Raw genomic sequence first — 55,940 nt, 5'->3', positions numbered from 1 at the left:
GTTCGGCCCGCGCCGTCCGGGGCGCCGGGCCGTGCCGCACCGGGGCCGACGTCGGCCCGAGCGCCAGTACGGCGGCCACGGGGTGTCCCTCGTCCCCGTACCCCGGCGCCTGCGAAGGCACCGGCACGGGCTCGGGGGCCGTCCGCGACAGCAGGACCACGCCCCAGGACGCCAGCGCGGCGCCGGCCAGCGCGAGCAGTATCCCCGTCGGCCCGCCCCGCAGCCGTTCGCCGAGCAGCGCGAGCCCGACCACCGCCGCCGCCACCGGGTTGGCCAGGGTCACCACGGCCAGCGGCGCCCCGAGGCCGCCCCGGTAGGCGGTCTGGGACAGCAGCAGGCCGGCCGTGGCGAACGCCGCGACCAGCAGCGCCACCCCCGCCACCTGCACGCTCAGCACCGGGCCCGAGCGGTCCGTCGCGGCCACCGTCACGGTCTGGGTCAGCGCCGAGGCGACCCCGGAGGCGAACCCCGACGCGGTCGCGTGGCGCAGTCCGGGCCGAGCGCCGGGCCGGGCCAGCAGCCCCATCAGCGCCGCAGTGGCCCCCGCCACCGCCACCGCCTCCGGCACGCTCAGCACGTCGTCGGGGGCGGGCCCGGACGCGGCGGTCAGCACGGCGGCCAGCCCCACCAGGGTGAACGCGGTGCCGCGCCACTCCGCCGGACGTACCCGCCGCCCCGCCAGCCGGGCGCCCAGCGGCACGGCCGCGACCAGGGTGAGCGCGCCCAGCGGCTGCACGACGGTCAGCGGGCCGTACTTGAGCGCCACGACGTGCAGCAGGGCGGCGGAGGCGTTCAGCACCACCGACCACCACCACGCGCCGCTGCCCAGCAGGCGCAGCAGCCCCGAACCGGGGGAGCCGGCGGCCAGCCGTTCCTGGGCGACGGCCGCGGCGGCGTAGGCGACCGCCGAGAACAGCGACAGGACGACGGCGAGCACGGTGGCGCTCATCGGTCCGCCCCCACCAGCGGCGCGGCGACCGCTCTCCCCGACCCGGCGCCGCCGCCGACCGCGGCCCGGCCGCCGCCCTCCGAAGGCCCCTGCCCGGCCCCCAGGCCCTCCGGGGTCCGGTCCCCGACCGGCGCCGGGGTGGCGGTACGACGCCCCGGAGACGTCTCCCGGCGCCGGGGCGGCCGGATCACCACGAGGCCTGCGCCGAGCAGGGCGGCCGCCACCAGTGCGTCGAGCCAGTAGTGGTTGGCCGTGCCGACGATGACCAGCAGGGTCAGCGCCGGGTGGAGCAGCCAGAGCGGGCGCAGGCGGGAACGGGTCGCCGTCATGAGGCCGATCGCGAGCATCAGCGCCCAGCCGAAGTGCAGCGAGGGCATCGCCGCGAACTGGTTCGACAGGTGGTCGGTGGCCGGCGGCCCGTACACCGACGGGCCGTACACCGCGCCGGTGTCGATCAGTCCGGCCTCGGTGAGCATCCGGGGCGGGGCCAGCGGGAACGCCAGGTGCAGCGCCAGGGCCGCGGCGGTGACCGCGGCCAGCACCCGCCGGGCCCAGCGGTAGTGCGCGGGCCGGCGCAGGTAGAGCCAGACCAGGAAGGCCACGGTGGCCGGGAAGTGGACCGTCGCGTAGTAGGTGTTCGCGGCGCGCACCAGGGCGTCGCCGTGCAGCAGGAGCGACTGCACCGAGTTCTCGCCCGGCAGCCGGAGCCACCGTTCGGCGTCCCACAGATCCCGCGCGTTGCGAAACGCCTCCCCGGTGTGCCCGGTCGCCGCCCGGCGGCCCAGCTTGTAGACGAGGAAGAGCCCTGCGACCAGCAGGAGCTCCCGGACCACGGGCGGTCGCGGGGTCCGGTCGGACTCCGCTTCGGCAGGCTCGGTGCGGGCAGTCATCCCCCGGCCCCTTCGCTGACGGTGGTGCGTGCGGTGTGGTGGTGGGGTCCCACCGACGCGGTGAGCCACCATCGATACGGGATCGTACCGATACGCCAGTGTACCGATACGGTCATGTACCGGTACACTGGCGTATCGATCGAGCCGGTTGATCTGCGCCACACTGGAGGCGGGACGGACCGGCCGCGGAAGAAGAGCCGGCCAAGAGGCAGCGAGGAGACAGACCGATGACGTCGCAGGCCGCGGACGGACCCGACACGGTCGCCGCGTCGCGCCGCTCCAAACTCACGCCCGAACGGGAGAGGGAGTTCTTCGACGCCGTCCTCGACCAGATCCGGGAGTGCGGGTACGACGCCGTGACCATGGAGGGCATCGCGGCCAGCACCCGCTGCAGCAAGTCCACGCTCTACCGGCAGTGGAAGACGAAGCCCCAGTTCGTCGCCGCGGCCCTGCGCTCCTCCCACCGGGCGCGCTTCGCCGGGATCGACACCGGCACGCTCGCCGGCGACCTGCGGGCCGCCGCCCGGGCCGGCGGGCGGTGGGCCGGCGAGGACACCCGCCTGCTGCAGGCCCTCGGGCACGCGGTCACCCAGGACCCCGCCCTGCAGCGGGCGCTGCGCGAGGCGCTGGTGGAGCCGGAACTCGCCGAACTCCGGGGCATCCTGCGGCGCGGGGTGGAGCGCGGTGAGGTCCCGGCGGACCACCCGGCGCTGGAGTTCGTCCCCGCGCAGCTGTATGGGGTGCTGCGGGTGCGGCCCGTGATCGACGGGCGGCAGGCCGACTCGGAGTACCTGCTGCGGTTCGTCGAGGCGGCGGTACTGCCCGCCCTCGGCCTCGCCTGACCGACCCGGGCCGCCGTCCACGGGATGACTGGACGGTGGCCTGCTCGCGCCGCACCGTGGGGACGGGGGCGGCGCACCCCCGGCCGGGTGGGGGTCCCTTGAGCGGAGGGGCGCCCACCCGGCCGAACCCGTACGGCGGCCGGGGCGCGGATCAGACGTCGCGGCCGGTGCCGCCGCCCTTCGCCACCGCGATGCCCTTGGTGATCGTGTCGATGACGGACACCTGCTGATCGGCGTCCAGACCGAAGCGCAGCACCACCAGCCGGCTCGGCTCCGCGGGCGCCGGGAAGACCAGCGACTCGACGTAGCCGTCGACCCCCTTGCCGGTGATGGCCTTCCAGCGCACCAGGTAGCCCTTCTGGCCGGCCACGGTCACCGCCTGGGAGGCGAGTACCTGGTGCGAGGTGATCGAGCCGTAGGTGGAGCCGCCGTAGGACTCCTCCGCGTTCGCGGCGATGTCCGCCTTGGCCACCTCCTCGGGCGTGCCCCCCTTGGTGCGGTGCAGCTCGCGCGGCGCGGAGTACACGCCGCCCTTGACGCAGGTCTTGTCCGCGGCGCCCGGGCAGGGGTACGTCGTGTCGGACATCACCTGGGCGCCGGCGCCGCTCTGCTGGCCCGTCCAGCCCTTCGGGATCGGGATGCTGATCCCGTTGAGGGCGTCGGTCACCGAACCGCTCCTGATCTTCGGTGCCTCGGATTCCCGGGGGGACGGTGAGTCCTCGTCCGAGTCGCCCGGCCCGCCGGAGCCGCGTCCACCGTCGCGGTCGCCGCCGCCGTCACCGCCCCCGGGGCCGCCGAACGGGCCGCCCCGGCCGCCGTCGCCCTGAGCGGTGCCCGGCCGGCCGTCCCCGCCGTCGTCCTTGGTCAGCGTGTACACGCCTATTCCGATGCTCGCCAGCACCGCGACCGCCGCGGCGACGGCTATCCCGGTCCGCACGCCCCGCCGCGCGGCGGGGGCCCCGGGCGGCGCGGGAAGTGCCGGGTGGGCCGGGAAGGCCGGCACGGTCGGGTGGGCCGCGAACCCCGTCTGCGCGCCGGCGGCCGGCGCCCCGCCCGGCGGCCCCCACGCCGCGGCCGAGCCCGCCGGGCGGGTCCGGTCCGTCCATGCCTTGCCGTCCCACCAGCGCTCGGAGGCGGGGCCGTCACTTGTCTGTCCGGGGTCGGGATACCACCCCGGAGGAGTCACCTGCGTCATGCCCCCACCGTATGAGGCGACCGTGAAAGCCGGATGAGAGGGCGGCCGCGGGGCCGCGCGAGGGCGGCCCGCCCGGAGCCGCGCGACCCCGGCCCGCGCCACCGCGTACGCCACCCCACGTTCGTCAAGTCCGCGGTACGCACATGAGGTTGACGTCCCGGCCGGTCCGCCGCAGGCCTCCGGGCGGCGACGGGCGAGAGGGCGTCACCCGCGGCGGGAACAGGTGCCCGGAGCGGACGCCGTTCCGGCCGTCGGGGAGCTACCCTCGGGTTCGTACGTCGTTCGGGCGACTTGGGGAGGTAGCGGGATGACGGAGGTTCGGCCGGTGGCGGCCGCCTCGGCCTCTCTGTGGGAGCGCGAGGAGGAAGTCGGCGTCATCACACGGGCGGTGCAGACGCTGCGGGCCGACCGGTCGTCCTCGGGGCGGGTGTTGGTTTTCCGCGGCGACGCCGGTCTCGGCAAGACAGCCCTGCTGGCCGAGACCCGCCGCACGGCCGAGGCCCACGGCTGCACCGTCTGGTCGGCGCGCGGCGGCGAGACGCTGCGGTCGGTCCCCTTCAACGTCGTACGGCAGTTGCTGCAGCCCGCGCTGCTGTCGCTGCTGCCCGAGGAGGCCCGGGAGTACCTCGGCGACTGGTACGGCATCGCGGGCCCCGCCCTGGGCATAGCGGACCCCGACGGTCCGCCCGCCGACCCGCGCAACGTCTCCGACGGCCTCGTCGCCGCCGTACGCCGGCTGGCACGGCGCGAGTGGCCGCTGGTGCTGCTGATCGACGACGCGCACTGGGCCGATCTGGAGACCCTGCGTTGGCTGGCAGCGTTCGTCGAACGTCTCGACGACCTGCCCGTGCTGGTCGCCGTGGCCTGCCGGGACGGTGAGGCCGGCGGCGAGGGCGCCCGGTGCCTCGACGCGGTCGCCGCCGTCGCCGGCCGCTCCGTGACCAGCCTGAGCGCCCTCACCCCCGAGGCCGTCGCCGGACTCACCCGCGCCGCCCTCGGCGAGCACGCGGACGCGCCGTTCTGCCGCGAGGTGTGGGCGGTCACCGGCGGCAACCCGTACGACACCGTCGAACTGCTCGCCAAGGTCTCCGACAGCGAGCTGGAACCCACCGAGGCGCACGCGGCGCGACTGCGCCCCCTCAACAAGGCAGCCCGCGGCGGCGGCCTGGTCGCCCGCCTGGAGGATCTCGGGGTGGACGCCACCCGGTTCGCCTGGGCGGCCGCGATCCTCGGCGCCGGCATCACCCTCGACCAGGTGGCGAGGCTGTCCGGGCTGGCCGCCGACGATGCCCGGCACTGCGCCGAACTCCTGCGCGGCGCCCGCATCCTCACCACGCCCGACCCCACGGTCGGCGTCCCGGGCGGCGACGGCGAGCTGGAGTTCGTGCACCCGCTGATCGCCACCGCCGTCTACAACTCCGTCCCCGAGGCCCTGCGGCGGGCCATGCACGGCATCGCCGCACAGATCGTCACCCAGGCGGGCAAGGGAGTCGCCGCCGCCTCCCGGCACCTGCTGCAGGTCCACCCGGACGACGACGAGGAACTCGTCGCGCAGCTGCGCGAGGCCGCCCGCGAACACCTCGCCGTCGGCGCGCCCGACGCGGCCCGCCGCTGCCTGGAGCGCGCCCTCGCCGAGCCGCCCCGGCCGCACGTCCACGCGCGCGTGCTCTACGAACTGGGCTGCGCCAGCCTGCTCACCGCGCCCGCGACCACCATCGGCCACCTGCGGACCGCGCTCGCCATGCCCGGCCTCGACGGCGCCGACCGGGTCGACGCCGTCTACCGCCTCTCCCAGGCACTGCTCCACAACAACCAGCCCGAGGAGGCGGTCCGCACCGTCGAGGCGGAGGTGGCGCGGCTCGGCCCCGGACCGGCCCGGATGCGGCTGCAGGCCGTGCAGTTCATGTGGGAGGGCGTGCACGCCGGGGAGACCCCCGCACCGGGCCGCTCCGAGCGGCTCGCCGCCCTCGCCGCCACCTGCACCGGCCGCGACACCTCCGAGCGGGCCCTGCTCATCCTGCGCGGCTTCGACGCCATGACCCGCGGCGACAACGCCGAGGAGGCCGTGGAGGCCTGCGACCGCGCCCTAGTCAACGGCCGCCTCGCACCCGGTCTCGGCTGGACCGACACCGAGTGGGGTCTGGAACTGCCGATGATGCTGGCCAGCGCCTACGCCTACACCGATCGCCTGGACCGTGCGGAAGCCCTGTTCACCGAGGCCCTCAACGCCTACGAGTCCGCCCGCTGGAGCGGCGGTCACCTCGCCCTGGCCCACGCCTACGTCGGTCTCGGCCACCGCCGTCGCGGCCGCCTCCGGGACGCGGAGCGATCCCTGCGCGAGTCGCTGCGCCTCGCCGAGCACGTCGGCCGGGGACTTCCCCTGTACTGGTCGGCCACCTGCAACCTGGTCGACACCCTGCTCGCCCGCGGCCATGTCGACGAGGCGTGGCGGACAGCCGAGCAGTACGGCTTCGCGCCGCCCTACCCCTCGACGATCGTGCTGCCCGACCCCCGCTCGGTCCGCGGCCGCCTGCTGCTCGCCGCGGGTCGCACCCAGGACGGCGTCAACGAACTGGAGGAGGCCGGGAAGGCGGCCGCCGCGCGCGGTCACCTCAACCCGGTCATGGTGCCCTGGGCGGTCGACCTCGCCCGCGCGCTCGCGGTCGAGGACCCCTCGCGGGCCGCGCGGCTTGCCGCCGACGTCCGCCGGCAGGCCGAGCGGTTCGGGACCGACACCGCCATCGGCGAGGCGCTGCGCTGCGCCGCCGCCCTGGAGACGGGCAGGCGCGCGGTCCAGCTGGCCGGCCAGGCCGTCACCTTTCTGGAGTCCTCGCCCTGCCAGTTCGAGCACGCGGCGGCCCGCGTGGAGTACGGCATCGCCGCTCGCTCCGGCGCCGAACTGGAGCGCGGTCTGACCCTGGCCCGTTCCTGCGGTGCGGACGGCCTCGCCGCGCAGGCGGAGCGCGCACTGCGTGAGCTGTCGGCGCTGCGGGCGCAATGAGCCGCCGGCTGCCGGGCACCGACGCGCCGACGCCGGTCAGGACGCCTTGGCGTACACCACCCAGACCTGCCCCTCGGCGAAGTTCACCCGGTGGCCGTCCGGCGTGGTGAACGCCGTGCCCGAGGCCGCCTCGGTGCGCTCCCACCGCACGTCGTAGGCGCGCCCGTCGCGCAGCACCCGTGCCTTCCCGGACCCGACCGTCTCGGTGTAGGGCGTGTAGTTGCCGAGGAAGTCGTGGAAGTCGCTGCGGTGCACCTTCACGTACTGCACGACCACCGTCGCGGGTGCCAGCCGGCCGCCGTCGGTGGTGAACGCCGCCCGGCCGTCCATGGAGACCAGCCACCGCTCCCGCTGCGCCGACCAGGTGAAGGTGAAGCGGGCGGCCGGGTAACGTACCGTGCGGGAGGTCTCCGCGGTCCCGCCCGAGGGCGGGGCGCCGTAGTGGAAGCCGGTCGTGAGGGCCTTCCCGCCGGGCGCCTCGGGCAGCAGCCGGCCGGGGCGCAGGTAGAGGTTGTGCGGCGCGGGGCGGCCGGGTTCCCGGTAGAAGGTGCCGGACGCCTTCTCGGGTGTCACGGCCGTCAGGGGCGCCTCGTCGATCAGCGGGAGCAGCTTGCCCTGCGCGCCGGAGAAGGCCAGTACGGGCCGGCGGAACTGGCGCAGCAGCTCCAGATCGGCCTCGCGGGCGCTGCGCACCGGGCCGACGGCGGACGGCAACCGGGTCGCGTACACCGCCATCAGCCGGCTCAGCCCGCCCTCGACCTGCTCGACGTAGACGACGTCCGCCGCGCCGAGACCGGTGTGCGGGCGGGCGGAGCGGGAATTGTCGATCTTCACCGCGAGCACCGAGCCGCGCAGCTCGCTCGGTGGGCCGTCGGGTGACGCGCTCGGCGTACCGCTCTCCCGGTCTCCGCCGCGCCCGTCGTCGCGGGTGCCGTGCGTGCCGGTACAGCCCACCGCCAGGGCGGCCGTCATCGCACCGGCCAGCAGCGCCCGCGTCATGGCACCGCGCCGGGTCCGTGCTCCTCGTACCGTGCTCACAGTCGTCGTCCTGTCCCGTTTCCTGGATTGTGCGCTCATCAGGTCATCGATGGCCAAACCCGATCATTCATGGCGCTTCGCCGGGGATCGTCCGATCGGCCGAGGGTGCGAAGAGGGTGCGGTTCGGCCCGTTGGCGCCCGGGTACCCGGGCCGCACCCCGGGGCACCGACCCCGGGATCCCCGACTCGGCGGAGGGAGCAGGGCGCGATGAAGGCAGTGACCTGGCAGGGCAAGCGGGACGTCCGAGTGGAGACGGTGCCGGACCCGGCGATCCAGGAACCGACGGACGCCGTCATCCGTATCACGTCCACCGGGCTGTGCGGCTCCGACCTGCACCTGTACGAGGTGCTCACACCGTTCATGACCCCGGGGGACATCCTCGGCCACGAGCCGATGGGCATCGTCGAGGAGGTCGGCCCCGCCGTCCCCGACCTGCAGGCGGGTGACCGGGTCGTCGTCCCCTTCCAGATCGCCTGCGGCAACTGCTGGATGTGTCTGAACTCCCTGCCCACCCAGTGCGAGACGACGCAGGTCACCGGCGAGGGAATGGGCGCCGCCCTGTTCGGCTACACGCGGCTGTACGGCGCGGTCCCGGGCGCCCAGGCCGAGTACCTGCGCGTCCCGCAGGCCCAGTACGGTCCCATCAAGGTGCCGGAGGGGCCGCCCGACGACCGGTTCGTCTACCTCTCCGACGTGCTGCCCACCGCCTGGCAGGCCGTCGCGTACGCCGATGTACCGCAGGGCGGCAGCATCGCCGTCCTCGGCCTCGGGCCCATCGGCGACATGGCCTGCCGGATCGCCCAGGCGCGCGGTGCCGGCCGGGTGTTCGGGGTGGACCTGGTCGGTGACCGGTTGCGGCGGGCCCGCGCCCGGGGGGTGGAGACGTACGACCTGCGCGCCTTCGACAGCGAGAAGGACCTGGTCGAGGCGATCCGTGACGAGACCGACGGGCGCGGCCCCGACGCGGTGATCGACGCCGTCGGTACCGAGGCACACGGCAGCGCCGCCGCCCGGCTCGCCCAGCAGGCGTCGTCGGTCCTGCCCCGCAAGCTGAGCGGGCCGCTCGCCGAGCGGTTCAGTGTCGACCGCCTCGCCGCCCTGCACACCGCGATCGAACTCGTGCGCCGCGGCGGCACCCTCTCCCTGGTCGGCGTCTACGGTGGTACGGCCGACCCGCTGCCGATGCTGACCATGTTCGACAAGCAGCTGCAGATCCGCATGGGCCAGGCCAACGTCCGCCGCTGGAGCGACGAGATCCTGCCCTACCTCACCGACGAGGACCCGCTCGGTGTCGACGACTTCGCCACCCACCGGGTGCCGCTGGACGAGGCGCCGCACGCCTACGAGATGTTCCAGCGCAAGCAGGACGGCGCGGTCAAGGTCCTGATGACGCCGTGACGCCGTGACGCCGTGACGCCTGACGCGGTGACGCCGTGGCGCGGGCGGTCGGTCAGCCGCCCGCGCCGGGGCCGAGGATCTCCGCCAGGTCGTAGCGCACCGGCTCCTCCAACTGGGCGTACGTACAGCTCTGTGGCGCACGGTCCGGGCGCCAGCGGCGGAACCGGGCCGTGTGCCGGAAACGCGCCCCGTTCTCCATGTGGTCGTAGGCGACCTCCGCCACCCGCTCGGGCCGCAGTGGCACCCACGACAGGTCCTTCTTGCCCGACCACCGGCTCGGCGCGCCCGGCAGCCGGGCGCCCTGGTGGGCGGCCTCGTCCGCCCAGGCCGCCCACGGATGGTCCGCGATGTCGGCCATCCGCAGCGGCTCCAGCTCCTCCACCAGCTCGGCACGCCGCTTCATGGGGAACGCCGCCGACACCCCCACGTGCTGCAGGGCGCCCCGGCCGTCGTACAGGCCGAGCAACAGGGAGCCGACCACCGGACCGCTCTTGTGCAAGCGGTACCCCGCGACCACGACGTCCGCGGTGCGCTCGTGCTTGATCTTGAACATCACGCGTTCGTCCGGCCGGTAGCGAAGCGCCAGCGGCTTGGCGACCACCCCGTCCAGCCCCGCGCCCTCGAACTGCTCGAACCACTGCCGCGCCACCTCCGCATCGGTCGTCGCCGGTGCCACGTACACGGGGGGAGTCACCCCGGACAGCGCTCCCACCAGCAGTGCACGCCGGTCGGCGAGCGGCACGTCGAGCAGCGACTCGTCGTCGAGAGCCAGGAGGTCGAAGGCGACGAACGAGGCCGGGGTCCGCTCGGCCAGCGTCCGCACCCGGGACGCCGCCGGGTGGATCCGCTCGGTCAGCGCGTCGAAGTCCAGCCGCCCCTCCCGCTCGATCACGATCTCCCCGTCCAGCACGCACCGCGCGGGCACCCGTTCGAGCACCGCCGCCACCAGTTCGGGGAAGTACCTGGTCAACGGCTTGCCGGTACGGCTGCCCAGCTCCACCTCGGCTCCGTCGCGGAACACGATGGCCCGGAACCCGTCCCACTTGGCCTCGTACTGCATACCCGGCGGGATCGTCGCCACCGACTTGGCGAGCATGGGCTTCACGGGCGGCATCACCGGCAGGTCCATGAGGCGATTCTGCTCCGGTACGCCTGATGCCGCCTGGTGTGCGCGGTCCGCGGGGGCCGCCTACCGTGGCACCCATGGGCGATGCGGTGGAACTGGAGGCCGGCGGCCGGACCGTGCGGCTGACCAATCCCGACAAGGTCTTCTTCCCGGAGCGCGGCTTCACCAAGCTGGACCTCGCCCGCTACTACCTGGCCGTCGCGCCGGGCATCCTGCGCGCCCTGCGCGACCGCCCCACCACGCTGGAGCGCTACCCCGACGGCGTGACCGGCGAGTGGTTCTTCCAGAAGCGGGCGCCGAAGAACATGCCCGACTGGATCCCCACCGCCCACATCACCTTCCCGAGCGGTCGCAGCGCCGACGAGATGTGCCCCACCGAGGAGGCCGCGGTGGTGTGGGCCGCCCAGTACGGCGCCCTCACCTTTCACCCCTGGCCGGTGCGCCGCACCGACGTCGACCGGCCCGACGAACTGCGCATCGACCTCGACCCGCAGCCCGGCACCGACTACGCCGACGCCGTCCGCGCCGCCCACGAACTGCGCGCCGTCCTGGACGAGTTCGGCGGCCTGCGCGGCTGGCCCAAGACCTCTGGCGGCCGGGGCCTGCACGTCTTCGTGCCCATCGAGCCCCGCTGGACCTTCACCGAGGTCCGGCGCGCCGCCATCGCCGTGGGCCGGGAGATGGAACGCCGGATGCCCGATCTCGTCACCATCAAGTGGTGGAAGGAGGAGCGCGGCGAGCGCGTCTTCCTCGACTACAACCAGACCGCCCGCGACCGCACCATCGCCTCCGCCTACTCGGTACGGCCCCGCCCGCACGCCCCCGTCTCCGCGCCCCTGCGCTGGGAGGAGGTGGGTGACGCCCACCCCCGCGACTTCGACCTCGCCACCATGCCGGCCCGGTTCGCCGAACTCGGTGACGTCCACGCCGGCATGGACGACCGCGCCCACTCCCTCGACGCCCTGCTCGACCTCGCCCGCCGCGACGAACGCGAGCACGGGCTGGCCGACCTGCCGTATCCGCCGGAGTACCCGAAGATGCCGGGCGAGCCGAAGCGCGTCCAGCCGAGCCGCGCCCGCGAGCAGGGGACGGGGAAGCCGTAGGGTCCCGCACGCGCAGGCCCGGCGGGCGCCGGTCGTCCGGCCGCGGCGGGGTGAGACCCTGACGGCTTCCGCGGCGCCGACACACAAGGCCGCTACGCGGCGCGGCGCCGCGCCGCTCCCGGCGTCAGGACTGCGGCTCGGGTCTGATCACCGCGAAGCGCGCCCCGTACGGATCGGCCAGCTTGGCGACACGGCCCACGCCGGGCAGGTCCGTCGCCGGCATCCGTACGGTGCCGCCCAGCTCCCGGGTCCGGGCGACCACCGTGTCCGCGTCCGTGACCGCGATGTACGGCAGCCAGTACGCGCCCGACGCCGCCTCGACGCGGTCGTCGGCCAGCGGCACGATCCCGCCGAACATGGCCTCCTCGCCGGCACCGGAGGGATTCACGCACGTGTAGGTGCCGCCGGGGAAGGAGACCGCCGAGGTCTCCAGCCCCAGCACCGCGTAGTAGAAGGCGGCGGCCGCGGCGATGTCCGGCGTGTACAGCTCCACCCAGCACAGCGCACCGGGCTCGCTCGCCACGTCGACGCCCTTGGTCCGTCCCGGCTGCCACAGCCCGAACGGCACCCCCGCCTGGTCGGCGAGGACCGCCACCGTGCCCTGGCCCATCACCTCCGTCGGCGGCAGCAGCACCGCTCCGTGCGCCCGCTCGGCGCCCCGGGCGGTGGTCTCCGCGTCCGGGGTCCGGAAATAGACGGTCCAGGACGGCGGGCCCTGCTGCTCGGCGGTGGCCGGCATCGCCCCGGCGACCGTCTGCCCGGCCAGCTGGAAGAAGCCGTAGCCGCCGGCCCCGGGCCCCGCCGACCGGAACTCCCACCCGAAGAGCCCGCGGTAGAACGACGCCGCGCCGTCGAGGTCGGGGGTGGCGAGGTCCGCCCAGCTCGGGGCACCGTCCACGAAACGGGTGGTGAGCATCGTCGCCCTCCTCGCAGGTCGCCGTTCTGTGCACTGCCGAGTCTGGCACCGCCCACTGACAACCGCCGCCGGAGCGCTTACGGACGCGGCGCCCGGGGGCCACCGCCGCTCGGGCACCGCCTTCGCACCGTCCCTGGCAGGCCCCGCGCGCCGCCGTGCGCCGGACCGTCCCGCGCGGGCATCATCGGGGCGGTCCGCAGGTCCCGGGCCGCCGCGCCGAGGCGGCGTTGATCGCGCGTTGATCGAACGTTTTTCGCCGCGCGCCACGCTGTCCGCCATGTACACCGACACGATCCCCACGCCCGACCTCGCCTGGCAGCGGGAGGCGCTGTGCGCGCAGACCGGGGCGGACTTCTTCTTCCCGGAGCCCGGCAGCTCGGTGCGTGAGGCGAAGCAGATCTGCGGCCTGTGCCCGATCCGTTCGGCCTGCCTGGAGTACGCCCTCGCCAACGACGAGCGGTTCGGCGTGTGGGGCGGCCTGTCCGAGAAGGAGCGGCTGCGGATCCGGCGCACGCCGCACTGACCGCCCGGGCGCAGCGGGGCCGGCGCGTCAGCCCGCGGCGCGGGCCGCCATGCGGGCCTTGCGCGCGGCGAGCTTCTCGTCGAACTTCACGGCCTCCGCGTCCAGCCCGTTCATGAACAGACCCAGTTCCTCCTGGGCCTGGCGTCCCTCGGGGCCCAGGCCGTCGATGTCCATGACCTTCAGGAACCGCAGCACGGGCTGGAGGACGTCGTCGTGGTGGATGCGCAGGTTGTAGACCTCGCCGATGGCCATCTGCGCCGCGGCCCGCTCGAAGCCGGGAATGCCGTGGCCGGGCATCCGGAAGTTCACGACCACGTCACGCACCGCCTGCATGGTGAGGTCGGGGGCCAGCTCGAAGGCGGCCTTCAGGAGGTTGCGGTAGAAGATCATGTGCAGGTTCTCGTCGGCCGCGATGCGGGCGAGCATGCGGTCGCAGACCGGGTCGCCGGACTGGAAGCCGGTGTTGCGGTGCGAGATGCGGGTCGCCAGTTCCTGGAACGACACGTAGGCGACGGAGTGCAGCATCGAGTGCCGGTGGTCCAGCTCGAAGCCCTCGCCCATGTGGGCCATGCGGAACTGCTCCAGCTTGTCCGGGTCCACCGCGCGTGAGGCGAGCAGGTAGTCCCGCATGACGATGCCGTGGCGGCCCTCCTCGGCGGTCCAGCGGTGCACCCAGGTGCCCCAGGCGCCGTCGCGGCCGAACAGGGTGGCGATCTCGTGGTGGTAGCTGGGGAGGTTGTCCTCGGTCAGGAGGTTCACGATCAGGGCCGTGCGGCCGATCTCGGTGACCTTCGACTGCTCCTTGTCCCAGGCCTCGCCGTCCTCGAAGATGCCGGGGAAGTTGCGTGCGTCGCTCCAGGGCACGTACTCGTGCGGCATCCAGTCCTTGGCGGCCTTCAGGTGCCGGTCGAGTTCCTGCTCGACCACTTCCTCCAGTGCGTACAGCAGCCGGGCGTCGGTCCAGACGGCGGGGCTGCCGAGGTGAGGGGAAGCGATCGTCACGGGAACTCCAGGGGGACGTGAAACGGAACGAGGCGCTCCGGCGAGCGGGCGCGGAACCTACGGGATCGTAGGCTACGAATCCGTAGGTTACGAACCCGTAGGTTAAGTGCGGCGTAAAGAGCGCTGATCAGCGGGGGCGAAACGGGACGAACCGCAGGTCACCGAGGTCCCGGGCCCGGACAGCGCGCAGCCCTGGAACCCGCAGGTCCCGGGGCCGAGCGGGGGAGCGGCTCACCCGTTCAGGCGTACAGCTCCCGCAGTCGCACCGAGAGGCACGTCACACATCCCTCCAGCTTCTCGAACTCGCTGATGTCCACCGTGACGACCTCGTGGCCGAGATCGGTGAGCAGCTCCGCCGTCTTCGGCGCGCTCGCCGCCATGAGCAGCTCGTGGCCGCCGAGGAGCACGACGTGGGCGCCCGCCTCCTCCGGCACGGACAGGAAACGCGGGAACAGCGACGGGCGGTCCACCTTCGGGATGTGCCCGATCACCGTGCCGTCCGGCAGCGCGGTCACCGCCGACTTCAGGTGCAGCACCTTGCTCACCGGCACGGCCACGACACGCGCGCCGAGCGGCTCGAACGCGGCGCGCAGCTGCTGCACGCCGGCCGCGTTCGTCCGGCCGCCGCGGCCCACGTAGATCGTGTCGCCGACCTTCAGCACGTCGCCGCCGTCGAGGGTGCCGGGCTCCCACACCCAGTTCACCGAGCAGCCCAGGCGTGCCACGGCCTCCTCGACGGCGGCGGTCTCCTCGCGGCGGGACTCGGCGCCGGGGCGGGCGATGAGGGCCACGTTGCGGTACATCACGACGGCGTCCTCGACGAACACCGAGTCTGGGCAGTCGTCGGCGGGATCCACCTCGACCGTCTCCCACCCGTGCGTCCGTAGCGCCGCCACGTACGCCTCCCACTGCTCGACGGCGAGGTCGACGTCGACCTTCTCCCGCTCGATGTGCGTGACCAGCCCTTCGGCGAGACGCGGGCTGGGACGGCGGACCAGGGCCTTCTTGCTGGGCACGAGGCATCTCCGGATCGGTGTCACTGTCCCCACCATGATGCAGCGCGGCCCCGCCCTTCCGCAGGCCGGGGCCGCCCCCGCACCCGGGCCGGCTACCCGATCGCCTCCGGTGTCGTCTCCCGGAGTTCGCCGTCCAGGAGCAGCCAGCGGGTGATGCCGATCGACCGGAGGAAGGGCAGGTCGTGGCCGGCGACGATCAGGGCGCCCTCGTAGGACTCCAGCGCGGTGGTGAGCCGGCGGACGCTGGTCATGTCCAGGTTGTTCGTCGGCTCGTCCAGCAGCAGCAGCTGGGGAGCGGGCTCGGCGAGCATGAGGGCGGCCAGGGCCGCCCGGAAGCGCTCGCCGCCCGAGAGCGTGGCCGCCTTGCGGTCGGCGCGGGCGCCCCGGAACAGGAAGCGGGCCAGTCGCGCCCGGATCCGGTTGTCGGTGGCGCCCGGCGCGAACCGGGCCACGTTCTCGGCGACGGACAGCTCACCGTCGAGGACGTCCAGCCGCTGCGGCAGGAACCGCAGCGGCACGTGCGCCGTCGCCTCGCCCGCCACCGGGGCCAGCTCCCCGGCGACCGTCCGCAGCAGCGTCGTCTTGCCCGCCCCGTTGCGCCCGATCAGCGCGATCCGCTCCGGACCGTGCACATCGAGCCCGCCGGTCACCCGCGCCCCGTGGACCAGTTCGAGGTCCCGCAGCGTGAGCACGGCGCGGCCCGGCGGTACGGCCGTGTACGGCAGGTCGACGCGGATCTCGTCGTCGTCCCGCACGGCCTGTTCCGCCTCGTCGAGCCGTTCGCGCGCCTCGGCGAGCCGCTCCTCGTGCAGGATGCGGTGCTTGCCGGCGGACTCCTGCGCCGCCCGCTTGCGCGCCCCCATCACGATCTTCGGCTCGCGCTTCTGCTCGGACATCTTCTGTCCGTACCGTTTGCGCCGCGCCAACTTCACCTGAGCGTCCACCAGTTCGCGCTTCTGCCGGCGCAGGTCGTTCTCCGCGACCCGCACCATCCGCTCGGCCGCCTCCTGTTCGCCGGCCAGCGCCTCCTCGTAGGCGGAGTAGTTCCCGCCGTACCAGGTGATCCGCCCGGCGCGCAGGTCGGCGATCCGGTCGACGAGTTCCAGCAGTTCACGGTCGTGGCTGACCACGACCAGGACGCCCGGCCAGGCGGCGATCGCCGCGTACAGCCGTCGCCGCGCGTACAGGTCCAGGTTGTTGGTGGGCTCGTCGAGGAGCAGCACGTCCGGTCGGCGCAGCAGCAGCGCGGCCAGCCTCAGCAGCACCGACTCGCCGCCCGAGAGCTCACCCGTGGTGCGGTCCAGGTCGATGTGGTCCAGGCCGAGTTCGCCGAGTGTGGCGAGCGCGCGCTCCTCCACGTCCCAGTCGTCGCCCACGGCGTCATAGTGCTCCTGGGACACGTCGCCCGCCTCGATGGCGTGCAGGGCGGCCCGTCGGCCGTCGATACCGAGGGCCTCGTCGACCCGCAGGGACGTGTCGAGGGTGACGTTCTGCGGAAGGTAGCCGATCTCACCGGTGGCGCGGACGACGCCGTCGGACGGGGCGAGTTCCCCGGCGAGCAGTTTCAGCAGGGTCGACTTCCCCGAGCCGTTGACGCCGACGAGCCCGGTACGGCCGGAGCCGAAGGACACGTCGAGGCCGTCGAAGACGGGGCTGCCGTCGGGCCAGGCGAAGGACAGGGAGGTACAGGAAAGGGAAAGGGACAAGTCGGGCCTCGCGATGGCGTGTGCGGTCAGGGCGACACGTATCGAGACACCGGGGCGGCGACCGTCGCGGAAGCGGTACCGAGCAGAACGGAGGGGAGAGGACACACGGTCCGGAAGATCCCGCTCCACAAGGACGGCTCGTACGCCGAGGTCGCACGCTACGCACACACCTCACCGGTGTGACGCGGTGTCTCAGGACCTCAGACGAGCAACGTCCTTCTCCAATCGGCGGCAACAGGAACGCTTCGCAGCGTAGGGAGGCCGCGCGCACGCGTCAACGCGTTTTTCGACGCGCGGAGCCCGGCCGCCTGCCGGGGCGGGCCGTCAGCAGGCGTCGCGCATCAGTTCCGCGAGGTCGTGGTCCAGGTCGAGCTGCAGGTGCTCCAGCCCGGTGGGCACCAGTTCGTCGGTGGCCCGCAGGAAGCGGCGCACGTCCGCCGAGTGCACGTGCACGATCGCGGTGCCCTCCGGGGCGTGGAACTCCAGCACCGTCCGGTCGTAGCCGTACGGCCTGACCCGCACGTCGCCGTGGCCCTCCGCGCGGGTCAGGCCGGCGGCCAGCAGCTCACGGGCGAATGTCCAGCAGACGTCCACGCCCTCCAGGGTGGCCGGGGCCGGGAAGGTCATGCGGACGGCGAACGGATCGGTCCGGTCGTAGTGCAGGGTGGCCGGGATGGTGGCCATCCGTGGCGCGGCGGCGACCAGACGGACCTCTACGGGTTGCTCGATGACGGTGGACAACGCCTTGCTCCCTTGGGACGGCGGGACGGACTTCCGGTCGGGTGAGGGCCGGCACTGGAAGAGACGTCGGAACCGGCCGATCAGTGAACACCGGAATCGAGTGACCTCGGTCACCGCCTTCATGCACACGACCGCCCCCGACCGGCCGGCCCGGGGGTTCCGCGGCCACCGGAGGAGAGCCGGCCCGCCGACGGGGTACCCGGACGCCGACTGCGAGAGGAGTGAGACCATGCCAGCCGGTTCGAGTCCCAAGCGGGAACGCCAGTACGAGCACATCAAGAAGAGCGCCGAGGACCGCGGCGAGAGCACCGGACGCGCCAAGGAGATCGCGGCCCGTACGGTGAACAAGGAGCGCGCCCGCTCCGGCGAGTCGAAGACCGCCAGCCGCAGTTCGACGCAGGACATGTCGTCCGCCAAGCGCGGCGGTCAGCGGTCGGGCAATCGCGTCGGCTCCCACGGCCCGACCAAGGACCAGCTGTACAACGAGGCCCGCCGGCGCGGTGTCGAGGGCCGCTCGAACATGAACAAGGACGAGCTGCAGCGCGCGCTGGACCGGAAGAAGGGCTGACTCGGGCGGGGATCGGGGGTCAGCCCGCCGTCTCCCGGAACCGGGCCAGCTCGGGGACCGTCTTCGTCGCGAGGAACTCCGTGACGCGGTAGGAGCACACCCCGGCGGTGACGAAGGGGTCCGCTGCGGTGATCTCCTCGATCCGGGCGCGGCTGTCCGCGACCGCGAGGATGATCCCGCCGTCCCGGGGGTCCTTGCGCCCGGACGCCAGGAAGACCCCGTGGGCGTAGTGCTCGTCGAGCCAGGCCACGTGCGCCGGAAGGACGGCGTCCACGGCGTCGAGGGGGGCGGTGTAGGTCAGTTCCAGCACGAACATGATCACGAGGCTACCCCTCGTGGTCGCGCCGGACGCTCCCGGGCCCGTAGTCTCGTGGCCACCATGACGACCGTACCCATCCCCGAGGACTGGCCCACGACCGAGGAGGCGGCCCGCGCCGTCCAGGACCGGCTCCGCGCGCGCGTGGTGCTGGACGATCCGGGTCCGCCGCCGGGAAGCGGCCAGGTGACCGGCGTGGACGTCGCCTATGACGACGAGCGCGACCTGGTGGCGGCTGCGGCCGTCGTGCTGGACGCGGCGAGCCTCGACGTCGTGGCCGAGGCCACGGCCGTCGGCCGGATCTCCTTCCCGTACGTGCCCGGACTGTTGGCCTTCCGCGAGATCCCCGCCGTCCTCGCCGCCCTGGACGCGCTGCCCTGCCCGCCCGGCCTGGTGGTGTGCGACGGCTACGGACTCGCTCACCCGCGCCGCTTCGGCCTGGCCAGCCATCTCGGCGTGCTCACCGGCCTGCCCACGATCGGGGTCGCGAAGAACCCGTTCACCTTCACGTACGACGAGCCTGCCACCCCGCGCGGGTCGTCCGCCCCGCTCCTCGCCGGCGCCGAGGAGGTGGGCCGAGCGCTGCGCACCCGCGACGGCGTCAAGCCGGTCTTCGTGTCCGTCGGCCACCGGGTGAGCCTCGCCGGCGCCTGCGCCCACGTCCTCGCGCTCACCCCGGCCTACCGCCTCCCGGAGACCACCCGCCGGGCCGACGCCCTGTGCCGACGGGCGCTGAAGGAGGCGGCCGCCGCCGGGGCGGTGAGTGAGCAGCGCGGCTGAACGGGCCGTCGCCGGGGCGGTGACCCAGCACCGCCACTGAGTATCCGTACGGATGCGCCCGCCCCCGGCCCGGCCGGAAGGGCGGGCCGCCTGACGACGCACCGCGCCCCAAGCCCCTCGCCGACCCCGACGGGCCCGTCGGGCGCGCCGTGAACGCCGCGCCGGTGCTCGGCGTGCCGGCGGGACCCGGCCGGGTCGTCGGGATGATCCGCACGCTGGCCGCCCGGCCGGGCTGAGGGCGGGTCAGCGGCGGGCCGCCACCCGGAAGCGGATGCCCGCGCGGACCAGCCGCTCGGTGAGCGCGTCGCCCATCGCCACCGCCGTGGTGACCTGACCCGAGGTGGGCGGAAGGTCGTCGAGGAGCAGCGCCAGGGCGGCCTCCGCGAGGATCTTGGCCGTCTCGTCGTAGCCCGGATCGCCGCCGGAGACCTCGGTGTACACCCGGCGACCGCCGCCCTCGCCCACGAAGCGGATCGAGAACCAGCTGCGCGCTCGCCGCTCGGCGCTCGGCCCCGTGCCGGGCCGCAGCCGGTCCGACAGCAGCCGCCGGGCGGGCGGAACCTGCGCCGCCACCGCCAGCGCACCGACCGCGGCGACCCCGCCCAGCGCGACGGGCAGCCGGCGCACGGCCGCGTAGTGGCGGTAGCGGAAGTCCGGGCCGTAGCGGGGCAGGGCCCGCGCCGAGCGGCGTACCACCTGCGGGTCGATGGTCGGCAGCGGCAGCGCCCAGGCGCCGACCTCCGGGGCGAACCGGGGCGCGCCCAGCGGCGCGGCGGTCCGCCGGCCCGGCACGCGCGGCTCGTGCCGGGCCCGGTCGCGCGCCGCGGCCGCCATCTGCCGGCCGCGCGCGAACTGGCCCAGCGCGGAGGCGAACGTGCCGCCCGAGAAGGCCGCGTCGGCGGTCACGAAGCCGTCCACCGTCACCGGAACGTCCTCGGGGAGCTGCCGCACCGTGTAGTACACGCCCAGGTCGTGCGGCACCGAGTCGAAGCCGCACGCGTGCACCAGCCGGGCGCCCGTCTCACGCGCGCGTGCGTCGTGGCGGACGTACATCAGGTCGACGAACTCCGGCTCACCCGTGAGGTCCAGGTAGTCCGTCCCGGCGTCCGCGCAGGCGGCGACCAGTTCCTCGCCGTACGTCACGTACGGGCCGACCGTCGTGGCCACCACGCGCGCGTGCCCGGCGAGGGCGCGCAGCGACGCCGGGTCGGCCACGTCCGCCCGCAGCACCCCCACCCGGTCACCGCCGGGCAGCCGGTCGCGGAGCTCCCGCAGCCTGCTCGTGCTGCGGCCCGCGACGGCCCAGCGCAGGCCCTCGGGAGCGTGTGCGGCGAGGTACTCCGCGGTGAGCGTGCCCACGAAGCCGGTGGCCCCGAAGAGCACGAGATCGTACGGACGGTCAGCCGTGTTCGGCCTGCTCATGACATCCCCAGTCTGCTCGTGACACTTTCAGCCCTGCTCATCGCGCCGCCCGTCCTGCCGGCCGGCGCGCCCCGGTGACCCGGCCCGCGCGTTCCGCGTTCGGCCCGTGCCGCTGTCGGTGGCCGAGGCTAGCGTGGACGGGGAGGCGGCGACGCGGGAGGGCGGGCACCGGGCCCTGGGGTGCGGGTACGGTGTCCAAGCGCTTGCTCGCCCACACCTTGTGCCCACTGGAACGTGTTCTTAACATCACTGGTGTTACATCGGTGGTGTCACAGCGAGGGGGCTGGATGGCAACGGCAGGGACGCCCGGGCACGGCCCGCTCACGGGTGTACGGGTGGTGGAACTGGCCGGCATCGGCCCCGGTCCGTTCGCCGCCATGCTGCTGGCCGACCTCGGTGCCGACGTGGTCCGCGTGGACCGCCCGGCCGGCCCCGGCCTGGCCGTCGACCCGGCCCACGACGTGACCAACCGCAACAAGCGCTCCGTGATCGTCGATCTCAAGGCACCCGACGGCCCCGCGCGCGTGCTGGACCTCGCCGCGCGCGCGGACGTCCTGATCGAGGGCTACCGTCCCGGCGTCGCCGAGCGCCTCGGTGTCGGCCCCGACGACTGCCGGGCCCGCAACCCCCGCCTGGTCTACGGCCGGATGACGGGCTGGGGCCAGGACGGCCCCCTCGCCGACCGGGCCGGCCATGACATCTCCTACATCGCGCTCACCGGCACCCTCGGCCTGATCGGCGAGCCCGGCCGTCCCCCGGCCGTCCCCGCCAATCTCCTGGGCGACTACGCGGGCGGCTCGCTGTACCTGGTGGTCGGCGTCCTCGCGGCGCTCCACCACGCGCGCGTGAGCGGCACCGGCCAGGTCGTCGACGCGGCCATCGTCGACGGCACCGCCCATCTGTCGGCGATGATCCACGGCATGCTCTCGGCCGGCGCCTGGCAGGACCGGCGCGGCGCCAACCTCCTCGACGGCGGCTGCCCCTACTACGGCACCTACGAGACCTCCGACGGCCGCTACATGGCGGTCGGAGCCCTGGAGCCCCAGTTCTACGCCGAGTTCCTGCGCCTGCTGGGGCTGGCGGACCTCGACGGCGCCCGGACGGACGTCACCCGCTGGGAGAAACTGCGCGCCGCCGTCGCCGCCCGCTTCCGGAGCCGTACGCGCGACGAGTGGACGGCCGTCTTCGAGGGCTCCGACGCGTGCGTGGCACCCGTCCTGACCCTGCGCGAGGCCCCGCACCACCCGCACCTCGCCGCGCGCTCCACCTTCACCGGCCACGGAGGCATCACCCAGCCCGCCCCCGCCCCCCGCTTCTCGTCGACCCCCACGGCCGTCCGCCGCGGGCCCGCCCGCCCGGGCGCCGACACCCGGGACGTGGCCCGAGACTGGGACGTACCCGGCCTCACCGGCCCGGACAGCCCGGGCACTCGACCCCTCACCACCCGCCGGCCTCCCGGCGAGCCCCGAAACCCTCAGTGAAAGGCCACCCGTGAGCACCGAAGCGTATGTGTACGACGCGATCCGCACCCCGCGCGGGCGCGGCAAGGCCGGCGGCGCCCTGCACGGCACCAAGCCCATCGACCTGGTCGTCGGCCTCATCCACGAGTTGCGCGACCGCTTCCCGGGCCTGGACCCGGCGGCGATCGACGACATCGTCCTCGGGGTCGTCGGACCGGTGGGCGACCAGGGCTCCGACATCGCACGGATCGCCGCCATCGCCGCCGGACTGCCCGACACGGTGGCGGGCGTGCAGGAGAACCGCTTCTGTGCGTCGGGCCTGGAGGCCGTCAACCTGGCCGCCGCCAAGATCCGGTCCGGCTGGGAGGACCTGATCCTCGCCGGTGGCGTCGAGTCGATGTCCCGGGTGCCGATGGCCTCGGACGGCGGCGCCTGGTTCAACGACCCGATGACCAACCTGGCCGTCAACTTCGTCCCCCAGGGCATCGGCGCCGACCTCATCGCCACCATCGAGGGTTTCTCCCGGCGCGACGTCGACGAGTACGCGGCGCTGTCCCAGGAGCGCGCGGCCACCGCCTGGAAGGAGGGCCGCTTCGCCCGCTCCGTGGTGCCCGTGACGGACCGCACCGGACTGACGGTCCTCGACCGGGACGAGCACATGCGCCCCGGCACCACCGCGGACTCCCTGGCCAAGCTGAAGCCGTCGTTCGCCGACGTCGGCGAACTCGGCGGCTTCGACGCCGTGGCCCTGCAGCAGTACCACTGGGTGGAGAAGATCGACCACGTCCACCACGCGGGCAACTCCTCCGGCATCGTCGACGGGGCCTCCCTCGTCGCGATCGGCACCAAGGAGGTCGGCGAGCGCCACGGGCTCACCCCGCGCGCCCGGATCGTCTCCGCCGCCGTCTCCGGCTCCGAGCCGACCATCATGCTCACCGGGCCCGCCCCGGCCACCCGCAAGGCGCTGGCCAGGGCCGGCCTGACCATCGACGACATCGACCTCGTCGAGATCAACGAGGCGTTCGCGGCCGTCGTGCTGCGCTTCGTGAAGGACATGGGCCTCAGCCTGGACAAGGTCAACGTCAACGGCGGCGCCATCGCCCTCGGCCACCCGCTCGGCGCCACCGGCGCGATGATCCTCGGCACCCTCGTCGACGAACTGGAGCGCCAGGACAAGCGCTACGGCCTCGCCACCCTGTGTGTGGGCGGCGGCATGGGCATCGCCACCGTCGTCGAGCGCGTCTGACCCCTTCCCGACGGATCACCACGGAGCTACGGAGCACCTCTGATGAGCACTCAGCCCACGACCATCCGCTGGGAACAGGACCGCACCGGCGTCGTCACCCTCGTCCTCGACGACCCCGACCAGTCCGCGAACACCATGAACGCGGCCTTCCGCGACTCCCTCGCCGCCGTCACCGCCCGGCTGGAGGCGGAGCAGGACACCGTCCGCGGCATCATCTTCACCTCCGCCAAGAAGACCTTCTTCGCCGGCGGCGACCTGCGGGACCTGATCCGCGTCACCCCCGAGACCGCCCAGCAGCTGTACGACGGCGGCCTCGCCATCAAGCGGAACCTGCGCCGCATCGAGACCCTCGGCAAACCGGTCGTCGCCGCGATCAACGGCGCCGCCCTCGGCGGCGGCTTCGAGATCGCCCTCGCCTGCCACCACCGCGTCGCCCTGGACGCCCCCGGCTCCAAGATCGGCTGCCCCGAGGTCACCCTCGGTCTGCTCCCCGGAGGCGGCGGCGTGGTGCGCACCGTACGCCTGCTGGGCATTGCCGACGCCCTGCTGAAGGTGCTCCTGCAGGGCACCCAGTACAGCCCGCGGCGCGCCCTCGACAACGGCCTGGTCCACGAGGTCGTGGACACCCCCGAGGAGCTGATGGCCCGGGCCCGCGCCTTCATCGACGACCACCCCGAGTCGCAGCAGCCCTGGGACCGGCCGGGCTACCGGATCCCCGGCGGCACCCCCGCCAGCCCGAAGTTCGCGGCGAACCTGCCCGCCTTCCCCGCCACCCTGCGCAAGCAGACGAACGGCGCCCCCTACCCGGCCCCGCGGGGCATCCTCGCCGCGGCCGTGGAGAGTGCCCAGGTCGACTTCGAGACCGCGCAGCTCGTCGAGGCCCGCTACTTCGTCGAGCTGGCCGCCGGCCAGACGTCGAAGAACATGATCCAGGCCTTCTTCTTCGACCTGCAGGCCGTCAACTCCGGCGCCAACCGCCCCAAGGGCGTCGAGCCCCGCCACGTCCGCAAGGTGGCCGTCCTGGGTGCCGGGATGATGGGCGCGGGCATCGCCTACTCCTGCGCCCGCGCCGGCATCGACGTCGTCCTCAAGGACGTCTCGGCGGACGCCGCGCGCAAGGGCAAGGGCTACTCCGAGAAGCTGTGCGCCAAGGCCGTCGCCAAGGGCCGCACCAGCCGGGAGAAGGCGGACGCGCTGCTCGCCCGGATCACCCCCACCGCCGACCCGCAGGACCTCGCGGGCTGCGACGCGGTCATCGAGGCGGTGTTCGAGGACACCGCGCTCAAGCACAAGGTGTTCCAGGAGATCGAGAGCATCGTCGCCCCCGACGCCCTGCTGTGCTCCAACACCTCCACCCTGCCCATCACCGCCCTCGCCGAGGGCGTCGAGCGCCAGGCCGACTTCATCGGACTGCACTTCTTCTCCCCGGTCGACAAGATGCCGCTGGTGGAGATCATCAAGGGCGAGCGCACCGGCGACGAGGCGCTGGCCCGCGCCTTCGACCTGGTCCGGCAGATCAGGAAGACGCCGATCGTCGTCAACGACTCGCGCGGCTTCTTCACCTCCCGCGTCATCGGCCACTTCATCAACGAGGGCGTCGCCATGGTCGGCGAGGGCATCGAGCCCGCCTCCGTGGAGCAGGCGGCGGCCCAGGCCGGCTACCCGGCCAAGGTCCTCTCCCTGATGGACGAGCTGACCCTCACCCTCCCGCGCAAGATCCGCAACGAGTCGAAGCGGGCCGTGCAGGAGGCCGGCGGCACCTGGACCGCACATCCCGCCGAGGCCGTCATCGACCGCATGGTCGACGAGTTCGGCCGCACCGGCCGCAGCGGCGGCGCCGGCTTCTACGAGTACGGGGCGGACGGCGGGCGCACCGGCCTGTGGCCCGGGCTGCGCGAGCACTTCACCCGGCCCGGCCACCGCATCCCGTTCGAGGACATGCAGGAACGCATGCTCTTCGCCGAGGCGCTGGACACCGTCCGGCTCCTCGAAGAGGGCGTCCTGACCTCCGTGGCGGACGCCAACATCGGCTCGATCCTCGGCATCGGCTTCCCCGGCTGGACCGGCGGCGTGCTGCAGTACATCAACGGCTACGACGGCGGCGCCGAGGGAGGGACCGGGCTGCCGGCGTTCGTGGCACGCGCCCGGGAGCTCGCCGAACGCTACGGGGACCGCTTCACGCCGCCGGCGCTGCTGGTCGCCAAGGCCGAGCGGGGGGAGACCTTCACCGACGCCCGCTGACCGGGCCGCCCACCGGCCGCGCGGAGGTCACTGCGCCAGCCACTGGCGCAGTTCCTCCCGCAGGGAGCGCTGGAACGTGGTCAGCAGGGCCTGCACCACCAGCGGCTGCATGTGCGCCGACAGCGACCGCACATCGCGCGCGGCGCGCTCGGCGACGGCGTCCCGCAGGAGCCGCGACAGCGCCTGCGCCGCCGCGCGGGAGTGCTCCAGCAGCGCCTCCCGCGCGGCCAGCAGGACCTCCTGCGAGAGCGGTACGTCGAGCAGCTCCACGCCGACCCGCAGCAGCCCCGTGTCCACCCGGTAGGCGCCGTCCCGGACGGTCACCACGTCCAGGTCGGCCAGCCGCCGGACCTCCGCGTCGGTCAGCTCCCGGCCGGCCCGGCGGTGCAGCTCCTCGCGGGAGAGCGTCTCCACCGTGTCCGGCGCCCAGGACGCCACCACCGCCCGGTGGATGGCCAGTTCCTGCGCGCTCAGACCGGGCGGCAGCTGCCGCAGATGGCGCTCGATCGCCGCCAGTGTCATGCCCTGCCGCTGCAACTCCTCGATCAGCGCCAGCCGCGCCAGATGCTCCGGGCCGTAGTGCCCCACCCGGCGCGGACCGATCACCGGCGGCGGCAGCAGGCCCTTGGTGCTGTAGAACCGGACCGTGCGCACCGTGACCCCGGCCCGCGCGGCCAGCTCGTCGACCGTGAGGGCCGGCTCCTCCGTCTCGATCGTCATGTGCAGCAGTATCGCTGTACCACCGGAACTGTGACACGTGGGGCGGCCTCCGACCGCCCCGGCCGGTCCACGGTCTCGGCCGGTCGGCGGTCTCGGCCGGCCGGCCCGGCCGTCGGGCTCAGTGCCGCTGGTGCACCCCGTTCGTGGCCGCGATCCTCTCCCACGACTTCGGCTTCACCGGCAGCGCCCGCACCCGCGACCCGGCGAGCCGCGCGGTCGGGGCCACGGACGCCGAGGCCGAGGCCGACGGCTTCGACGGCTGGTACAGCCAGGTGTCGAACAGCGCCGCCAGGTCCCGGCCCGACACCTGCTGCGCGTACGCGACGAAGTCACCGACCGACGCGTTGCCGTAGGCGTACCGCGCCGGCCAGCCCTTGAGGATGGCGAAGAAGGCGTCGTCGCCGATCTCGTCGCGCAGCGCCTGCAGCGCCAGCGCGCCCCGGTCGTAGACCGCGCGGTGGAACTGGTTCTCCGGGCCCGGGTCCGCCGGGGCCACGGTCCAGAACGGGTCGTCGGCCGGGTGGGAGGCGTACACGTAGTCGGCGAGTTCCTGGGCCGTGCCCTCGTTCTCGTGCTCGGACCACAGCCACTGCGCGTACCGTGCGAAACCCTCGTTGATCCAGATGTCCTTCCAGCCGGCGACCGAGACCAGGTCCCCGTACCACTGGTGGGCCAGCTCGTGCACCACCACGGAGACGTTCGACCCGTTCGCGAACTGCCGCGGGCTGTAGAACGGCCGGGTCTGCGTCTCCAGCGCATAGCCGGTGTCGGTGTTCGGCACGTAGCCGCCGAGCGCGTTGTACGGGTAGGCACCGAAGTAGCCGCTCAGCCAGTCGGCGATCTCCCCGGTGCGCTCGACGCTCGCCCGCGCGGCCCCGTAGTCGTCACCGAGGTCCTTGCTGTACGCGTTGACGACCGGGACACCGCTCTCGGACGTCCCGGTCGTGATGTCGAACCTGCCGACCGCGAGCGTGGCCAGATAGGTCGCCTGCGGCTTGTCGGAGCGCCAGTTGAAGCGAGTCCAGCCGCGCTGCGAACTCGTCGAGCGCAGCGTGCCGTTGGAGATGGCCTGGGTGCCGTCCGGCACCAGCACCGACACGTCGTAGGTCGCCTTGTCCAGCGGGTGGTCGTTACTGGGGAACCACCACCAGGCGGCCTCGGGTTCGTTGGCTCCCACCCCGCCGTCCGGGGTGCGGTGCCAACTGGTGAAGCCGTACGCCCGCTTCGACGACGGCACACCGCTGTAGCGCACCACGACGGTCACCGGCGCGCCCGCGGCCAGCGGCCGCTTCGGGGTGATCTCCAGTTCGTGCTCGCCGGAGGTGGTGAAGGCGGCCTTCGCGCCGTTCACGCGGACCTCGCTGACGTCCAGCAGGAAGTCCAGGTCGAACCGCGACAGGTCCTGGGTGGTCCGGGCCAGGATCGTGGCCGTCCCCTCCAGACGGTCCGTCGCGGGCTGGTACTTCAGGCGCAGGTCGTAGTGGGAGACGTCGTATCCGCCGTTGCCGTAGGCCGGGTAGTAGGGGTCGCCGACACCCGGAGCGCCGGGGGTGCCGCTCGCGGCCGATGCCGGGATCGCCAGCAGGACGGTGGCCGCTGCGAACGCGCCAGGCACGATGAGTCTGCGGTGCACTGATGCTCCAAGTCCTAGGGGCACGAGGTCCGGACGGAGCCGGGGGGCTCCGCGTCGCTCAGATCATGTCCACCCCCTGCGCCGTCACACGAGCACCATTCGGCCGACCTCGCCACCATCCTCCCGACGACCTGATCCAGCCACTCCGGCCGCTCGTCCGCGCACGCGTCGGTTCGTCTGCCGGGAAGTCCGGTCACCGGGTCGCGCGTACGGCCTTCGGCCCGGCACCTGTCCCCACCGGGCGGCCGGGACCCGGGCGTATCCCTGAGGGGCGGGTACTCGGGCGTGCCCCTGCGGGGCGGGCATCCGGGCGCATCCCCGCGGGGCAGGTACCCGGGCGTGCCCCTGCGGGGCCGGTGCCCCGCCTGCGGGCATTAGGATCGGCGCCCTGATGACTGCCACTCTCGTCGCCAAGAACCTCGCCGCCGGGCACGGTGACCGCTCGCTCTTCTCCGGGCTCGACCTCGTGGTCGCCCCCGGCGACGTGATCGGGCTGGTCGGTGCCAACGGCGCCGGCAAGTCCACCCTGCTGCGGCTGCTGGCCGGGCTCGGCGCCCCCGAGCAGGGCGAGCTCAGGCTCTCCCCGCCGACCGCGACCGTGGGCCACCTCCCGCAGGAGCCGGAGCGCAGGCCCGGCGAGACCGTACGGGAGTTCCTGGCCCGCCGCACCGGCGTCGCCGAGGCCCAGCGGGCGATGGACGAGGCCACGCAGGGCCTGGTCGACGGCGCGCCCGGCGCCGACGACGCGTACGCGATGAGCCTGGAGCGCTGGCTCGGCCTCGGTGGCGCGGACCTGGACGAGCGGGCGGCGGAGGTCGCCGACTCCCTGGCCCTCGGTGTCGGGCTCGACCAGCCGATGACCGCCCTGTCCGGCGGCCAGGCGGCCCGCGCGGGCCTCGCCTCCCTGCTGCTCTCCCGCTACGACGTCTTCCTCCTCGACGAGCCGACCAACGACCTCGACCTGGACGGCCTGGAGCGGCTGGAGCACTTCGTGGCCGGCCTGCGCGCCGGCACCGTCGTCGTCAGCCACGACCGCGAGTTCCTCACCCGCACGGTCACCAAGGTCCTCGAACTCGATCTCGCCCAGCGGCAGATCAACCTCTACGGCGGCGGCTACGCGGGCTACCTGGAGGAGCGCGACGTCGCCCGGCGGCACGCCCGAGAGGAGTACGAGGAGTACGCCGACAAGCGGGCCGCCCTGCAGGACCGGGCGCAGACGCAGCGTTCCTGGATGGACAAGGGCGTCAAGAACGCCCGCCGCAAGGCCGGCTCCGACAACGACAAGATCGGCCGCAAGTTCCGCAGCGAGGCCAGTGAGAAGCAGGCCGCCAAGGCGCGGCAGACCCAGCGCATGATCGAGCGTCTGGACGTGGTGGAGGAGCCCCGCAAGGAGTGGGAACTGCGGATGGAGATCGCGGCCGCCCCGCGCTCCGGTGCGGTCGTGGCAACCCTCCGGGACGCCGAGGTGCGGCGCGGCGACTTCCACTTCGGCCCGGTGTCGCTGCAGGTCGACTGGGCGGACCGGGTCGCGGTGACCGGCGCCAACGGCGCCGGCAAGTCCACCTTGCTGGCCGCCCTCCTGGGCCGCGTCCCCCTGGACGCGGGGCAGGCCTCGCTCGGCTCCGGCGTGCTGGTCGGCGAGGTCGACCAGGCCCGCAAGCTGTTCCACGGGCCCGAGACCCTGCTCGACGCCTTCCGCGCGGCCGTCCCCGACACCGAGCCCGCGGAGGTCCGCACCCTGCTGGCCAAGTTCGGCCTGAAGGCGGAGCACGTGCTGCGTCCGGCGGACACCCTCTCACCGGGTGAGCGCACCCGCGCCGCCCTCGCCCTCCTCCAGGGCCGGGGCGTCAACCTCCTCGTCCTCGACGAGCCGACCAACCACCTCGACCTCCCCGCCATCGAACAGCTGGAGTCCGCCCTGGACTCCTACGACGGCACCCTCCTCCTGGTCACCCACGACCGCCGCATGCTGGACGCCGTCCACGTCACCCGCCGCCTGGAGGTGGCCGGCGGCAAGGTGACCGAACGCTAGGACTTCCCCTTCAGCAGCGCGCACACGAAGTTCTCCTGCACGGCGCGCATCCGTTGCAGGAGTTCCGGGGTCATGGCCTGGTTGATCTGGCTGGTGGCCGAGAAGGTCAGCGACCGGCGCCCGTCCGGCGTGGCGGCGATCAGCTGGGTGTACCCGGCCGTGTTGCCGGTGTGCCCGAGCACGACCCCGCACCGGGTGGTGTAGCGGAACAGCGCCAGCCCGGCGTCGTTGCGTCCCGGCCCGGCCGGCTCGGACGCCCCGCCCGGCACCCAGCGGCGCTGCTCGCGCACCACGTCGGGGCCGTACAGCCGGCCCCCGACGTAGCCGCGCACGAACCGGGTCATGTCGGCGGGCGTGGAGACGATGCCGCCGGACGCCCACACACCCGACATGCCGATCAGCTCACTGACGTCCTCCGGGGGCGGCGGCGGGCTCACGTCGTACCCGTGGAGGTACGGCCTCGGCATCCGGTACCCCTGCGGCAGGCTGGTGCTGCGCAGACCCAGCGGGCGGTACACCAGCTCCTCCAGGAGCCGCTCGTAGCGGACGCCGGTGGCCGCCTCCGCCATCAGGGCGACCGCGATGTTGTCTGAGTTGGAGTACTGGTACCGGCTGCCCGGCGGGAACAGCAGCGGCTGCCCCGCGACGAAGTCGAGCAGCCGGCGCGAGTCGAAGCGGTGCCGGGGGTCGGCGCGCAGGATCGCCACGAACTCGGGGCTGCGCGAGTAGTCCGGCAGTCCGCTGGTGTGGTTGAGCAGCTGGCGCAGCGTCACCGCGCTCCAGGCGTCCGGCAGCCGGGGGAGCCGCTCGCCCAGGGTGTCGTCGAGGCCCAGGTCGCCCAGGTCGACGAGGGACAGCGCCACCGCGCCGCTGAACGCCTTGGCGGCGCTCGCGATGCGCATGTGGTCGTCCGGCCGGGGCTCGCGGCCGGTCTCCAGGTCCGCCACTCCGGCCCGCACGACCCGGCTGTGCCTGCCGTCCGCGAGCACGGCGATGATCCCGGGCGGGCCGCCCGGTGCCCGCACCAGCTCCTCCAGCTGCTGCCGCAACCCGGACTCGCCGTGCGGTGGCTCGGGATGCCCGGCGGCCACCGCGGGCGCGGCGGCCACCAGGGCCAGACAGGCCGCCAGCGCGGCGGCGGGACGAGGACGCAAGCGGGCACGTCGGGTCGGCATCGGTCACTCCGGGGGTGCGAGAACGGGCGTCCAGCTTCACCCCGCCCCGTCCGTCCCGCCCGCCGCGCCTGCTGCACTCGGCCCAACGGTCGACGGCCCGCCGGCCCGACGGCGGCCCGGGAAGCTCCGTGCCGCCGCCGTGACCCGGCCCGGATCCTTCCGAGGCACTCCGCGGCGTCGCGTCAGTCCGCCAGTCCGCCAGCCCGTCAGTCCGCCCGCCCGTCAGCCCGTCGGACGGTGGCCCTGACCCCTGCCCTTCTTCGGGTCCACCAGCCCAGCCCGCCGCAGCGCGTCCGCCATCGCGCTGTTGGCCGGGGGCGGTGCCTGGCGGGAGCCGCCGCCACCGCCGCGCCCCTGCCGCTGCTGCGGCGGACGGCCACCGCCGCCCCGCTGCTGCCGGCCCCCGCCGGAGGCCCGACCGCCCTGCGGGGCCGCCTCGTCGTCCAGCCGCAGCGTCAGCGAGATCCGCTTGCGCGGGATGTCCACGTCCAGGACCTTCACCTTGACGATGTCCCCGGGCTTGACGACCTCCCGCGGGTCCTTCACGAACGTCTTCGACAACGCCGAGACGTGCACCAGCCCGTCCTGGTGGACGCCGACGTCGACGAACGCCCCGAAGGCCGCCACGTTCGTCACCACGCCCTCCAGGATCATCCCGGCGGACAGGTCGGAGATCTTCTCCACGCCCTCCTTGAAGGTGGCGGTCCGGAAGGCCGGACGCGGGTCGCGCCCCGGCTTCTCCAGCTCCTTGAGGATGTCGGTGACGGTCGGCAGACCGAACGTCTCGTCCACGAACTCCTGCGGCCGCAGCGAGCGCAGCACACCCGTGTTCCCGATCAGGGAGGCGACCTCCTGACCGGCGGTCTTCACCATGCGCCGCACCACCGGGTACGCCTCGGGGTGCACGCTGGACGCGTCCAGCGGGTCGGCGCCGCCGCGGATGCGCAGGAAGCCCGCGCACTGCTCGTACGCCTTCGGACCGAGCCGCGGGACCTTCTTGAGTTCGGTGCGCGACCTGAACGGCCCGTTCGCGTCACGGTGGGCCACGATGTTCTCGGCCAGTCCCGAGGTGATGCCGGAGACCCGCGCGAGCAGCGGCGCGGAGGCGGTGTTGACGTCCACGCCGACGCCGTTCACACAGTCCTCCACCACCGCGTCCAGCGAACGCGACAGCTTCACTTCGGACAGGTCGTGCTGGTACTGGCCGACACCGATCGACTTCGGGTCGATCTTCACCAGCTCGGCCAGCGGGTCCTGCAGACGCCGGGCGATGGACACCGCGCCGCGCAGCGACACGTCCATGTCCGGCAGTTCCTGCGAGGCGAACGCCGAAGCCGAGTACACCGACGCTCCCGCCTCGGACACCATCACCTTGGTCAGCTTCAGCCCGGGGTGCTTCGTGATCAGTTCACCGGCGAGCTTGTCGGTCTCGCGGGACGCGGTGCCGTTGCCGATCGCGATCAGCTCGACGGCGTGCTCCTCGGCCAGGCGGGCCAGCTTGGCGATCGCCTCGTCCCACCTGTTGGCCGGGACGTGGGGATGGATCACGTCCGTGGCGACCACCTTGCCGGTGGAGTCGACCACGGCCACCTTCACACCCGTCCGGAACCCGGGGTCGAGGCCCAGCGTCGCGCGGGTCCCGGCCGGGGCGGCGAGCAGCAGGTCGCGCAGGTTGGCCGCGAACACGTTCACCGCCTCGTCCTCGGCCGCCGTGCGCAGCCGCAGCCGCAGGTCGATGCCGAGGTGGACGAGGATCCGGGTCCGCCACGCCCAACGGACCGTGTCCCTCAGCCACTTGTCACCCGGCCGGCCCCGGTCGGCGATGCCGAACCGGGCCGCGACGATCCCCTCGTACGACGACGGCCCGTCCGTGGGCTCCTCGGGCTCCAGGACGAGGTCGAGGACCTCCTCTTTCTCGCCGCGCAGCATCGCCAGGATCCGGTGCGAGGGCAGCTCGGTGAACGGCTCGGCGAAGTCGAAGTAGTCGGCGAACTTGGCGCCCGCCTCCTCCTTGCCCTCGCGCACCTTGGCGGCCAGCCGACCACGCACCCACATGCGTTCGCGCAACTCGCCGATCAGGTCGGCGTCCTCCGAGAACCGCTCGGTGAGGATCGCCCGCGCGCCGTCCAGAGCGGCCTGCGGGTCGGCGACCCCCTTGTCCGCGTCGACGAAGGCGGCGGCCGCCGCGGACGGCTCCACGGTCGGGTCCCCGAGCAGCCCCTCCGCCAGCGGCTCCAGCCCCGCCTCCCGCGCGATCTGCGCCTTGGTGCGCCGCTTCGGCTTGTACGGCAGGTAGATGTCCTCCAGCCGCGCCTTGGTCTCGGCGCCCCGGATCCGCGCCGCCAGCTCCTCGGTGAGCTTGCCCTGCTCGCGCACCGACTCCAGGATCGCGGTCCGCCGCTCCTCCAGCTCCCGCAGATAGCGCAACCGCTCCTCGAGCGTGCGCAGCTGCGCGTCGTCGAGCATCTCGGTCGCTTCCTTGCGGTAACGCGCGATGAAGGGCACCGTGGAGCCGCCGTCCAGCAGCTCCACGGCGGCCTTGACCTGCCGCTCCCGTACGCCGAGTTCCTCGGCGATCCTGCCTTCGATGGACCCTACTGCGTTGGACCCGGGTGTCGTCACGATCCCGTACCGCCTTCTCCACTGAGGTTGCGCGGCAATTGTGGCAGGTGACACCGACATCCGGGGGCCGGGGCACGGACCCGGCCGACGTCAGGCCCGGCCCCGGCGCGCCCCGCCCGACGCTCCGCCCAGCAGCCGGCTCAGTGCGCGGAACGGCAGGGTCACCACGGTCGCCACCGCGCTCCCGATCTGCCGCAGCACGTCCGCGATCGCCCGGAGCATGGCACATCCCTTCCTCGACGGTCCGATGACGTGGGTGCGGGTACCTCGCGGCGCGCCGGACACACCGGCGCCATGGCAGGAAAGGTGGGGAGTACGTCATTGCGGCCGTGCGGCCGGCGCCGAAGAATCGTGGCCATGGCGCGGCTGACCGTTCTTCTCGTCCTCTTCGACGGGGTGCAGAGCCTCGACGTCACCGGGCCCCTGGAGGTGTTCGCGGGGGCCGAGGCGCACACCCCGGGCAGCTACCGGCTGCGCACGGCCTCCCCGGACGGGGCTCCCGTGCGCACGTCCAGCGGGCTGACGCTCGTACCCGAGCAGTCCCTCGCCGACGCGGCCGACCCGCACACGCTGGTCGTCCCGGGCGGCGCGGGGACCCGCAGGCCCGACCCGCGCGTGGTGGAGTGGCTGCGCGGACACGGGCCGCGGGCCGCGCGGCTGGTCTCGGTGTGCACCGGGGCGATCCTGCTCGCCCGGGCCGGCCTGCTGGACGGCCGCCGCGCCACCACCCACTGGGCGTACGCCGACAAGCTGGCCCGCGACCACCCGGCCGTCGAGGTCGACCCCGACCCCGTCTTCGTGCGCGACGGGCGGGTGTCCACCTCGGCCGGCGTCACCTCCGGCATCGACCTGGCGCTCGCCCTGGTGGAGGAGGACCTGGGCCGCGACACCGCGCTGAACGTCGCCCGGCACCTGGTGGTCTTCCTGCGCCGGCCGGGCAACCAGGCCCAGTTCAGCGCCCAGCTCGCCGCCCAGACCGCCCGGCGCGAGCCGCTGCGCGACGTCCAGCAGTGGATCACCGAGCACCCGGACGGCGATCTGAGCGTCGAGGCACTGGCCGCCCGGGCCCGCCTGTCGCCGCGCCACTTCGCCCGCGCCTTCCACGCCGAGACCGGCATGACGCCCGGCCGCTACGTCGACCGGGTCCGCGTCGAACACGCCCGCCGCCTGCTGGCGGACACCGGCCGCGGCGTCGAGGAGATCTCCCGCGCCAGCGGCTACGGCACGCCCGAGGCCATGCGCCGGGCGTTCGTCCGGACGCTCGGCGCCTCCCCGGCGGAGTACCGCCGCCGGTTCCGCACCGCACCCCTGCACTGAACGGCCTCACCCCTCCACCGAACGGGGACCCACCATGCACATCGCGATGGTCGTCTACGACCGCTTCACCGCCCTCGACGTCGTCGGGCCGTACGAGATGCTGAGCCGCCTGCCGGACGCGCGCGTCGAGTTCGTGGCCGAGCGGGCCGGACCGGTGCGCGCCGACACCGGGTTCCTCTCCGTCGTCGCCGACCGGGCCCTGCACGAGGTGCGGCGCCCGGACGTGGTCGTCGTGGCCGGCGGGCCCGGCACCTTCGCCCAGGCCGGGAACCCGGCCCTGCTGGACTGGCTGCGCGCTGCCGACGCCGGCACCACTTGGACGACGTCCGTATGCTCCGGCTCGCTGCTGCTGGCCGCCGCCGGCCTGCTCGGCGGCCGGCGCGCCACCTGCCACTGGCTCGCCGCCGACCTCCTGCGGCAGTACGACGCCGAGCCCACCGGCGAGCGGGTCGTGTTCGACGGCAAGTACGTCACCGCGGCCGGGGTCTCCGCCGGCATCGACATGGCGCTCGCCCTCGTCGGCAGGATCGCCGGCGACGACCACGCGCGCGCCGTCCAGCTGTTCACCGAGTACGACCCGCGACCGCCCTACGACGCGGGCTCCCCGCACAAGGCGCCCGCGCACCTCGTCGAGGAGTTCCGCACCGACAGCCGCTTCACCCTGATGTAGTGCCCGCGGACGCGGGGCCCGCGGTCCAGGCGAAGCGCGGAGCCCGGCGTTCCAGGAAGGCGGCGACCCCCTCGGCGGTGTCGCCGCTGCCGCGGGCCTGCTCGGCCCAGTGCTCGTCGCGGTCGGTCCGGCCGTCCGCGAACTCCTTGGCCGCCGCCTGCGTCAGCTGCGAGCGCGAGGCGAGGATCCGGGCGAACTCCGCCACCCGTCCGGCCAGCTCTTCCTCGGGCAGCGTCTCGTCGACCAGCCCGGTGCGCAGTGCCCGCGGCGCGTCGATCAACTCGCCCGAGAAGAGCAGGTACTTGGCGGTCGCCGGACCCACCAGTGCCACCAGCCGCCGGGTGGCCGACGCCGGGTAGACGATGCCGAGCCTGGCGGGAGTCACCCCGAACAGCGCCCCCTCCTCGGCGAACCGCAGGTCGCACGCGGCCGCCAGCTGGGCCCCGCCGCCCACGCAGTGCCCCCGGACCGCCGCGAGCGTCGGCTTGGGGAAGGCGGCCAGCGCCTCCTCGGCGGCGACGGCCAGCCGCTGCGCCTCCTGCGGCCCGCCGCGCAGCGTGCTGATGTCGGCGCCCGCGCAGAACGTGCCGCCCTCCCCGGTCAGCACCAGCACCCGGACGGCCGGATCGGCGGCCAGCGCGTCCAGCAGCGGTGGGAGCGCGGCCCACATCGCGGCCGTCATGGCGTTGCGCTTGGCCGGGTGGTGGATGACGACCGTGGCGACCGGACCGGTCACGTCGTGCAGCAGCTGGGGCTCCATGGGCCGGATGCTAGCCGCCGCGCCCGCCCGGTGATCACGGCGGTCGCACCGATGAGCGTTACATCACTCGGGATGAGGGGACTGGGGGACGGAGGGTGAGGATCGAGGAGGCGCCGCCATGACCACGTCCACCGGACCCCAGCAGGAGACGGCGAAGCTCAGGCGAGGATTCGGCTGGCTCGCCGCGCTCGGGGTGATCCTGGTCGTCGCGGGACTCGTCGGCCTCGTCTACACCGGCGTCGCCACGCTCACCTCGATGCTCCTGTTCGGCTGGCTGCTGCTGATCGGCGGTGCGGTCGGCCTGCTGCACGCGGTCCAGGCGCGCGGCACCAACTTCTTCTGGCTCGGCGTCATCGTGGCCGCGCTGAACATCGCCGCGGGTGTCGTGGTCATCCGTAAGCCCGACGAGAGCGCCGCCGCCCTCACCATGTTCGCCGCCCTGCTGTTCCTCACCGCCGGTCTGTTCCGGCTGGTGGGCAGCCTGGTGGTGCGCGGACCGCAGTTCGGCTGGACGCTGCTGCTGGGCGCCTTCGACCTGCTCCTCGGCATCCTGGTGCTGGGCAACTGGCCCAGCAGCAGCCAGTACGTCATCGGCACCTTCTTCTCCCTGGCCCTGCTCTTCGACGGCCTCGGCCTGCTCGCCACCGGCTACGGGGGCCGGCGGATCGTCGGCATGGTCTCGGAGCGGCTCACCGGCGGGGACACCGAGAGCGGCGGGGAGACCGAGCGCGGCGGGGGCTCCGATGACGGCCGGCCCGCGGGTGCCGGGGACGAAGCGGACGAGGGGGCCGTCAAACCCGTACGCCCCGAATAGGTCGTGAAGTCGGCCCGACCCGGACAGCGGTGGTCGTGTCTTCGCCGGGAACACGCGCGGACGGTCGGAAGCGGCCGAAAGGCGCTGACTTGTGTTCAGTCAGGTGGTGTCGCGCGCCCCGGTGCCAACACTCGACGCGTGGCGACAATCGAGCGCAAGGGTGGCGACCGGACCATGGACGATCACGGGCGCGGGCCCGGCCCACGCCCAGACGGCGGCGCGGAGACACCGCACGACCCCCTCGCGGTACCGGCGCCGCCGACCCTGCCCTACGAGGGCGTCTGGCGGTTCACCGCCCCCGCTGTGGAGGCCTCGGTCCCGCAGGCCCGGCACGCCGTGCGGGACCTGCTGCGCCGGCAGGGCGTCCCCACCACGGACGACGTGGAACAGGGGCTGCTGCTCATCGTCTCGGAGCTGGTGACCAACGCCGTCAGGCACGCGGCGCTGCTGTCGCCGACGCTGGCGGTGGAGGTGGCCGTCGGGGCCGAGTGGGTGCGGGTCTCGGTCGAGGACAACCACCCCTACCGGCCCACCGCCCTGGAGAACCCGCACAGCGCGACCGGCGGCCGGGGACTGCTCCTGGTGCGTGAGATCACCCGGGAGGCGGGCGGGGTGTGCGACGTCGAGCACACGGCGAGCGGCGGGAAGGTCATCTGGGCCGCCCTGCCGCTGGTCCCCGCCCGGGTCCCCTGACCGGGCTCACCAGCCCGCGGTGTCCCCCGTCAGTTCCCGGATCGCGGGCCGGGCCGCGTCCAGCACGGTCATGAACCAGGAGGAGAAGGGGTCCTTCGCGTGCCGCTCCGCCAGCTCGGCGGCCGTCACGAAGGCCGTCCCGCCGACCTCCTCCGGGTCCGGCCGCAGCGGGGTGCGCACCAGCCCGACGAAGAGGTGGTTGTACTCCTGCTCCACTAGGCCCGAGTCCGGGTCCGGGTGGTTGTAGCGCACCGTGCCCGCTTCGGCCAGCAGGGCCGGGGAGGCACCCAGCTCCTCGAAGGTCCGCCGGGCGGCCGCGGCGAACGGGGCCTCGCCCGGGTACGGGTGACCGCAGCAGGTGTTGGACCACACGCCGGGGGAGTGGTACTTGCCCAGCGCCCGCTGCTGCAGCAGCAGCCGGCCCCGCTCGTCGAAGAGGAACACCGAGAAGGCCCGGTGCAGCTGCCCCGGCGGCTGATGGGCGGTGAGCTTCTCGGCGGTCCCGATCGTCACGCCGTCCTCGTCGACCAGTTCCAGCAAAATCGCGTCCGCGGTGCCGTTCGACGAGGTGTGCGTCGCGGCGGCAGGTGTGATCGGCATACCCATCCTTAGCATCGGTCCTGGCGACCCCAGTCTGCCGCACGCACACGGCACTTCCGGCGCTACACGGCAACGGAAGGGGGCCCGGTGTGTGATCTTGCCCGGCGCGGCGGACGGTGCACCGCCCCGCGGGGCGGTGCACCGGAGCTCCCTAGAAGCAGAGCCGCGCCTCGTGCTCCGCGTGGCCGCCCGGCTCCAGCTGGAAGGTGCAGTGCTCCACGTCGAAGTGATCGCCCAGACACCCCTGCAACTCGTGCAGCATCTTCTCGTGGCCGATCGCGCTCAGCACGTCCGAGCGCACCACGACGTGCGCGGAGAGCACCGGCATCCCGGAGGTGATCGTCCAGGCGTGCAGATCGTGCACGTCCTCCACCCCGTCCAGGTCCAGGATGTGCGACCGCACCTCCTCCATGTCCACGTCCTTCGGCGCCGCCTCCAGCAGCACGTCCAGCGTCTCGCGCAGCAGCCGTACGGTGCGCGGCACGATCATCAGGCCGATGACCAGGGAGGCGATCGGGTCGGCGGCCTGCCAGCCGGTGGTCATGATGATCAGCGCCGAGACCATCACCGCGACCGAACCCAGGGCGTCCGCCGCCACCTCCAGGAAAGCCCCCCGCACATTCAGGCTCTCCCGCTGCCCGCGCATCAGCAGGCTCAGCGAGATCATGTTCGCCACCAGGCCGATCGCGCCGAACACGATCATCAGCCCGCCCTCGGTGCCGGCCGGCGTGAAGAACCGTTGCACCGCCTCGTACAGCACGTACCCGCCGACCCCGAGCAGCAGCAGGCAGTTGGCGAGCGCGGCGAGGATCTCCGCGCGGGCGAACCCGAAGGTGCGGTTGGCGCTCGCCGGCCGCGCCGCGAAGTGGACGGCCAGCAGGGCCATGCCCAGGCCCAGCGCGTCGGTCGCCATGTGCGCGGCGTCCGCGATCAGTGCCAGGGAGTCCGCGAGCACCCCGCCGACGATCTCGACGACCATCACGGTCAGCGTGATGCCGAGAGCTATCCGCAGGGTGCCCCGGTAGGCGGCCGTCGCCGTCCCGGCGGGCGGCCCGTGCGTGTGCCCGTGGTCGTGCCCAGCCCCCATGCGAAGCCGCCCTCCTGAGATCATCCGACGCCTGGTCCGGCAGCCCAGTCAACTACGGGCGGGGGGTACCCGGCAACGCGGCACTGAACACCGTTGTCATATGCCCTGACCTGCGTAAACCAACCGCAGGTCAGGCGGGTCGCGCACCCCCGGCCGGCGCCTCCTCGCGCGCGGGCGCGCCCGTCCCCCGCGCGAGGGAGCGCTGCCCGGGGCCCGCGGTTTGTGAGGGAGGCCGCCGATCCCCGATGATGATCGCGGCGAAGCGCGGTGCCGACGCCCTTGAACCGGCCTGAACAGCCGGTGAACGAGGGGTTCCGGCGATCCGATAGCCTCAGCCGACATGCCGCCCGCCGGGAGCCGCCCAGCGGCGCCCCGCCATGCAGTCGACCGGCGCCCGCGCCGGGATCCCAGGGAGTGAGTTCGGTTGCCGACCGCCATCCTCACCGGTCAGCCGGTCCCCGGATCGTCGATCGAGTCGGACCTGCGCGGCCTGGGCTTCGAGGTCCGCGCCGCAGCCGACCCGGCCGACGCGCGGGAGCTGCTGGCCGCCGTACCGGGTGAGGAACGGGTCGCCCTCGTCGACGCCCGCTTCGTCGGCCACCTGCACGCCCTGCGCCTCGGGCTCGTCGACCCGCGCTTCCCGCTCGCCGCCATCCCCGGCGCCGTCACCGCCCAGCCGTCCGCCCGGCCGGCCCTCGGCCGCGCGCTGGACGCCACCGCCACCACCGGCGGGGGCACCGCGCTGGCCGTCGACAGCCTGGCCGACCAGGTCGTCACCGCTCTCGACGCCGACGGCGCCGAGGTGTACCGGCCCCGGCTCGGCAGCCTCGTCGCCGTCGTCCCCGACGACCCCCAGGCCCGCAACGAGGCACGGCAGGCGGTCGCCGCCGTCGACGACGAGGCCGTACGCCTGAAGTCGGCCGTGAAGTCCGGCGACGGCCTGTTCACCACCTACTGCGTCAGCCCCTACTCGCGCTATCTGGCCCGCTGGTGCGCCCGGCGCGGTCTGACCCCCAACCAGGTCACCACCGCCTCCCTGCTCACCGCCCTGATCGCGGCCGGCAGCGCGGCCACCGGCACCCGCGCCGGGTACGTCGCCGCCGGCGTCCTGCTGCTCCTCTCCTTCGTCCTCGACTGCACCGACGGCCAGCTGGCCCGCTACGCGCTGCGGTACTCCACGCTCGGCGCCTGGCTGGACGCCACCTTCGACCGGGCCAAGGAGTACGCCTTCTTCGCCGGACTCGCGCTCGGCGCGGCCCGCGACGGCGACGACGTGTGGGCTCTCGCGCTCGCCGCGATGATCCTGCAGACCGTGCGGCACATGGTCGACTTCGCCTTCCACGAGGCCAACACCGGAGACCCGACGGCCACCGCCGCCCTCTCCGACAAGCTGGACAGCGCGGGCTGGACGGTCTGGGTCCGCCGGGTGATCGTCCTGCCCATCGGCGAACGCTGGGCCATGATCGCCCTCCTCACCGCGGTGGCGACACCCCGCATCACCTTCTACGCGCTGCTCGCCGGCTGCGCCTTCGCCACGCTGTACACCACCGCCGGGCGGGTGCTGCGCTCGCTGCGGCGCACGGCACCGCGTACGGACCGGGCCGTCCGGGCCCTCGTGGACCTGGCCGACAGCGGGCCCCTGGCCGGGCAGGCCGCCCGCGTCCTGCCGCGCACGCCGTTCGCCGGCCCGCTGCCCCTCGCCTTCGCCGGCACCGTCCTGCTGCTGCTCGTGGCCGCGCTCGACGGGCCCGGCCTGCCGGCGGTCCTCGGCGCCCTGGTCTACGCCCTGCTGTCCGGCGCGGCCGTCGCCCGGCCGCTGGGGGGCCGCCTCGACTGGCTCGTCCCGCCCCTCTTCCGTACCGCGGAGTACACGACGATCCTGTTGCTCGCGGCCCACGCGGACGTGAACGGAGCGCTGCCCGCGGCTTTCGGGCTGGTGGCCGCCGTCGCCTACCATCACTACGACACGGTGTACCGCATCCGCGGTGACGCCGGAGCGCCACCGGCCTGGCTGGTGCGCGCCATCGGGGGGCAGGAAGGGCGGACGCTGCTCGTCACCGTCCTCGCCGCTCTGCTCACCGCTCAGCGGTTCACGGCCGCGCTCACCGTTCTGGCCGTGGCCGTCGCCCTCGTGGTGCTCGCCGAGAGCATCCGCTTCTGGGTCGCCGCCCACCGGGCCGGCGCCCCAGCCGTACACGATGAAGGAGAACCCGCATGATCGGCCTCGTGCTGGCGGCCGGCGCCGGACGGCGTCTGCGCCCCTACACCGACACCCTGCCCAAGGCACTGGTACCGGTGGGGCCCGATGGTGCGGAGGACAGCCTGACGGTCCTCGACCTCACCCTCGGCAACTTCGCCGAGATCGGCCTCACGGAGGTCGGCGTGATCGTCGGCTACCGCAAGGAGGCCGTCTACGAACGCCAGGCCGCCCTGGAGGAGAAGTACGGCCTGAAGCTCACCCTGATCGACAACGACAAGGCCGAGGAGTGGAACAACGCCTACTCCCTGTGGTGCGGCCGTGACGCCCTCAAGGACGGCGTGATCCTCGCCAACGGCGACACCGTCCACCCGGTCTCCGTCGAGCGGACGCTGCTCGCCGCCCGCGGCGACGGCAAGAAGATCATCCTCGCGCTGGACACGGTGAAGAAGCTCGCCGACGAGGAGATGAAGGTCGTCGTCGACCCCGACAAGGGCGTCCAGAAGATCACGAAGCTCATGGACCCGGCCGAGGCCACCGGCGAGTACATCGGTGTCACCCTCATCGAGGGCGACGCCGCCGCGGAGCTGGCCGACGCCCTGCGGACCACCTTCGAGCGTGACCCGCAGCTGTACTACGAGGACGGCTACCAGGAGCTCGTCAACCGCGGGTTCAAGATCGACGTCGCCCCGATCGGTGACGTCAAGTGGGTCGAGATCGACAACCACGACGACCTCGCCCGTGGCCGGGAGATCGCGTGCCAGTACTGACCCGGCTGATCCCGTCGCCGGTCGTCGTGGACATCCGCCCGGGTGCCCTCGACGACCTCGGCGGGGTCCTCGCCGACCAGCGGATCGCCCAGACCGGCCGGCTCGCCATCGCCGTCAGCGGCGGCTCCGGGGCCCGGCTGCGCGAGCGCCTCGCCCCCTCGCTGCCGGGCGCCACCTGGTACGAGGTCGACGGCGGCACCATCGACGACGCCGTCCGGCTGGCCGGCGAGATGAAGTCCGGCCACCACGACGCGGTCGTGGGGCTCGGCGGCGGCAAGATCATCGACTGTGCCAAGTTCGCGGCGGCCCGGGTCGGCCTGCCGCTGGTCGCGGTCGCCACCAACCTCGCCCACGACGGCCTGTGCTCCCCGGTCGCCACCCTGGACAACGACGCGGGCCGCGGCTCCTACGGCGTGCCCAACCCCATCGCGGTCGTCATCGACCTCGACGTGATCCGCGAGGCCCCGGTCCGGTTCGTGCGCTCCGGCATCGGGGACGCGATCTCCAACATCTCGGCGGTCGCGGACTGGGAGCTGTCCAACCGCGTCAACGGCGAGAAGATCGACGGACTGGCCTCCGCGATGGCCCGCCAGGCCGGCGAGGCCGTGCTGCGCCACCCGGGCGGCGTCGGTGACGACGGCTTCCTCCAGGTCCTGGCCGAGGCGCTGGTCCTCACCGGTATCGCCATGTCCGTGTCGGGTGACTCCCGTCCGTCCTCCGGCGCCTGCCACGAGATCAACCACGCCTTCGACCTGCTCTACCCGAAGCGGGCCGCCGCCCACGGCGAGCAGGTGGGCCTCGGCGCCGCCTTCGCGATGTACCTGCGCGGCGCGCACGAGGAAGCGGCGTACATGGCCGAGGTACTGCGCCGGCACGGCCTTCCGGTGCTGCCGGAGGAGATCGGCTTCACCGTGGACGAGTTCGTCCGGGCGGTGGAGTTCGCCCCCGAGACCCGGCCCGGCCGCTACACGATCCTGGAACACCTCGACCTCACAACCGAACAGATCAAGGACGTCTACGCCGACTATGTCAAGGCCCTCGGTAGCTGAACTCCGCCCGGTCGTCCACCCCGCGGGGGTGAAGGACCGGCGCAGCGGCGAGCACTGGATGGGACGCCTCTACATGCGCGAGGTGTCCCTGCGGGTCGACCGCTACCTGGTGAACACCCGGGTCACGCCCAACCAGCTCACGTACCTGATGACGGTCTGCGGCGTCCTCGCCGCCCCCGCCCTGCTGGTGCCCGGTGTCTGGGGCGCCGTCCTCGGCGTGGTCATGGTGCAGCTGTACCTGCTGCTCGACTGCGTCGACGGGGAGATCGCGCGCTGGCGCTCCCAGTACTCGCTCAGCGGCGTCTACCTCGACCGGGTCGGAGCCTACCTCACCGACGCCGCCGTCCTGGTCGGCCTCGGACTGCGCGCCGCCGACCTGTGGGGAACCGGACGCATCGACTGGCTGTGGGCGTTCCTCGGCACCCTCGCCGCCCTGGGCGCCGTCCTGATCAAGGCGGAGACCGACCTCGTCGGCGTGGCCCGCCACCAGGCGGGGCTGGCCCCGGTGAAGGACGCCGCGGCCGAGCCGCGCTCCTCCGGCATGGCGCTGGCCCGCCGGGCCGCCGCCGCGCTGAAGTTCCACCGCCTCATCCTCGGCATCGAGGCCTCCCTGCTGATACTGGTCCTCGCGATCGTGGACGCCAACCGCGGCGACCTGTTCTTCACCCGCCTCGGCACCGCCGTGCTCGCCGGGATCGCGCTGCTCCAGACCCTGCTGCACCTGGTGTCCGTCCTCGTCTCGAGCAGGCTGAGGTGACAGGCATGAAGGTCGGCGCGGTGATCATCACCATGGGCAACCGCCCCGACGAACTGCGCGCCCTGATCGACTCGGTCGCCAAGCAGGACGGCGACCCCGTCGAGGTGGTGGTCGTCGGCAACGGCTCGCCCGTGCCCGAGGTGCCCGACGGCGTACGCACCGTGGAACTTCCGGAGAACCTCGGCATCCCCGGCGGCCGCAACGTCGGCATCGAGGCGTTCGGGCCCAGCGGCCGCGACGTCGACATCCTGCTGTTCCTGGACGACGACGGCCTGCTCGCCCACCACGACACCGCGGAGCTGTGCCGGCAGGCCTTCACCGCCGACCCGCGGCTCGGCATCGTCAGCTTCCGCATCGCCGACCCCGACACCGGCGTCACTCAGCGCCGCCACGTGCCCCGGCTGCGCGCCTCGGACCCCCTGCGCTCCTCCCGGGTCACCACCTTCCTCGGCGGCGCCAACGCCGTGCGCACCCAGGTGTTCGCCGAGGTCGGCGCGCTGCCGGACGAGTTCTTCTACGCCCATGAGGAGACCGACCTGGCCTGGCGGGCGCTGGACGCCGGCTGGATGATCGACTACCGGTCCGACATGGTGCTGTACCACCCGACGACCCAGCCCTCCCGGCACGCCGTCTACCACCGCATGGTGGCGCGCAACCGGGTCTGGCTGGCCCGCCGCAACCTGCCCGCGCCGCTGGTCCCCGTCTACCTCGGGACGTGGCTGCTGCTCACCCTGGCCCGCCGCCCCTCCGGGGCCGCGCTGCGGGCCTGGTTCGGCGGTTTCCGGGAGGGCTGGTCCGCTCCCTGCGGGCCCCGCAGACCCATGAAGTGGCGTACGGTGTGGCGGCTGACCCGACTGGGCCGGCCCCCGGTGATCTGACAAGCTCGTCCCGCGAGGGCACCCCGGGCCGTACCGCGGTCCCGGTGCGCCCGGCACCCTTCCGGCCGTGCAGACCGAAGACGAAAGTTTCCACTGTGAGTGAGAGAAGCCATGACGGCGGTGACGGCGGTGTTCTGGTGAGCCCGCCTCCGTCACCCGACGAGGGCCTGTCCGCGGCGCAGCTCGCCGCCGAGCACGGGCTGGCCGTGAGCGGCGCCCGGCCCTCCCTGCCGGACTACGTCGGCCGGCTCTGGGGCCGACGCCACTTCATCCTCGCCTTCTCCTCGGCGAAGCTGACCGCCCAGTACAGCCAGGCCAAGCTCGGCCAGCTGTGGCAGGTGGCCACGCCGCTGCTGAACGCGGCCGTGTACTTCCTGATCTTCGGCCTGATCCTGGGGGCCGACCGGGGGCTGGACAAGGAGGTCTACATCCCCTTCCTGGTCACCGGCATCTTCGTCTTCACCTTCACCCAGAGCTCGGTGATGAGCGGGGTCCGGGCGATCTCCGGCAACCTCGGCCTGGTGCGCGCCCTGCACTTCCCGCGCGCCGCGCTGCCCGTCTCCTTCGCCCTGCAGCAGCTCCAGCAGCTGCTGTACTCGATGATCGTGCTGATCGTCATCGTGATCGGCTTCGGCAGCTATCCGGACGGCTCCTGGGCCCTGGCCCTCCCAGTGCTGGTCCTGCAGTTCCTCTTCAACACCGGCCTGGCGCTGATCTTCGCCCGCGCCGGGGCCAGGACCCCCGACCTCGCGCAGCTCATGCCGTTCGTGATGCGCACCTGGATGTACGCCTCCGGCGTGATGTTCTCCATCCCGGTGATGCTGAAGGACAAGCCGCAGTGGATCGCGGACGTCCTGCAGTGGAACCCGGCCGCCGTCTACATGGACCTGATGCGCTTCGCGCTCATCGACGGCTACGGCTCCGAGAACCTCCCCGCCCACGTCTGGGCCGTGGCCCTCGGCTGGGCCGTGCTCTTCGCGGTCGGCGGGTTCGTGTACTTCTGGCAGGCGGAGGAGAGGTACGGCCGTGGCTGACTTCGGGTCCGAGCGTCGCATCCCCACCGTGATCGTCGACGACGTCCACATCGTGTACCGCGTCAACGGAGCCAAGACCGGCAAGGGCAGCGCCACCGCCGCCCTCAGCCGTATCGTGCGGCGCGGCGAGGAGCGCGGCGTGCGCAAGGTGCACGCCGTGCGGGGCGTGTCCTTCACCGCCTACCGGGGCCAGGCCATCGGCCTGATCGGCTCCAACGGCTCCGGCAAGTCCACCCTGCTGCGCGCCATCGCCGGCCTGCTGCCGCCCGAGAGCGGCAAGGTGTACACCGACGGCCAGCCCTCCCTGCTCGGGGTCAACGCGGCCCTGATGAACGACCTGACCGGCGAGCGCAACGTCATCCTCGGCGGTCTGGCGATGGGCATGTCCCGGGAGCAGATCAGGGAGCGCTACCAGGACATCGTCGACTTCTCCGGCATCAACGAGAAGGGCGACTTCATCTCGCTGCCGATGCGCACGTATTCCTCCGGCATGCAGGCCCGCCTGCGCTTCTCCATCGCCGCCGCCAAGGACCACGACGTCCTGATGATCGACGAGGCGCTGGCCACCGGTGACCGCAAGTTCCAGGTGCGCTCCGAGGCGCGCATCCGCGAGCTGCGCGAGAAGGCCGGTACGGTGTTCCTGGTCAGCCACAGCAACAAGTCCATCCGGGACACCTGCGACCGGGTGCTGTGGCTGGAACACGGCGTGCTGCGCCTGGACGGACCGACCGACGAGGTCATCCGGGAGTACGAGAAGTTCACGGGCCGGTAGCCCGCCGAGCCCGCCGCGACGTTGTGGCACCGGGGCCCCGCCGAGACCGTCCGGCGGGGCCCCGCGTCTGCAAAGGAAACGTCAACTCCCCGTCGTGTCAGGAAGCTTGACGGCAATCGGTGTGTTGTTGTGATGTCCGGGACACCCGGCGGACCCGGGCCGCGCTGTACAACGTAAGCTGTACCGGTCCCGAAACGCGCCAAGTGGGGCGATAATGCGCGACACCCCCGGTCAGGGCTGCGCGCGAGCGGTCGGGCGGCGTGTCCGAAATAGTGTGCATTGGGTCCGCAGTGTAGAACGGGAGATGTGACGGCAATGGCTACGGAAACTCCCCAGCTCAACGCAGCATGCGCCGTCCCTGCCGCGGGCAGCGCGCGATGACGCGCACCACCTCGCCGTACACCGGCGACCCCGAGCGCGACACGCGCTCCACGCTGGACAAGGCCGCCCACGAGAACTTCCCCGTGGCCCCCTTCTTCCTGCCCCGGGACTGGCGGGCCGACCTCATGGCCGTCTACGGCTTCGCCCGCCTCGTCGACGACATCGGTGACGGCGACCTCGCCCCCGGCGGCGCCGACGCCCAGCTGCTCGGCGTGTCGGCCGCGGAGGCCGACGACCGGCTGGTGCTGCTCGACGCCTTCGAGGCCGATCTGCGCCGGGTCTTCGAGGGCACCCCGCGCCACCCCCTGCTGCGCCGGCTGCAGCCCACCGTCCGCCGCCGCTCGCTCACCCCCGAGCCCTTCCTCGGACTGATCGCCGCCAACCGCCAGGACCAGCTGGTCGGCCGGTACGAGACCTTCGACGACCTGCTCGCCTACTGCGAGCTGTCCGCCAACCCCGTCGGCCGCCTCGTCCTCGCCGTCACCGGCACCGCCAGTCCCGAGCGGATCCGCCGCTCCGACGAGGTCTGCACCGCGCTGCAGATCGTCGAACACCTCCAGGACGTGTCCGAGGACCTCGGCCGCGACCGCATCTACCTGCCCGCCGAGGACATGAAACGCTTTCACGTCCAGGAGGCGGATCTCGCCACGGGGACCGCGGGCGCGTCGGTGCGCGCCCTGGTCGCCTTCGAAGCCGAACGCGCCCGCGATCTCCTGAATGAAGGTGCCCCCCTGGTGGGTAGCGTCACCGGCAGGCTGAGGCTGCTGCTCGCGGGGTTCGTGGCGGGGGGAAGGGCGGCGATCCAGGCGATCGCCGCCGCCCGATACGACGTCCTTCCCGGCCCGCCCAAGCCAGGCAAGCTCCGGCTGCTGCGCGAGGTGGGCGTGACTCTGCGAGGAGAGGGGTGATCCGGACCGTGGAGTCCTGGCCACACGCGTCCGCACCGGTACTCGCCGCCTACAGCTACTGCGAGACCGTGACCGGGCAGCAGGCCCGAAACTTCGCCTACGGCATCAGGCTGCTGCCGGCGCCCAAGCGCCGTGCCATGTCGGCGCTGTACGCCTTCTCCCGGCGCGTCGACGACATCGGCGACGGCGCGCTGGCCGACGACGTCAAGATCGCACGGCTGGAGGACACCCGGGGACTGCTCGCCCGGGTGCGCGCCGGTGCCGTCGACGAGGACGACACCGACCCCGTCGCGGTCGCCCTCGCCCACGCCGCCCGCGCCTTCCCCGTCCCGCTGGGCGGCCTCGACGAGCTGATCGACGGCGTGCTGATGGACGTCCGCGGCGAGACCTACGAGACCTGGGACGACCTGAAGGCCTACTGCCGCTGTGTGGCCGGGGCCATCGGGCGCCTCTCCCTCGGCGTGTTCGGCACCGAACCCGGCGCGCGCGGCGCCGAGCGCGCACCCGAGTACGCCGACACCCTCGGGCTCGCCCTGCAACTGACCAACATCCTGCGGGACGTACGCGAGGACGCGGGCGGCGGCCGGACGTACCTGCCCGCCGACGACCTCGCCAAGTTCGGCTGCTCGGCCGGGTTCGACGGGCCGACCCCGCCGGAGGGCTCAGACTTCGCGGGTCTGGTCCACTTCGAGGTGCGGCGGGCCCGCGCCCTGTTCGCCGAGGGCTACCGGCTGCTGCCGCTGCTCGACCGGCGCAGCGGTGCCTGCGTCGCCGCCATGGCCGGTATCTACCGCCGGCTGCTGGACCGCATCGAACGCGACCCGCAGGCCGTGCTGCGCGGCCGGGTCTCGCTGCCCGGCCGGGAGAAGGCGTACGTCGCCGTGCGCGGGCTGTCCGGTCTGGACACCCGTCATGTGTCCCGGCAGGCCCTGAGGAGGCGGGGCTGATGGACGCCACCGGCGACGCGGCCGGCCAGGGCGGTGACGGCGGCGGGAAGCGGCACGCAACCCTCCGCCACGGCGCGGCGTCCCTGAAGGCGACCACCGGTCGTGCAGAGTTCAAGCACCACGGCGGGCGCGCAGGGGAGGAACCACGATGAGCGACGGCACGCGGCCGGCGGACGCACCGCCGGGTCCCGGACGGCACGCCGTCGTGGTCGGCGGCGGGCTCGCCGGCATCACCGCGGCGCTCGCCCTCGCCGACGCGGGCGTCCGCGTCACCCTGCTGGAGGGCAGGCCGAGGCTCGGCGGCCTCGCCTTCTCCTTCCGCCGCGGCGACCTCACCGTCGACAACGGCCAGCACGTCTACCTGCGCTGCTGCACCGCCTACCGCTGGTTCCTCGACCGCATCGACGGCAGTGCGCTGGCGCCCCTGCAGGATCGTCTCGACGTGCCCGTCGTCGACGTCACCCGCCCCGAGGGGCGGCGGCTCGGCCGGCTGCGCCGCGACCCGCTGCCCGTGCCGCTCCACCTCGGGCGCAGCCTCGCCACCTACCCGCACCTCTCGCTCGCCGAACGCGCCAGGGTGGGCCGGGCCGCGCTCGCGCTCCAGGGCCTCGACCTCGCCGATCCGGCCCTGGACACCCAGGACTTCGGCAGCTGGCTGGCCGCGCACGGCCAGTCGGCGCGCGCCGTGCGCGTCCTGTGGGACCTGGTCGGGGTCGCCACGCTCAACGCGGTCGCGGGCGACGCGTCGCTGGCGCTCGCCGCGATGGTGTTCAAGACCGGCCTGCTGTCCGACCCGGGCGCCGCCGACATCGGCTGGGCGCGCGTCCCGCTGGGCGAACTGCACGACCGGCTGGCCCGCAAGGCGCTCGACTCCGCGGGCGTACGCACCGAGACCCGTACACGCGTCACCTCCCTCTCCCTTCACGGAAACGGGCGCTGGAGCGTTCAGGTTCCCGGCGAGACCCTGCACGCCGACGCCGTGGTGCTGGCCGTGCCCCAGCGGGAGGCGCACGACCTGCTGCCGCAGGGGGCGCTCGACGCCCCCGAACGGCTGCTGGAGATCGGCACCGCGCCGATCCTCAACGTGCACGTCGTCTACGACCGCAAGGTGCTCGACGCCCCCTTCCTCGCCGCGCTCGGCACGCCCGTGCAGTGGGTGTTCGACCGCACCGACGCCGCGGGCCTGCTGGACGGCGGGCGACGGGCGGGCCAGTACCTGGCGCTGTCGCAGTCGGCCGCGCGGGACGAGATCGACGCGCCGGTCGCCGTGTTGCGCGAGCGCTATCTGCCCGAACTGCGGCGGCTGCTGCCCGCGGCGCGCGGCGCCGAGGTGACGGACTTCTTCGTGACCCGGGAGAGGACGGCGACGTTCGCTCCCGCCCCCGGCGTCGGACGGCTCAGGCCCGGCGCCCGCACCAAGGCCCCCGGCCTGTACCTGGCCGGATCGTGGACCTCCACCGGGTGGCCCGCGACGATGGAGAGTGCGGTCCGCAGCGGTGTGAGCGCGGCCGAGGCCGCCCTCGGCGCCCTGGGCCGGTCCTGCGACCGACTCCCGGACTTCTTCGGGGAGGCGGCGTGAGGACCGATCTGCGCGGGACCGACCCCCGCACCTCCGGTACCGCAACAAGAGGAGAAACTGTGCCCACTGTGCCCCCGGCCTCCACGGCCGCTCGAAGGACCGCGGTGGACGTGTCCGCGCTCCTGGAGCGGGCCCGGACCCTGGCCACGCCGGTGCTGCGGGCGGCGGTCGACCGACTGGCCCCTCCCATGGACACGGTCGCCGCCTACCACTTCGGATGGATCGACGCCCAGGGCCACCCGACGTCCGGCGACGGCGGCAAGGCCGTCCGCCCGGCTCTCGCCGTGCTGTCCGCCGAGGTCACCGGGGCGGCCCCGGAGACCGGCGTGCCCGGCGCGGTCGCCGTCGAACTGGTCCACAATTTCTCCCTCCTGCACGACGACCTGATGGACGGCGACGAGCAGCGCCGCCACCGCGACACGGTGTGGAAGGTGCACGGCCCCGCCCAGGCGATCCTGGTCGGCGACGCCCTGTTCGCCCTCGCGAACGAAGTACTGCTGGAACTGGGGTCCGCCGAGGCCGCCCGCGCCGCGCGCAGGCTGACCACCGCCACCCGCGCCCTGATCGACGGCCAGGCCCAGGACATCTCCTACGAGCACCGCGACCGCGTCACCGTCGAGGAGTGCCTGGAGATGGAGGGCAACAAGACCGGTGCCCTGCTCGCCTGCGCCAGCTCCATCGGCGCGGTGCTCGGCGGTGCCGACGTGCGCACGGCCGACACGCTGGAGCGTTACGGCCACCACCTCGGCCTGGCCTTCCAGGCCGTCGACGACCTCCTCGGTATCTGGGGCGACCCGGTGGCCACGGGCAAGCAGACCTGGAGCGACCTGCGCCAGCGCAAGAAGTCCCTGCCGGTGGTGGCCGCGCTGGCCGCGGGCGGGCCGGCCTCCGAGCGGCTCGGCGAGATGCTCGCCGCCGACGCCGGGAGCAGTGCCGCCGAGGACTTCTCGGAGGAGGAGTTCGCGGCCCGGGCGCGACTGATCGAGGAGGCCGGCGGCCGCGAGTGGACCGCCGAGGAAGCGCGCCGTCAGCACGCCATCGCCATCGAAGCCCTCGACGCCGTCGACATGCCCGAGCAGGTGCGGGCCGGATTCACGGCGCTCGCCGACTTCGTCGTCGTACGAAAGAGATGATCACTATCGGTCGAATAACCCTCGCGTAGTCGCCGGCCGGTGCCGCGGGACGACAACACCGCACCGGCCGACGGCGGACCCACAGCAGCACGACTCGCACGACTGCACGAAGGGGAAGCCATGACAGCGACGACCGACGGAAGCACCGGGGCACTCCCGCCCCGCGCTGCCTCGGCCAGCGACACCGACATCACCACCCCCGAGGCGGCCGGGGTCCAGGAAGCCGCCCGGCGCGCGATGACCCGCGCGACCGACCAGCTGCTCTCCCGGCAGGACGCCCAGGGCTGGTGGAAGGGCGACCTGGAGACCAACGTCAGCATGGACGCCGAGGATCTGATGCTCCGTCAGTTCCTCGGGGTGCGGGACGAGCCGACGACCCGGGCGGCCGCGCTCTTCATCCGCGGCGAGCAGCGCGAGGACGGAACCTGGGCCACCTTCTACGGCGGACCGGGCGACCTGTCCGCCACCGTCGAGGCGTACGTCGCCCTGCGGCTGGCCGGGGACGCCCCCGACGACCCCCACATGGCCCGCGCGGCCGCCTGGATCCGCGCCCGGGGCGGCATCGCCGCCACCCGCGTCTTCACCCGGATCTGGCTCGCCCTGTTCGGCTGGTGGAAGTGGGAGGACCTGCCCGAACTCCCCCCGGAGCTCGTCTACTTCCCCAAGTGGTTCCCGCTCAGCATCTACAACTTCGGCTGCTGGGCCCGGCAGACCATCGTGCCGCTGACCGTCGTCTCCGCGAAACGGCCGGTGCGCCCGGCGCCCTTCGCGCTCGACGAACTGCACACCGACCCCGGCAACCCCAACCCGCCCCGGCCGCCGGCCCCCCTGTTCACCTGGGACGGCCTGTTCCAGCGGCTCGACAAGGTGGTCCGCGGCTACCGCAACGTGGCGCTGCGATCCCTGCGCAGAGCGGCGCTGAACTCCGCCGCCCGCTGGATCGTCGAGCGGCAGGAGAACGACGGCTGCTGGGGCGGGATCCAGCCCCCGGCGGTGTACTCGATCATCGCCCTCCACCTGCTCGGCTACGACCTCGAACACCCCGTGATGCGGGCCGGACTGGAGTCCCTGGACCGCTACACCGTCTGGCGCGAGGACGGCGCCCGCATGGTCGAGGCCTGCCAGTCGCCGGTGTGGGACACCTGTCTCGCCACCATCGCGCTGGCCGACGCCGGCGTCCCCGCCGACCACCCGCAACTGGTCAAGGCCGCCGACTGGATGCTCGGTGAGCAGATCGTCCGGCCCGGCGACTGGTCCGTGCGGCGCCCCGGACTGCCGCCCGGCGGCTGGGCGTTCGAGTTCCACAACGACAACTACCCCGACATCGACGACACCGCCGAGGTCGTCCTCGCCCTGCGCCGGGTCCGCCACCACGACCCGCGGCGGCTGGACAACGCCATCGCGCGCGGGGTGCGCTGGAACCTCGGCATGCAGTCCAGGAACGGCGCCTGGGGCGCGTTCGACGTCGACAACACCAGCCCGTTCCCCAACCGGCTGCCGTTCTGCGACTTCGGCGAGGTCATCGACCCCCCGTCGGCCGATGTCACCGCGCACGTCGTGGAGATGCTCGCCGTCGAGGGCTACGCCCACGACCCGCGCACCCGGCGGGGCATCGACTGGCTGCTCGCCGAGCAGGAGCAGGACGGCTCGTGGTTCGGCCGCTGGGGCGTCAACTACGTCTACGGCACCGGGTCGGTGGTGCCCGCCCTGACCGCCGCCGGACTGCCCGTCGAGCATCCCGCGATCCGGCGGGCGGTGGCCTGGCTGGAGCGGGTGCAGAACGACGACGGCGGCTGGGGCGAGGACCTGCGCTCCTACCGGGACTCCACCAAGTGGAGCGGAACCGGCGCCTCCACCGCGTCCCAGACGGCGTGGGCGCTGATGGCCCTGCTGGCGGCGGGGGAGCGCGACGCCAAGTCCGTCGAGCGCGGCGTCGAGTGGCTGGCCGAGACCCAACGCGAGGACGGCACCTGGGACGAGCCCTACTTCACCGGCACCGGCTTCCCGTGGGACTTCTCCATCAACTACCACCTCTACCGGCAGGTCTTCCCGCTCACCGCGCTCGGCCGGTACGTGCACGGGGAGCCCGCGGTCCTGCGGCGCCCCGCCGAACGGGCCGCGGACGACCCGGCAGCCGCCCGGGCCGAGGCAAGCTGATGAACCCGCGGCCCGCTCCGGTCCCGCCGCTGCTGATCGCCTGCGCGCTCGGCATCGAGCACCTCGCCCTGCGCACCGGTGACCGCGACGGGGCCGCCGGGCCCGTCACCGTGCTGCGCACCGGCATGGGGCCGAAGGCGGCCGAACGCTCCGTCACCCGGCTCCTGGCCGGCCCGGAGCTGGCCGGGGCGGCCGTGCTGGCCACCGGCTTCTGCGCGGGCCTCGCCCCCGGCATGCACCCCGGCGACCTGGTCGTCGCCGAGGAGACCCGGGATCCGCGCGCCACGGTGCCCTGCGCCGGCACCGAACTGCTCGTCAAGGAGCTCGCGCGCACCCTGCCCGGTCGCACCGTCCACACCGGTCCGCTCACCGGATCCGACCATGTGGTGCGCGGACCGGAGCGCTCCGATCTGCTCGCCACCGGCGCGATCGCCGTGGACATGGAGTCGGCGGCGACGCTCCTGAGCGCCGTCCGGGCCGGCGGGCGCCCCGTTGCGGCCGTCCGGGTGGTCGTGGACGCTCCAGAACATGAACTCGTCCGGATCGGCACACTGCGCGGTGGAATATCAGCCTTCCGCGTTCTCCGTTCCGTTCTGCCTACTTTCTTTGAATGGCACCGTAATGTGCTGCTCCCCAGGAGGTGAGCCCGATGGCCATGCCGCTGCGTCAGTCCATCAAGGTCGCTACTTACTTGGCCGAACAGAAGCTGCGCAGGCGTGACAAGTTCCCGCTGATCGTCGAGCTGGAACCGCTGTTCGCCTGCAACCTCAAGTGCGAGGGATGCGGCAAGATCCAGCACCCTGCGGGGGTGCTGAAGCAGCGCATGCCGGTGGCGCAGGCCGTCGGCGCGGTGCTGGAGTCCGGGGCGCCGATGGTGTCCATCGCCGGCGGTGAGCCGCTGATGCACCCTCAGATCGACGAGATCGTGCGCCAGTTGGTGGCCCGCCGCAAGTACGTCTTCCTGTGCACCAACGCCATGCTGCTGCGCAAGAAGATGGACAGGTTCACGCCCTCCCCGTACTTCGCCTTCGCCGTGCACATCGACGGGCTGCGCGAGCGGCACGACGAGTCGGTGGCGAAGGAGGGCGTCTTCGACGAGGCGGTGGCGGCCATCAAGGAGGCCAAGCGGCGCGGCTTCCGGGTGACCACCAACTCCACGTTCTTCAACACCGACACCCCGCAGACCGTCGTGGAGGTGCTCAACTTCCTCAACGACGACCTCAAGGTCGACGAGATGATGATCTCGCCCGCCTACGCCTACGAGAAGGCCCCCGACCAGGAGCACTTCCTCGGTGTCGAGCAGACCCGGGAGCTGTTCAAGAAGGCCTTCGGGGGCGGCAACCGCAGAAGGTGGCGGCTCAACCACTCCCCGCTCTTCCTGGACTTCCTGGAGGGCAAGGTCGACTTCCCGTGCACGGCGTGGGCGATCCCCAACTACTCGCTGTTCGGCTGGCAGCGGCCCTGCTACCTGATGAGCGACGGGTACGTGCCGACGTACCGGGAGCTGGTCGAGGACACCGACTGGGACAAGTACGGCCGCGGCAAGGACCCGCGCTGCGCCAACTGCATGGCGCACTGCGGCTACGAACCCACCGCGGTCCTGGCCACCATGGGCTCCCTGAAGGAGTCCCTGCGGGCCATGCGCGAGACCGTCAGCGGCAACCGGGAGTGAGCCCATGACCGCCGTACCCCTGGGCGTCCCCGAGGTGCCCGCCCGCTCGGTCGCCGCCCGCCGCCCGTCGCGCCGGATCCAGGTCGGTTCCGTCGCGGTGGGC

The 55,940-nt window shown here is 73.4% G+C and carries 50 protein-coding genes and 1 pseudogene (1 of these 51 running past the window's edge); 31 read left to right on the top strand and 20 right to left on the bottom strand.

Annotated features, from left to right (window positions below; genetic code table 11):
- Positions 1–949 carry the 5' portion of a hypothetical protein gene (locus ACSLTV_RS26500; RefSeq protein ID WP_432138794.1) on the bottom strand. 23 nt of this gene lie to the left of the window's left edge, so 949 of the gene's 972 nt are visible here — the first part of the coding sequence; the start codon lies at positions 947–949; the stop codon falls past the left edge of the window.
- Positions 946–1,839 (bottom strand): phosphatase PAP2 family protein, encoded by an 894-nt coding sequence (locus ACSLTV_RS26495; protein WP_435613009.1) that lies wholly within the window; start codon positions 1,837–1,839, stop codon positions 946–948. The genes ACSLTV_RS26500 and ACSLTV_RS26495 overlap by 4 nt, the downstream gene beginning before the upstream one ends.
- 227 nt (positions 1,840–2,066) lie before the next feature.
- On the opposite strand from ACSLTV_RS26495, the gene ACSLTV_RS26490 reads away from it, so the two are divergent.
- Positions 2,067–2,681, top strand: coding sequence for a TetR/AcrR family transcriptional regulator (locus ACSLTV_RS26490; RefSeq protein WP_432138792.1), 615 nt, complete (start codon positions 2,067–2,069; stop codon positions 2,679–2,681).
- 151 nt (positions 2,682–2,832) lie between these two features.
- Here the strand turns inward: ACSLTV_RS26490 and ACSLTV_RS26485 are convergent, their stop codons facing one another.
- On the bottom strand, positions 2,833–3,876 hold the full coding sequence (locus ACSLTV_RS26485) for a DUF2510 domain-containing protein (RefSeq protein ID WP_432138791.1): 1,044 nt from the start codon (positions 3,874–3,876) through the stop codon (positions 2,833–2,835).
- A gap of 307 nt (positions 3,877–4,183) precedes the next feature.
- Here ACSLTV_RS26485 and ACSLTV_RS26480 point away from each other — a divergent pair, with 307 nt between their 5' ends.
- Positions 4,184–6,877: an ATP-binding protein gene (locus ACSLTV_RS26480; protein WP_435613008.1), complete on the top strand. Its 2,694-nt coding sequence runs from the start codon at positions 4,184–4,186 to the stop codon at positions 6,875–6,877.
- Between the two features lie 36 nt (positions 6,878–6,913).
- On the opposite strand, the gene ACSLTV_RS26475 is transcribed toward ACSLTV_RS26480, so the two are convergent.
- Positions 6,914–7,954, bottom strand: coding sequence for a DUF3048 domain-containing protein (locus ACSLTV_RS26475; protein WP_435613007.1), 1,041 nt, complete (start codon positions 7,952–7,954; stop codon positions 6,914–6,916).
- A gap of 169 nt (positions 7,955–8,123) precedes the next feature.
- Here ACSLTV_RS26475 and ACSLTV_RS26470 point away from each other — a divergent pair, with 169 nt between their 5' ends.
- A complete protein-coding gene (locus tag ACSLTV_RS26470; RefSeq protein WP_432138789.1) occupies positions 8,124–9,314 on the top strand; it encodes a zinc-dependent alcohol dehydrogenase in 1,191 nt (396 codons plus the stop codon).
- Positions 9,315–9,366: 52 nt separating this feature from the next.
- On the opposite strand, the gene ACSLTV_RS26465 is transcribed toward ACSLTV_RS26470, so the two are convergent.
- Complete coding sequence (locus ACSLTV_RS26465) at positions 9,367–10,443, bottom strand: ATP-dependent DNA ligase (RefSeq protein WP_432138788.1); 1,077 nt, start codon at positions 10,441–10,443, stop codon at positions 9,367–9,369.
- 74 nt (positions 10,444–10,517) lie between these two features.
- Between ACSLTV_RS26465 and ligD the strand changes: the two genes are divergently transcribed.
- On the top strand, positions 10,518–11,543 hold the full coding sequence (ligD, locus tag ACSLTV_RS26460) for a non-homologous end-joining DNA ligase (RefSeq protein ID WP_432138787.1): 1,026 nt from the start codon (positions 10,518–10,520) through the stop codon (positions 11,541–11,543).
- Positions 11,544–11,667: 124 nt separating this feature from the next.
- Here ligD and ACSLTV_RS26455 read toward each other — a convergent pair whose 3' ends face one another.
- Positions 11,668–12,459, bottom strand: a complete 792-nt coding sequence (locus tag ACSLTV_RS26455; protein WP_435613006.1) for a VOC family protein — start codon at positions 12,457–12,459, stop codon at positions 11,668–11,670.
- Between the two features lie 277 nt (positions 12,460–12,736).
- Between ACSLTV_RS26455 and ACSLTV_RS26450 the strand changes: the two genes are divergently transcribed.
- The gene (locus tag ACSLTV_RS26450) at positions 12,737–12,982 is read left to right on the top strand and encodes a WhiB family transcriptional regulator (protein ID WP_432138785.1); all 246 of its coding nucleotides are present in this window, start codon (positions 12,737–12,739) and stop codon (positions 12,980–12,982) included.
- 27 nt (positions 12,983–13,009) lie between these two features.
- Here ACSLTV_RS26450 and ACSLTV_RS26445 read toward each other — a convergent pair whose 3' ends face one another.
- The 4 genes from ACSLTV_RS26445 to ACSLTV_RS26430 all read right to left on the bottom strand — a co-directional run bounded on the left by ACSLTV_RS26445 (position 13,010) and on the right by ACSLTV_RS26430 (position 17,447).
- Positions 13,010–13,984, bottom strand: a complete 975-nt coding sequence (locus ACSLTV_RS26445) for an acyl-ACP desaturase (protein WP_432158488.1) — start codon at positions 13,982–13,984, stop codon at positions 13,010–13,012.
- A gap of 239 nt (positions 13,985–14,223) precedes the next feature.
- On the bottom strand, positions 14,224–15,000 hold the full coding sequence (gene ddaH, locus ACSLTV_RS26440) for a dimethylargininase (RefSeq protein ID WP_432138783.1): 777 nt from the start codon (positions 14,998–15,000) through the stop codon (positions 14,224–14,226).
- A 92-nt stretch (positions 15,001–15,092) separates the two neighbouring features.
- On the bottom strand, positions 15,093–16,706 hold the full coding sequence (locus ACSLTV_RS26435; RefSeq protein ID WP_432158487.1) for an ABC-F family ATP-binding cassette domain-containing protein: 1,614 nt from the start codon (positions 16,704–16,706) through the stop codon (positions 15,093–15,095).
- A gap of 324 nt (positions 16,707–17,030) precedes the next feature.
- The gene (locus ACSLTV_RS26430; protein WP_432138781.1) at positions 17,031–17,447 is read right to left on the bottom strand and encodes an SsgA family sporulation/cell division regulator; all 417 of its coding nucleotides are present in this window, start codon (positions 17,445–17,447) and stop codon (positions 17,031–17,033) included.
- A gap of 229 nt (positions 17,448–17,676) precedes the next feature.
- Between ACSLTV_RS26430 and ACSLTV_RS26425 the strand changes: the two genes are divergently transcribed.
- The gene (locus tag ACSLTV_RS26425) at positions 17,677–18,015 is read left to right on the top strand and encodes a plasmid stabilization protein (RefSeq protein WP_432138780.1); all 339 of its coding nucleotides are present in this window, start codon (positions 17,677–17,679) and stop codon (positions 18,013–18,015) included.
- Between the two features lie 19 nt (positions 18,016–18,034).
- Here ACSLTV_RS26425 and ACSLTV_RS26420 read toward each other — a convergent pair whose 3' ends face one another.
- The gene (locus ACSLTV_RS26420; protein WP_432158485.1) at positions 18,035–18,331 is read right to left on the bottom strand and encodes a YciI family protein; all 297 of its coding nucleotides are present in this window, start codon (positions 18,329–18,331) and stop codon (positions 18,035–18,037) included.
- Between the two features lie 63 nt (positions 18,332–18,394).
- Here ACSLTV_RS26420 and ACSLTV_RS26415 point away from each other — a divergent pair, with 63 nt between their 5' ends.
- Both ACSLTV_RS26415 and ACSLTV_RS26410 read left to right on the top strand, forming a co-directional pair.
- Positions 18,395–19,111, top strand: a complete 717-nt coding sequence (locus ACSLTV_RS26415) for an endonuclease V (protein ID WP_432158484.1) — start codon at positions 18,395–18,397, stop codon at positions 19,109–19,111.
- Between the two features lie 119 nt (positions 19,112–19,230).
- Positions 19,231–19,347: pseudogene (locus ACSLTV_RS26410) on the top strand (morphogenic membrane protein MmpA); the annotation flags it as partial.
- Positions 19,348–19,354: 7 nt separating this feature from the next.
- Here ACSLTV_RS26410 and ACSLTV_RS26405 read toward each other — a convergent pair.
- Entirely contained in the window at positions 19,355–20,533 is a 1,179-nt protein-coding gene (locus ACSLTV_RS26405) for a saccharopine dehydrogenase family protein (protein ID WP_435613005.1), read from the bottom strand.
- A gap of 287 nt (positions 20,534–20,820) precedes the next feature.
- On the opposite strand from ACSLTV_RS26405, the gene ACSLTV_RS26400 reads away from it, so the two are divergent.
- The 3 genes from ACSLTV_RS26400 to ACSLTV_RS26390 are packed head-to-tail and all read left to right on the top strand — an operon-like array spanning position 20,821 to position 25,480.
- The gene (locus ACSLTV_RS26400; protein ID WP_432138776.1) at positions 20,821–22,014 is read left to right on the top strand and encodes a CaiB/BaiF CoA transferase family protein; all 1,194 of its coding nucleotides are present in this window, start codon (positions 20,821–20,823) and stop codon (positions 22,012–22,014) included.
- A 10-nt stretch (positions 22,015–22,024) separates the two neighbouring features.
- Positions 22,025–23,239 carry an acetyl-CoA C-acetyltransferase gene (locus tag ACSLTV_RS26395; protein WP_432138775.1) on the top strand — a complete coding sequence of 405 codons (1,215 nt, stop codon included), beginning with the start codon at positions 22,025–22,027 and terminating at the stop codon, positions 23,237–23,239.
- Positions 23,240–23,281: 42 nt separating this feature from the next.
- Positions 23,282–25,480, top strand: coding sequence for a 3-hydroxyacyl-CoA dehydrogenase NAD-binding domain-containing protein (locus tag ACSLTV_RS26390; RefSeq protein ID WP_435613004.1), 2,199 nt, complete (start codon positions 23,282–23,284; stop codon positions 25,478–25,480).
- 27 nt (positions 25,481–25,507) lie between these two features.
- On the opposite strand, the gene ACSLTV_RS26385 is transcribed toward ACSLTV_RS26390, so the two are convergent.
- Both ACSLTV_RS26385 and ACSLTV_RS26380 read right to left on the bottom strand, forming a co-directional pair.
- Positions 25,508–26,200, bottom strand: a complete 693-nt coding sequence (locus ACSLTV_RS26385) for a MerR family transcriptional regulator (RefSeq protein ID WP_432138773.1) — start codon at positions 26,198–26,200, stop codon at positions 25,508–25,510.
- A 118-nt stretch (positions 26,201–26,318) separates the two neighbouring features.
- A complete protein-coding gene (locus tag ACSLTV_RS26380) occupies positions 26,319–27,833 on the bottom strand; it encodes a M1 family metallopeptidase (protein ID WP_435613003.1) in 1,515 nt (504 codons plus the stop codon).
- A 391-nt stretch (positions 27,834–28,224) separates the two neighbouring features.
- Between ACSLTV_RS26380 and ACSLTV_RS26375 the strand changes: the two genes are divergently transcribed.
- On the top strand, positions 28,225–29,865 hold the full coding sequence (locus ACSLTV_RS26375; RefSeq protein ID WP_432138771.1) for an ABC-F family ATP-binding cassette domain-containing protein: 1,641 nt from the start codon (positions 28,225–28,227) through the stop codon (positions 29,863–29,865).
- Here ACSLTV_RS26375 and ACSLTV_RS26370 read toward each other — a convergent pair.
- The 3 genes from ACSLTV_RS26370 to ACSLTV_RS26360 form a co-directional block, all read right to left on the bottom strand.
- Positions 29,862–31,040 (bottom strand): serine hydrolase domain-containing protein, encoded by a 1,179-nt coding sequence (locus tag ACSLTV_RS26370; RefSeq protein ID WP_432138770.1) that lies wholly within the window; start codon positions 31,038–31,040, stop codon positions 29,862–29,864. The genes ACSLTV_RS26375 and ACSLTV_RS26370 overlap by 4 nt on opposite strands.
- Positions 31,041–31,262: 222 nt before the next feature.
- Positions 31,263–33,662 (bottom strand): Tex family protein, encoded by a 2,400-nt coding sequence (locus tag ACSLTV_RS26365; RefSeq protein WP_432138769.1) that lies wholly within the window; start codon positions 33,660–33,662, stop codon positions 31,263–31,265.
- Positions 33,663–33,752: 90 nt separating this feature from the next.
- Complete coding sequence (locus tag ACSLTV_RS26360) at positions 33,753–33,884, bottom strand: LPFR motif small protein (RefSeq protein ID WP_432138768.1); 132 nt, start codon at positions 33,882–33,884, stop codon at positions 33,753–33,755.
- Positions 33,885–34,019: 135 nt separating this feature from the next.
- Between ACSLTV_RS26360 and ACSLTV_RS26355 the strand changes: the two genes are divergently transcribed.
- Positions 34,020–34,979, top strand: coding sequence for a GlxA family transcriptional regulator (locus ACSLTV_RS26355; RefSeq protein ID WP_432138767.1), 960 nt, complete (start codon positions 34,020–34,022; stop codon positions 34,977–34,979).
- Positions 34,980–35,013: 34 nt separating this feature from the next.
- A complete protein-coding gene (locus tag ACSLTV_RS26350; protein ID WP_432158479.1) occupies positions 35,014–35,649 on the top strand; it encodes a DJ-1/PfpI family protein in 636 nt (211 codons plus the stop codon).
- On the opposite strand, the gene ACSLTV_RS26345 is transcribed toward ACSLTV_RS26350, so the two are convergent.
- On the bottom strand, positions 35,636–36,409 hold the full coding sequence (locus tag ACSLTV_RS26345) for an enoyl-CoA hydratase/isomerase family protein (RefSeq protein ID WP_432138765.1): 774 nt from the start codon (positions 36,407–36,409) through the stop codon (positions 35,636–35,638). The genes ACSLTV_RS26350 and ACSLTV_RS26345 overlap by 14 nt on opposite strands.
- Before the next feature lie 118 nt (positions 36,410–36,527).
- Between ACSLTV_RS26345 and ACSLTV_RS26340 the strand changes: the two genes are divergently transcribed.
- Together ACSLTV_RS26340 and ACSLTV_RS26335 are read left to right on the top strand one after the other, a co-directional pair.
- Entirely contained in the window at positions 36,528–37,223 is a 696-nt protein-coding gene (locus ACSLTV_RS26340) for an HdeD family acid-resistance protein (RefSeq protein ID WP_432158478.1), read from the top strand.
- A 174-nt stretch (positions 37,224–37,397) separates the two neighbouring features.
- Positions 37,398–37,916, top strand: a complete 519-nt coding sequence (locus ACSLTV_RS26335; RefSeq protein ID WP_432138810.1) for an ATP-binding protein — start codon at positions 37,398–37,400, stop codon at positions 37,914–37,916.
- A gap of 6 nt (positions 37,917–37,922) precedes the next feature.
- Here the strand turns inward: ACSLTV_RS26335 and idi are convergent, their stop codons facing one another.
- Positions 37,923–38,516: an isopentenyl-diphosphate Delta-isomerase gene (idi, locus tag ACSLTV_RS26330; protein WP_432138763.1), complete on the bottom strand. Its 594-nt coding sequence runs from the start codon at positions 38,514–38,516 to the stop codon at positions 37,923–37,925.
- A 151-nt stretch (positions 38,517–38,667) separates the two neighbouring features.
- Entirely contained in the window at positions 38,668–39,603 is a 936-nt protein-coding gene (locus ACSLTV_RS26325; protein WP_432158477.1) for a cation diffusion facilitator family transporter, read from the bottom strand.
- A gap of 424 nt (positions 39,604–40,027) precedes the next feature.
- Between ACSLTV_RS26325 and ACSLTV_RS26320 the strand changes: the two genes are divergently transcribed.
- The 15 genes from ACSLTV_RS26320 (at position 40,028) to hpnH (ending at position 55,837) form a co-directional block, all read left to right on the top strand.
- A complete protein-coding gene (locus ACSLTV_RS26320; RefSeq protein WP_435613002.1) occupies positions 40,028–41,821 on the top strand; it encodes a DUF5941 domain-containing protein in 1,794 nt (597 codons plus the stop codon).
- Positions 41,818–42,570 carry a sugar phosphate nucleotidyltransferase gene (locus ACSLTV_RS26315; protein WP_432158476.1) on the top strand — a complete coding sequence of 251 codons (753 nt, stop codon included), beginning with the start codon at positions 41,818–41,820 and terminating at the stop codon, positions 42,568–42,570. The genes ACSLTV_RS26320 and ACSLTV_RS26315 overlap by 4 nt, the downstream gene beginning before the upstream one ends.
- Positions 42,558–43,619: an iron-containing alcohol dehydrogenase family protein gene (locus ACSLTV_RS26310; RefSeq protein WP_432138759.1), complete on the top strand. Its 1,062-nt coding sequence runs from the start codon at positions 42,558–42,560 to the stop codon at positions 43,617–43,619. The genes ACSLTV_RS26315 and ACSLTV_RS26310 overlap by 13 nt, the downstream gene beginning before the upstream one ends.
- Positions 43,597–44,376, top strand: a complete 780-nt coding sequence (locus ACSLTV_RS26305; protein WP_432138758.1) for a CDP-alcohol phosphatidyltransferase family protein — start codon at positions 43,597–43,599, stop codon at positions 44,374–44,376. The genes ACSLTV_RS26310 and ACSLTV_RS26305 overlap by 23 nt, the downstream gene beginning before the upstream one ends.
- Positions 44,377–44,381: 5 nt before the next feature.
- On the top strand, positions 44,382–45,254 hold the full coding sequence (locus tag ACSLTV_RS26300; RefSeq protein ID WP_432138757.1) for a glycosyltransferase family 2 protein: 873 nt from the start codon (positions 44,382–44,384) through the stop codon (positions 45,252–45,254).
- 134 nt (positions 45,255–45,388) lie between these two features.
- Positions 45,389–46,288: an ABC transporter permease gene (locus tag ACSLTV_RS26295; protein ID WP_432138809.1), complete on the top strand. Its 900-nt coding sequence runs from the start codon at positions 45,389–45,391 to the stop codon at positions 46,286–46,288.
- Positions 46,281–47,060, top strand: a complete 780-nt coding sequence (locus tag ACSLTV_RS26290; protein WP_432138756.1) for an ABC transporter ATP-binding protein — start codon at positions 46,281–46,283, stop codon at positions 47,058–47,060. The genes ACSLTV_RS26295 and ACSLTV_RS26290 overlap by 8 nt, the downstream gene beginning before the upstream one ends.
- A 377-nt stretch (positions 47,061–47,437) precedes the next feature.
- The gene (gene hpnC, locus ACSLTV_RS26285) at positions 47,438–48,349 is read left to right on the top strand and encodes a squalene synthase HpnC (protein WP_435613001.1); all 912 of its coding nucleotides are present in this window, start codon (positions 47,438–47,440) and stop codon (positions 48,347–48,349) included.
- Positions 48,346–49,296, top strand: a complete 951-nt coding sequence (gene hpnD / locus ACSLTV_RS26280) for a presqualene diphosphate synthase HpnD (protein WP_432138754.1) — start codon at positions 48,346–48,348, stop codon at positions 49,294–49,296. Before hpnC ends, hpnD begins: the two co-directional genes overlap by 4 nt.
- On the top strand, positions 49,296–49,448 hold the full coding sequence (locus ACSLTV_RS26275) for a DUF6380 family protein (RefSeq protein WP_432138753.1): 153 nt from the start codon (positions 49,296–49,298) through the stop codon (positions 49,446–49,448). The genes hpnD and ACSLTV_RS26275 overlap by 1 nt, the downstream gene beginning before the upstream one ends.
- Entirely contained in the window at positions 49,445–50,875 is a 1,431-nt protein-coding gene (gene hpnE, locus ACSLTV_RS26270; RefSeq protein ID WP_435613000.1) for a hydroxysqualene dehydroxylase HpnE, read from the top strand. Before ACSLTV_RS26275 ends, hpnE begins: the two co-directional genes overlap by 4 nt.
- Entirely contained in the window at positions 50,872–52,008 is a 1,137-nt protein-coding gene (locus tag ACSLTV_RS26265) for a polyprenyl synthetase family protein (RefSeq protein WP_432138751.1), read from the top strand. Before hpnE ends, ACSLTV_RS26265 begins: the two co-directional genes overlap by 4 nt.
- Positions 52,009–52,128: 120 nt before the next feature.
- Complete coding sequence (shc, locus tag ACSLTV_RS26260) at positions 52,129–54,165, top strand: squalene--hopene cyclase (RefSeq protein WP_432138750.1); 2,037 nt, start codon at positions 52,129–52,131, stop codon at positions 54,163–54,165.
- Positions 54,165–54,809, top strand: coding sequence for a phosphorylase family protein (locus ACSLTV_RS26255; RefSeq protein ID WP_432138749.1), 645 nt, complete (start codon positions 54,165–54,167; stop codon positions 54,807–54,809). The genes shc and ACSLTV_RS26255 overlap by 1 nt, the downstream gene beginning before the upstream one ends.
- 5 nt (positions 54,810–54,814) lie before the next feature.
- Positions 54,815–55,837: an adenosyl-hopene transferase HpnH gene (gene hpnH / locus ACSLTV_RS26250; RefSeq protein ID WP_435612999.1), complete on the top strand. Its 1,023-nt coding sequence runs from the start codon at positions 54,815–54,817 to the stop codon at positions 55,835–55,837.
- The last annotated feature ends 103 nt before the right edge of the window (positions 55,838–55,940 follow it).

Origin of the sequence: Streptomyces sp. bgisy159 (assembly GCF_965341775.1) — a bacterium.
Classification (GTDB): domain Bacteria; phylum Actinomycetota; class Actinomycetes; order Streptomycetales; family Streptomycetaceae; genus Streptomyces.
The sequence above is the reverse complement of the archived record's forward strand: the minus strand, read 5'-3'. Positions and strand labels throughout refer to the sequence as shown.

Excerpts from the sequence above, each read along its gene's own strand:
- ACSLTV_RS26495 (WP_435613009.1), bottom strand. The coding sequence starts at position 1,839 with ATGACTGCCCGCACCGAGCCTGCCGAAGCGGAGTCCGACCGGACCCCG.
- ACSLTV_RS26490 (WP_432138792.1), top strand. The coding sequence starts at position 2,067 with ATGACGTCGCAGGCCGCGGACGGACCCGACACGGTCGCCGCGTCGCGC.
- ACSLTV_RS26485 (WP_432138791.1), bottom strand. The coding sequence starts at position 3,876 with ATGACGCAGGTGACTCCTCCGGGGTGGTATCCCGACCCCGGACAGACA.
- ACSLTV_RS26480 (WP_435613008.1), top strand. The coding sequence starts at position 4,184 with ATGACGGAGGTTCGGCCGGTGGCGGCCGCCTCGGCCTCTCTGTGGGAG.
- ACSLTV_RS26475 (WP_435613007.1), bottom strand. The coding sequence starts at position 7,954 with ATGAGCGCACAATCCAGGAAACGGGACAGGACGACGACTGTGAGCACG.
- ACSLTV_RS26470 (WP_432138789.1), top strand. The coding sequence starts at position 8,124 with ATGAAGGCAGTGACCTGGCAGGGCAAGCGGGACGTCCGAGTGGAGACG.
- ACSLTV_RS26465 (WP_432138788.1), bottom strand. The coding sequence starts at position 10,443 with ATGGACCTGCCGGTGATGCCGCCCGTGAAGCCCATGCTCGCCAAGTCG.
- ligD (WP_432138787.1), top strand. The coding sequence starts at position 10,518 with ATGGGCGATGCGGTGGAACTGGAGGCCGGCGGCCGGACCGTGCGGCTG.
- ACSLTV_RS26455 (WP_435613006.1), bottom strand. The coding sequence starts at position 12,459 with ATGCTCACCACCCGTTTCGTGGACGGTGCCCCGAGCTGGGCGGACCTC.
- ACSLTV_RS26450 (WP_432138785.1), top strand. The coding sequence starts at position 12,737 with ATGTACACCGACACGATCCCCACGCCCGACCTCGCCTGGCAGCGGGAG.
- ACSLTV_RS26425 (WP_432138780.1), top strand. The coding sequence starts at position 17,677 with ATGCCAGCCGGTTCGAGTCCCAAGCGGGAACGCCAGTACGAGCACATC.
- ACSLTV_RS26420 (WP_432158485.1), bottom strand. The coding sequence starts at position 18,331 with ATGTTCGTGCTGGAACTGACCTACACCGCCCCCCTCGACGCCGTGGAC.
- ACSLTV_RS26415 (WP_432158484.1), top strand. The coding sequence starts at position 18,395 with ATGACGACCGTACCCATCCCCGAGGACTGGCCCACGACCGAGGAGGCG.
- ACSLTV_RS26405 (WP_435613005.1), bottom strand. The coding sequence starts at position 20,533 with ATGAGCAGGCCGAACACGGCTGACCGTCCGTACGATCTCGTGCTCTTC.
- ACSLTV_RS26400 (WP_432138776.1), top strand. The coding sequence starts at position 20,821 with ATGGCAACGGCAGGGACGCCCGGGCACGGCCCGCTCACGGGTGTACGG.
- ACSLTV_RS26390 (WP_435613004.1), top strand. The coding sequence starts at position 23,282 with ATGAGCACTCAGCCCACGACCATCCGCTGGGAACAGGACCGCACCGGC.
- ACSLTV_RS26385 (WP_432138773.1), bottom strand. The coding sequence starts at position 26,200 with ATGACGATCGAGACGGAGGAGCCGGCCCTCACGGTCGACGAGCTGGCC.
- ACSLTV_RS26375 (WP_432138771.1), top strand. The coding sequence starts at position 28,225 with ATGACTGCCACTCTCGTCGCCAAGAACCTCGCCGCCGGGCACGGTGAC.
- ACSLTV_RS26370 (WP_432138770.1), bottom strand. The coding sequence starts at position 31,040 with ATGCCGACCCGACGTGCCCGCTTGCGTCCTCGTCCCGCCGCCGCGCTG.
- ACSLTV_RS26360 (WP_432138768.1), bottom strand. The coding sequence starts at position 33,884 with ATGCTCCGGGCGATCGCGGACGTGCTGCGGCAGATCGGGAGCGCGGTG.
- ACSLTV_RS26355 (WP_432138767.1), top strand. The coding sequence starts at position 34,020 with ATGGCGCGGCTGACCGTTCTTCTCGTCCTCTTCGACGGGGTGCAGAGC.
- ACSLTV_RS26350 (WP_432158479.1), top strand. The coding sequence starts at position 35,014 with ATGCACATCGCGATGGTCGTCTACGACCGCTTCACCGCCCTCGACGTC.
- ACSLTV_RS26345 (WP_432138765.1), bottom strand. The coding sequence starts at position 36,409 with ATGGAGCCCCAGCTGCTGCACGACGTGACCGGTCCGGTCGCCACGGTC.
- ACSLTV_RS26340 (WP_432158478.1), top strand. The coding sequence starts at position 36,528 with ATGACCACGTCCACCGGACCCCAGCAGGAGACGGCGAAGCTCAGGCGA.
- ACSLTV_RS26335 (WP_432138810.1), top strand. The coding sequence starts at position 37,398 with ATGGACGATCACGGGCGCGGGCCCGGCCCACGCCCAGACGGCGGCGCG.
- idi (WP_432138763.1), bottom strand. The coding sequence starts at position 38,516 with ATGCCGATCACACCTGCCGCCGCGACGCACACCTCGTCGAACGGCACC.
- ACSLTV_RS26325 (WP_432158477.1), bottom strand. The coding sequence starts at position 39,603 with ATGGGGGCTGGGCACGACCACGGGCACACGCACGGGCCGCCCGCCGGG.
- ACSLTV_RS26315 (WP_432158476.1), top strand. The coding sequence starts at position 41,818 with ATGATCGGCCTCGTGCTGGCGGCCGGCGCCGGACGGCGTCTGCGCCCC.
- ACSLTV_RS26305 (WP_432138758.1), top strand. The coding sequence starts at position 43,597 with ATGTCAAGGCCCTCGGTAGCTGAACTCCGCCCGGTCGTCCACCCCGCG.
- ACSLTV_RS26300 (WP_432138757.1), top strand. The coding sequence starts at position 44,382 with ATGAAGGTCGGCGCGGTGATCATCACCATGGGCAACCGCCCCGACGAA.
- hpnC (WP_435613001.1), top strand. The coding sequence starts at position 47,438 with ATGACGCGCACCACCTCGCCGTACACCGGCGACCCCGAGCGCGACACG.
- ACSLTV_RS26275 (WP_432138753.1), top strand. The coding sequence starts at position 49,296 with ATGGACGCCACCGGCGACGCGGCCGGCCAGGGCGGTGACGGCGGCGGG.
- hpnE (WP_435613000.1), top strand. The coding sequence starts at position 49,445 with ATGAGCGACGGCACGCGGCCGGCGGACGCACCGCCGGGTCCCGGACGG.
- shc (WP_432138750.1), top strand. The coding sequence starts at position 52,129 with ATGACAGCGACGACCGACGGAAGCACCGGGGCACTCCCGCCCCGCGCT.
- ACSLTV_RS26255 (WP_432138749.1), top strand. The coding sequence starts at position 54,165 with ATGAACCCGCGGCCCGCTCCGGTCCCGCCGCTGCTGATCGCCTGCGCG.
- hpnH (WP_435612999.1), top strand. The coding sequence starts at position 54,815 with ATGGCCATGCCGCTGCGTCAGTCCATCAAGGTCGCTACTTACTTGGCC.